The sequence below is a fragment of the Streptomyces sp. NPDC006463 genome, from assembly GCF_042870715.1.
GTDB lineage: Bacteria > Actinomycetota > Actinomycetes > Streptomycetales > Streptomycetaceae > Streptomyces.
Map to the genome: position 1 here is coordinate 1 of NZ_JBIAHP010000025.1, position 55968 is coordinate 55968.

Genomic DNA, 55968 nt, shown 5'->3' on the forward strand with positions numbered 1-55968 from the left:
CGACGCGACCGGAGGGAGCGCCCTTGAGGGACCGGCCCGACCCGGAAGACGATGGGACGGACGGGAAACCCCCAGCCCCTCCCTGATCCCGCCCAGGGACAGCAACCCGCCCGAAGCTGCTGACCGTATCTCTGATGCCGCCCCGCGGGCGCACCGCCCCCGAAGCCACCGCCCCACGTCCCCGATCCCGCCCAAGGGCAACAACCCGCCCGAAGCCACCGACCCACGTCCCTGATTCGGTCCGGGGGTGGCAGCCGGCCGAGATCCCGCCTAGCCCCCTGGTGCCGACCAGCCGACATCCGGCCCCCCGAAGCCTCCGCCCCGCCCCGCCCCGCCCCGCGCCCGCCCCGCCAACCGGGTGAGTGCCCGAGGCCCGCCGACAGCGCTGGGGGATTTGTCATATGGGGCGTGGCAGCATCGGCGGCCTCGGAGGTGATCACATTGTCCCATCGGCTGCTTCGTGCCGTCTGTATCGCCGCGGTGCTCCTCACGGCCGGGCCCCTGCCGACCGTCCGTGCCGAACCGCTGACCGGTGAGAACGTCGGGGTGCTGCTCACCCGCCTGCAGGGGCTCTACCAGAAGGCCGAAGAGGCCGCCGAGGCGTACAACGCCACCGACGTCGCCCTCAAGTCACGCCAGCAGGAGGAGCGGCGGCTCAGTGCCGAGTCCCGCAAGGCCCGTAGCGCCCTCGGTTCCGAGAAGGCCCTGCTGGGGCGGCTCGCCCGGGAGCAGTACCAAGGCAGCCGCGGCCTTTCCCCGTACGCCCGGATGCTGCTCGCCGGGAACCCGCAGGCCGCCTTGGAGCAGCACCGCCTCGCCGCCCGCGAGGGCGCGCGGCAGGCCGCCGTACTGAAGCGGCTCACGCGTGGCGAGCGGGCGGCCGACGCCCTCGCCGCCCAGGCGCGCAAGGCGCTGGACTCCCAGCAGGCGCTGGCCGAGCAGCGCAGGCAGCAGAAGGACGAGGTCGCGGTGCAGCTCAAGGAGGTCGAGCGGGTGCTCGCCTCCCTGACCGCCGATCAGCTCGCGCAGCTCGGCGCGCGGGAGGCCCGTGACACCGCCGCCGCGCAGCGGAAGCTGGTGGATTCCGGGCGGCTTCCCACCCGCTCCGGTACCCCCACGGCCGCCGGCGGCGCGGCCCTCACCTACGCGGCCGCACAGATCGGCAAACCGTACGTGTGGGGCGCCGAGGGTCCGGCGTCCTTCGACTGCTCCGGGCTGACCTCGCAGGCCTGGGCGCACGCCGGCCGCGCCATCCCCCGTACCAGCCAGGAGCAGTGGGCCCGGCTGCCGAAGGTGCCGCTGGAGCAGCTGCGGCCCGGGGATCTGGTGGTGTACTTCCCCAAGGCCACCCACGTGGGCCTGTACGTGGGTGACGGGAAGGTCATCCAGGCGCCGCGGCCGGGCGCACGGGTCAAGGTCTCGCCGATCGCCGCCAACCCACTGCTCGGGGCCGTACGGCCCGACCCCGACGGGACGCCGCTCGCGGAGTACACCCCGCCGTCGCTCCCCGAGGGCGCGACGGCGGGGGACGACACCGGTTATTCGGAGGAAGAGGCGCCGGAGGAGGCGGCGGCGGCAGCGGCGGACGAAGCGACCTCCGCCAGGTAGTCCGCCGTGTCCTCGGGATCGAAGAAGTACGTGTCGAAGTCGGCCGGGTTGTCGAAGCCATTGGCGAATCGATTCGCCACCGGCTGGAGCTCCCCGGCCGCGCCGATCAGGTTCAGCACGTGCTCCGGCGGGACGCCCAGCATCGCGTTCGTCCACTGGGTCACCGGCTTGCCCGTGGTGAACCAGTACTTGTCGAAGGTCGCCTTCATCCACGCCTCGTCGAACGGGTTCTCCCCGTGCATCAGGATCGACGAGAGGTACGAGGCCGCGCACTTGGCGGCGGAGTTCGAGCCCTGGCCGGTGATCGGGTCGTTGGCGACGACCACGTCGGCGACGCCCAGCACCAGCCCGCCGCCCGGCAGCCGCCCGATCGGATTGCGGACCACCGGCGCGTAGCGGCCGGCGAGCGTGGCGCCCGCGTCCGTCAGCTCCACCTCCCTGGCACGCGCGTGCTCCCACGGCGTGTACTTCTCCATCAGTTCCAGGGTGAGCGCCAGGTGCGCCGCCGGGTCCGTGACGCCCTTGAAGACGTCCAGCGGACCGCCCGGAATGCCCTCCCAGAACAGGATGTCCGCCCGCCCCGAGGTGGTGAGGGTCGGCATGACGAACAGCTCGCCGACGCCCGGGACCAGGTTGCACCGGACGGCCTCGGTCTGCGGGTGCTCCGGCCGCGGCCCGAGCCCGTGCACGTAGCTGACGGCCAGGGCGCGCTGCGGGGCGTCGTACGGGGAACGGGCCGCGTCCCGGCCGAACATCGACACCAGCTCGCCCTTGCCGGCGGCCACCAGCACCAGGTCGTACGTACGGGAGAAGTAGTCGAGGTCGGCCACGGACGCACCGTGGATGACCAGCTGGCCGCCGCGCTGCACGAAGGTGTCGAGCCAGCCGGCCATCTTCACGCGCTGGTCGACGGACTGCGCGTACCCCTTGAGGTGGCCCAGCCAGTCGATGGCGCGGCCGGCGTCGGGGGCGGCGACGGAGACGCCGAGGCCTTCGATCTTCGGGGCCTGCTGCTCCCAGAAGTTGATCTGGAGGTCGCGCTCGTGCTGCAGGGCCGTGTCGAACATGACCTGCGTGGACATGACCCGCCCGGTGCGGATCTCGTCCGCCGTCCGGTTGGACATGAGGGTGACCTCGTACCCCTTCGACTGGAGTCCGAGGGCGAGCTGGAGACCGGACTGGCCGGCTCCGACGACAAGTATCTTGCGCATCTCTCACGTTCTCTGTTCGGGGGCGCTGTGTGCGGGGGCGCTCTATTCGGGAGTACCGGCGAGGGCGTGGTCCACCAGGGTCAGCAGGGATTCGACGACCGTGCGGCGACTCCGCGCGTCCATGATCACGACGGGCACGTCCGGCGGGATGGTGAGCGCCTCGCGCACGTCCTCGGGCTCGTACGACTCGGTGCCCTCGAAGTGGTTGACGGCGACGGCGTACGGCAGCCCGCAGCTCTCGAAGTAGTCGAGCGCGGGGAAGCAGTCGCGCAGTCGGCGGGTGTCGGCCAGCACGATGCCGCCGATGGCCCCGCGCACCAGGTCGTCCCACATGAACCAGAACCGCTCCTGGCCCGGGGTCCCGTACACGTAGAGGACGAGGTCGTCGTCGAGGGTGACGCGGCCGAAGTCCATGGCGACGGTGGTGGTGTTCTTGTCCGGGGTCGCGGACAGGTCGTCGGTCGGGACGCTGGCCTGGGTCATCACCGCCTCGGTGCGCAGCGGGGTGATCTCGGAGAGGGAGGAGACGAAGGTGGTCTTGCCGACGCCGAAGCCCCCCGCGACGAGCACCTTGACGGCGACGGGGGCACGGGAACGGTCGTACTGCCAGGGCTGGACGGCCTCGTCGTCCGCCACGCCCGGAACATCCGTCACAGGCGTTTCAGAGACGGCGAAGACCACTGAGCACCCTTTCGAGCAGCGCGCGTTCGGGTCGGCCCGTGCCGTGGCCCGTCCCGTAGACGCGGATCCTGCCCTGGTCGGCGAGGTCGCTGACCAGGACGCGGACCACACCGAGCGGCAGCTTCAGCAGCGCGGCGATCTCGGCGATCGTGCGCATGCGGCGGCACACCTCGACGATGGCGGGCAGCTCGGGCACGCGGTCGGGCTTCTGCGGCTCGGACACCTTGGTGTCCAGTGCGGCGACGAAGGTCTCCACCAGCAGGACCTCTGTGAACCGGGTACGTCCTCCCGTGAGGGAGTACGGGCGTACGCGGGCGGGGCGGCGATCGGCGCCGCGTATCGGCAGCCGGTCGGAGGCCTGACTCCTCACGGGGTTTTCTCCATCGACTGGCGCAGCTCACTGCGGACTTCGGGGGTCAGGACGTGGCCGGCGCGGCCGACGAACAGGGCCATGTGGTAGGCGACGACGCTCATGTCGCAGTCGGGGGTGGCGTGCACGCCCAGCAGTGAGCCGTCGCTGATCGCCATGACGAAGACGGAGCCGTGCTCCATCGCCACCATGGTCTGCTTGACGGAGCCGCCGTCCATCAGGGCGGCCGCACCGGCGGTGAGGCTGCCCAGACCGGAGACGATGGTGGCCAGGTCGGCGGAGGCGCCCCGCGGCCCCTTGCTCCTGGCCTGCGGGGCGGTGGCGGCGCCGTCCGTCACGGGGTCCGAGGACAGGAGCAGGAGCCCGTCCGAGGACACGACGGCGACGGAGTTGACGCCGGGTACCTCCTTGACCAGGTCGGTCAGCAGCCATTGCAGGTTGCGGGCCTGGGTGCTCAGTCCGTACGTACTGGGCGCGGTCATGTGCGTGCCTCCTGTGCGGTGTCCCCCTGGTCGGTGTGGCCCTGTTCCTGTTCCTGTCCGCGGTCCTGCGCGTGCTCGCGCCCCGTGTCCCGCGCGATCTCGGCCGCGGCCACGCGCCGCCCGTCCTGGGCACCCTGGTAGAACCCGCCGAGGCGGCGGCGCAGTTCGTCCGCGTCGACCCGGCGCGGCGGCTCGGGCGGTCCGTCCTCACTGACCGCGCGAGGGGCGGGAACGGACCGCGGCGTCCGCTTCGGCAGGCCCTTGTCGGTGACCGGCTCCGCCTCGGCGGGGTCGGCGGGGTGGCTGCCCTGACGGGGGAGCCAGTGCTCCTCGGCGGCGGTGGCGTGGCTGTGCGGATCCGGCTCGGGGTCGGATTCCCGTACGTCGGCACCTTGCCCGGCATCGTGCGCCGCGGCCGGGATCCCCGGCTCGGGGTCCGCCGTCCCGGAGGCGGCCGCGTCCGCGTCGGGGACGACCCGCGCGAGCAGCCGCTCCTCGGGACCGGGCCCGGCCGGGACCTCCGCCGCCGGGGCCGACACCGGGTCGGCCGCCGGGGCCGGGACGGTGAAGATCTGCTCGGCGGGCGGCAGCGGGCCGTCCACCGGACCGGCGGCGTCGGCCTCGGGCCCGGGCTCCGGCTCGGCGGCGACGGCAGCGGCGGGATCGGCGGGATCCACCTCGGCGGCCAGGTCCCCGTCCGGCAGGACGGCCCCGTCCAGCCCAGGCTCCGACTCCAGGCCGAGCTCCGGCTCCGGCTTCAGCTCCAGCTCCGACTCCAGGCCGAGCTCCGGCTCCAGGCCGAGCTCCAGCTCGGGCTCCGGCTCCCCGGCAGCGGATGCCGCCTCGCCGCGCATGCGGCTCGGAATCGTGTTCTCGTTCGCCTCGGCGATCACGCCGGGCAGGTGCAGCGCGGGCCCGCCCTGCGTGGCCAGGGTGTGCACCGGGGAGGCCGGCGGGGTCGCGGGCAGCAGTGCGGCCGGGACGACCACCAGGGCCTCGGTGCCGCCGTCCCGCGGGGCGCGCAGCTCCGCGGTGACCCCGTGGCGCGCCGCGAGGCGTCCGGCCACGTACAGGCCGAGGCCCAGGCCGTGTTCCGCCTCGGGCTCCTCGTCGTAGGCCTCGGGCGTGGCCAGCCGGGAGTTCAGTGCCTCCAGCCGGTCCTCGGTGACCCCGATGCCCGCGTCGACGACGGACAGCACCGCGTCACCGGAGTCCAGCAGCCACCCGGACACCTTGACCTTGGCGTCCGGCGGCGAGAAGGTCGTCGCGTTCTCCAGCAGCTCGGCCAGGACGTGCGAGATGTCGTCGGCCGCGTGCCCGGCGACCTGGGTGTGCGAGGGCAGCGCGGCGAGGTCGACGCGCTCGTAGCGCTCGATCTCGCTGACGGCGGCCCGCATGACGTCGACCAGCGGTACCGGCAGTCCCTGGCCGTGGCCGTGCTCCTGACCGGCGAGGACCAGCAGGTTCTCGTTGTGGCGGCGCATCACGGTGGCCAGGTGGTCGAGCTTGAAGAGGGTCGCCAGCCGGTCCGGGTCCTGTTCCTTGGACTCCAGGTCCTCGATGACCGCGAGCTGGCGCTCCACCAGGCCCAGGGTCCGCAGCGACAGCGAGACGGAGGTCGTCGACATGACGCGGCGGTGCTCTTCGAGCCCGGCGCGCAGCGCCGTCAGCTCCTCCTCCAGCGCCTCGCGGCCCGAGGTGAGCGCCTCGTTGCGGCCGATGATGCGGCGCCGGTCGGCGTCGAGCCCCGCGATGCGGGTGTGCAGGGAGACGGTCTGGTCCCGGACCGCGTTCAGGTGGCGTACGACCTCGGCGAACTCGTCGTTGCGGCCCGTGAACCGGACCGGCTCCACCGAGCCCTCCGGCGTCGCCAGCCGCTCCGCGCCGCGGCGCAGGACGGACAGCGGCCGGGTCAGCGAGCGGGCCACGGCTGTCGAGACGCCCACGGCGATCAGGAACAGCAGACCCAGCACCGCGATGATGGTTTCGAGCCGGGTCACGTCGTCGTCGCGCAGGGCGGCGAGTGCGGAGGCGCGTTGTCCCGCGAGGGTGGATTCGACGGACCGCATGCGGTCTATGCGGGCGGTGAGCGCGGAGCCGACGGCGGCCCCGTCGGTCTTGCGGTCGGCGGCCGAGAGCGTGGGCCGCTCGGTGAGCCGCTTGAGGTAGTCGTCGGCCGCCTTGACCTCGGGTCCGGTGACGGTGGCGGCGAGGGTCTGGCGTACGTCGGGCCGCGCGGCCCGCGCGAAGTCGTCCAGCGCGGCCTGTTCCCGTACGCGCGAGCGCTGGGCGGCGGTGCTGAGTTCGTCGGCCACGGCCGAGTTGGGGAGCTGCTCGCCGCGGGGGACGGCCAGTGCGGCGAGCAGCAGTCCGCGGGTGGCCGAGGCCTGTTCGACCGCCTGGCCCAGCGGGGCCATCGGGCGGGTGGTGGCGAGGGCGGCCACGGCGCGCGGCGGGGTCAGTTCGGCGAGCCGGTCGCCGGGGGCGAGGAGTTCCGCGATGACTCCGGCGTAGGCCTGGTGGGCGGCGAGGGCGCTGCCCTTGCCGTCGACGGCCTCGGCGCGGACGGCCTGGACGCGGGCGAGGGCCAGGGCGGTCTGCTCGTCGGCGTCGGCCTGGACCTCGGCGAGCTGCCGGTCGGTGCGGGCGGCGCGTTCCTGGACGGGGCCCTTGGCCCCGCCGGGGCGGCCCTTGGCGGCGTACTCGACGACGGCGTCGCGCTCGTCACCGAGGAGGTGCGCGAGGGTGAGGGTCTGCCGGGTCTGCTCCGCGAGGGTGACCAGGCGCTGGGAGTCGTTCAGTTCCCTCGTGGCGGAGACGACGGCTGGGCTGCCCGCCGCGAGGACGGTGAGACCGGCGACGGCCACGCCTACGACCAGCCTGCGGCGCACGCGGACGCGGCGTCCTGCGGGGGCCGGGCCGTCGGTGGCGGTGCCGTTCTTCCGAGACCGCTTCTTCTGCACCGGTGCTCGCAATCCTGTACGTGTGCTCTTGCTCGTCTACTCGTGTGGCCGAGGTAACGGCCGGTCAACAAGTAAACGCGCCCCGCTCCCTCGTACCGCCTCAGACCTTTGCAGTGTGATGGGGAGAGAGCCGCACATCACCCACCCGGCCACTCGAACGAGTGAACATCACGGATGAGTTGGCGACCAACTCGGACACCGGGTGTCAGAGCGCGTCCATGGACAGGCGGTTGAAAGATCCAGGCGGGCTTTGGCAGGATGCCCGCCCACACTCCGGGGGGCCTCGCCCGGGCCCCCGGAGGGCGCGCGGAGCCGCTCTCGCCCACCCCTCCCACATTGGTACGGACCTACCCGCGCGCCGGACCCCCGCGCCCGGCAGAATGACGGCATGCGCATCGACCTCGCCTCGGCCCCCGGTAACGCGGAACGCCCCAATGAGGACTGGGTGTCGGCGGCGATCCCCGCCTCGGGCGGCGGCGTCGTGGTCGCCCTGGACGGGGTCACCCCGCCGCGCGGCGACGACGGATGCGTGCACGGAGTGCCGTGGTTCGCGGCCCGGCTGGGCGGCCGATTGACCGAACTGTCCGGATCGCGGCGGGACATGCCGCTGGACCGGATCCTGGCGGCGGCCGTCCGCTCCACGGCCGAGGCACACCGGGACACCTGTGACCTTTCTCACGTCCGCACGCCGCAGGCGACGGTCGTCGTCGTCCGCTGGGACGAGGCGTACGTGGAGCACCTCGTGCTCTCGGACTCCGTACTGCTCCTGCAGGCGCCGGGCGGTGAGGTCACGGCCGTGCTCGACGACCGGCTGGACCGGGTCCCTCCGGACATGCTGCGGTCGGCGGAGGCGGCGGACACGCTGCGGAACGCGGAGGGCGGTTTCTTCACGGCGGCCGCCGATCCGGCGGTGGCGGCCCGGGCGGTGACGGGGCGCACCCCGCGCGGGCGGGTCCGGGCGGTGGCCGCGCTCACGGACGGGGCGAGCCGTTGGACGGACACGTTCCAGGAGGGCGACTGGTCGCAGTGCCTGGCGGTGCTGCGCAAGGAGGGCGCGCAGGGGCTGATCGGCCGGGTCCGCGCCATCGAGTCCGACCCTGCGCGCCCGTCGGGCCGGGGCAAACGGCACGACGACGCGTCGGCGGTCTACGCGGAGCTGTAGGGCCGCTCCGCGGTGGCCGCGGCTGCCGCGGCGCTCGCCCGGAGCGGCCTCGGGACTGCTCCGGGCCTACTCCTCGCCCGCGTTCAGTTGGTTGAGCAGCCGGGCCAGTTCCGCCACCTCGCCGCGGTCCCAGTCGGCGAGCTTGCGCATGTACTGCTCGCGCCGCGCGTCCCGTACCCGCAGGAACCGCTCGCGGCCCTCCTCGGTGAGGCCGACCAGGAAGGCCCGGCCGTCGGCGGGGTCCGGCTCGCGGGCGACCAGGCCCAGCACCTCCAGGGCCCGCAGCTGGCGGCTCATGGTGGCCTTGCCGACGCCGAAGTACGCGGCGAGCTCGGTGGCCCGCTGCCGGCCGGCAGCCTCCAGGCGGGTGAGGAGTCCGTACGCGGCGGGTTCGAGCTCGGGGTGGAGCTCGCGGGCCATCTCGCCGGAGGAGGCGCGGGCGCGCCGGAGGAAGACGGACAGCTCCCGCTCCAAGGCAAGGAACTCCTGGTCTTCGCTCCCGTGCACGTCCGGCTCCCTCTGTGGTGGTGTGGGCCGCCAGTATTTCGCAGCGGACACGCCGAGGGCCCGGGGCCCCGCCTGAGGGTCCCCCCGGACGGAGTCCGGGGGAGGGGACCCGGGCGGGGCTCCCCCGCCTACGCGGCGGTGGTGAAGGGCACTTCCGTCTGGACCTCGGTCCGGGCCAGGGCGAGCTCCAGGACCTGGCGCACATCGGTCACCGGGTGCACTTCCAGGCCCTCCAGCACCTCGGCCGGGACGTCGTCCAGGTCGGCCTCGTTGCGCTTGGGGATGATGACGGTGGTCAGCCCGGCCCGGTGCGCGGCCAGCAGCTTCTGCTTGACCCCGCCGATCGGCAGGACCCGCCCGGTCAGCGAGACCTCGCCGGTCATGGCCACGTCCGTGCGCACCTGGCGCCCGGAGAGCAGCGAGGCGAGCGCCGTGGTCATGGTGATGCCGGCGCTCGGTCCGTCCTTGGGCACCGCGCCCGCCGGGAAGTGGATGTGCACGCCCCGGTCCTTCAGGTCTGCCACCGGGAGTTCCAGTTCGGCGCCGTGGGAGCGCAGGAAGCTGAGCGCGATCTGCGCGGACTCCTTCATGACGTCACCGAGCTGGCCGGTGAGGGTCAGACCGGCCGCGCCCGTCTCCGGGTCGGCCAGTGAGGCCTCCACGAACAGCACGTCGCCGCCCGCGCCGGTCACGGCGAGGCCGGTGGCCACGCCTGGGACCGCGGTACGCCGCTCCGCCGGGTCCTGGGCGGACTCCGGCACGTGGTGCGGGCGTCCGATCAGGGCGCGCAGGTCGTCGGCGCCGATGCTGAAGGGCAACTCGCGCTCGCCCAGTTCGTGCTGCGAGGCCACCTTGCGGAGCAGCCGTGCGATGGACCGCTCCAGGGTGCGTACGCCCGCCTCGCGGGTGTACTCGCCGGCGAGCTTCCTGAGCGCCTCCTCCTGCAGGACCACCTCGTCGGCGCCGAGGCCGGCGCGCTCCAGCTGGCGGGGCAGCAGGTGGTCGCGGGCGATGACGACCTTCTCGTCCTCGGTGTACCCGTCGAGGCGGACCAGCTCCATGCGGTCGGCCAGGGCCTCCGGGATGGCCTCCAGGACGTTGGCGGTGGCCAGGAACACCACGTCGCTGAGGTCGAGCTCCACCTCCAGGTAGTGGTCCCGGAAGGTGTGGTTCTGGGCCGGGTCCAGGACCTCCAGGAGGGCGGCGGCCGGGTCCCCGCGGAAGTCGGAGCCCACCTTGTCGATCTCGTCGAGCAGGACGACCGGGTTCATCGACCCGGCCTCCTTGATGGCCCGGACGATGCGGCCGGGCAGGGCGCCGACGTAGGTCCGGCGGTGTCCTCGTACCTCGGCCTCGTCGCGTACGCCGCCGAGCGCGACCCGGACGAACTTGCGGCCCATGGCGTGGGCGACGGACTCGCCGAGCGAGGTCTTGCCGACTCCGGGCGGTCCGACGAGCGCGAGGACGGCTCCGCCGCGGCGGCCGCCGATGACGCCCATGCCGCGCTCGGTGCGCCGCTTGCGCACGGCGAGGTACTCGGTGATGCGGTCCTTCACGTCGCTGAGCCCGGCGTGTTCGGCGTCGAGGACGGCGCGCGCTCCCTGGATGTCGTACCGGTCCTCGGTGCGCTCGTTCCAGGGCAGCTCCAGGACGGTGTCCAGCCAGGTGCGGATCCAGGAGCCCTCCGGGCTCTGGTCGCTGGCCCGCTCCAGCTTGTCGACCTCCTTGAGCGCGGCCTCGCGGACCTTCTCGGGGAGGTCCGCGGCCTCGACGCGGCTGCGGTAGTCGTCGGACTCCTCGCCCTCCTTCTCCCCGTTCAGCTCGCGCAGCTCCTTGCGGACGGCCTCCAGCTGCCGGCGCAGCAGGAACTCGCGCTGCTGCTTGTCGACGCCGTCCTGCACGTCCTTGGCGATGGACTCGGCGACGTCCTGTTCGGCGAGGTGGTCGCTGAGTGCCTTGACGGCCAGCTTGAGCCGGGCGACGGGGTCGGCGGTCTCCAGCAGTTCGACCTTCTGCTCGACCGTCAGGAACGGCGAGTACCCGGAGTTGTCGGCGAGCGCCGACACCCCTTCGATCTGCTGGACCCGGTCGACGACCTGCCAGGCCCCGCGCTTCTTGAGCCAGCTGGTGGCGAGTGCCTTGTACTCCTTGACGAGCTCGGCGACCGCACCCGGCAGCGGGTCCGGCACGCGTTCGGTGACGGTCTCGCCCTCGACCCACAGTGCGGCCCCGGGTCCGGTCGTACCGGCGCCGATACGGACGCGGCCGCGGCCGCGGATGAGCGCGCCGGGGTCCCCGTCGGAGAGCCTCCCCACCTGCTCGACGGTCCCGAGCACACCCGTGCCCGCGTACTTCCCGTCGATCCGCGGCACGAGCAGCACTCGGGGCTTCCCGCCGCTGCCCGCCGCGGCCTGGGCCGCCTCCACGGCCCCGCGCACCTCGGCGTCGGACAGGTCCAGCGGAACGACCATCCCAGGCAGCACGACCTCGTCGTCGAGCGGCAGCACGGGCAGAGTGAGCGGTACGGACGTCGAAGCCATGATCTTCCCTCCGGCAGTGAAGTTGAGCTATGCCGACTCAATGCATGTGCGCCGCCCGTTGTTCCCCAACAGCCGTTCGCCCGGGGCGAACGGCTGAGGGGTCAGTCGCCCGGTGCGGAGACGTGGACGTCGCCCGACGTGGTCTTCGCCGAGAGGTGGGAGGGAGCCGAGGGGTCCGTGGGGACAGTGATGTCGCGGGTGCCGGAGGTGGTGGTGACCGCGAGCTGGTATGCGGCCGGGGGGACCTTCAGGATGACGTCGCCCGAGGTGGTTTCGGCGAGGACCGAGGACGGGGCCACCGCGAAGTGCAGGCGGGCGTCACCCGATTCGGAGTGGACGTCCGCGCTCGGGCCGGACAGGCCGGTGGCGGTGATCCCGCCCGAGGAGGTGCGGATCTTCAGCGGGCCGCCGATCCGGTCGGCCCTGACCCGGCCCGACGTGGCCGCGACGTCGGCCGCCGTGACGCCCGTCACCGTGATGCGGCCGCTGGTGCTCCCGAGCTTGACCGTGACGGAGGCCGGGACCTCCAGGCGGTAGTCGATGTAGCAGTCGGGGGGGCAGTCGTCGGTGAAGGTCAGCACACCGCCGGAGACCTGCTGGCCGGGCGTCGGGGCGGTGTCCCCGCGGTAGTGGACGGTCCGGCGGACCGTGACTCCGGGCCCTCCTCCGGCGGTGACCTCGATCGAGCCGGCCCGGGCGGCCGTGACCTCCACCGCGGTGACGGCCTCGGTGACCGTGGCGTCGGCGCTCGCCGTCTTCTGCGGGCCGTCCCCGAGGGAGCAGCCCGCCAGCAGTAGCCCGGCCCCGAGGGCGACGACGGCGGTGCGGGCGGGGCGAAGTGACGCGGCGTGAGAGATCATGGTCACGAGTCTCGGGCGGAAGGCGCCCGCGGCCGATGGGGCCGGTCCCCGGATCCGTGGTGGGGTTATCCCCCGCTGCCGTCCGCGTCCCCGCCCGCCGGCCCGTGGCCCGTGACCACCGGCCGCCGGTCCGAGGGCATGCCCCATTCGCTCCACGACCCGTCGTACACGGCCAGGTCCCGGTAGCCGGCGAGGGTGGCGCCGAGGGCCAGGACGCAGGCCGTCACTCCCGATCCGCAGCTGAAGTAGAGGCGCTCCCGGTCGCCGGTCAGCGCGCCGATGGCCGCGCGGAGTTCCTCCGCCGGGCGCATCAGGCCGTCGGGGCGCCGGAGTTCGGCGAAGGGCAGGTTGAACGCCCCCGGCATGTGGCCGCCGCGCAGGCCCGGGCGGGGTTCGGGGGCGGTGCCGGCGAAGCGCTCACGGGTGCGGGCGTCCAGGACGGCCGCGGCCGGGTCGGCCAGGGCCGCGGCGACGGTGGCGCTGTCGACCAGCAGCCCGGGGCGGGGGCGGGCGGTGAAGGAGCCGCGCGGGCCGTCGTACGCCGGGCCGTCGGCCTCGACGGGCAGTCCTGCGGCCTTCCAGGCGGGCAGTCCCCCGTCGAGTACGGCGGCCCGGTCGAAGCCCATCGCGCGCAGCATCCACCAGGCGCGGGCGCTGGAGTAGATGCCGGCGCCGTCGTAGACGACCACGGTGGAGGTGTCGTCGACGCCGAGGACCCGCATCGCCTCGGTGAACCGCGCGGCGCCGGGCATGGTGTGCGGGGCGGGGGCGTCGTGGTCGGAGAGGTCCCCGTCGAGGTCGAAGGGGCGGGCGCCCGCAATCCGGTGGGCGGCGCCGCGATGGGCGCCGACGGAGGCGTCGAAGAGGACCAGCCCGGGCACGGTCAGCCGCTCCGCGAGCCAGCCCGCGCCGACCAGCGGTCCGGGGATCTCGGAACCGGCCCCTGGGGACGTGGAGTTCTGGGACGTGGGCATGCGGCGCCTCCTGTGCGAACCGGGTCGCCCCATCCTCGCAACCGGCCCGCTGCGGGGACGCGCCCGGGGCGGGCTCAGGGTCCGCCGCAGCCTCCCGGGCGGGCGTACACGGCGACCCGGGCTCCGCGTACCTCGGTGACCGAGCACAGGTCGAACCAGGCGGCCAGCGTCTGGCGTTTCACGGCCTCCCGCGGGTACGGGTCCAGCGGCTGGTCGGCCGGGTCCAGCAGGGCGATCACCCGGGGGGACCCGATCAGCGCCTCCCGGATGGCGAGCGACGGCAGTTCGGTGCCCTGCAGGCTGCGCGAAGCCGCCGGGGTGCGGTCCAGGGCCACGTCGCGCAGCTGCGCGTAGACGTCGGGCGAGGACAGCAGCCACTCGCGCCGCCGCGACGGCAGGAAGGCCACCGCGTCCCCCGGCCGGGCCTGCTCCCGGACCGCGGCGGCCACGGCGAGGACGTCGTCCTTGCGGCTCTCGGGCGTGCGCAGCCACGCCGACCACAAGGCGAAGGGCACCAGCAGGGCGGCGGCCGCGAGCCACCGCCACCGGCCGCGGGCCGACGCCAGCCGGGCGCCCGCCAGCAGGGCCGGCCCGGCCAGCGCGTAGAGCACGTACCGGTCGACGTACCAGGGGTCGAGGAGGGAGACCGCCAGCAGCAGACCGGGCGGCAGCAGGGCGAGCGGCAGGGCCACGCGTACGAGCTCTCCCGGTGCGCCCCGCGCGAGCAGCAGGGCGGCCGCCGCGAGGACCCCGTACGCCGCCCAGTCCTGCCAGCCCGGCCGCCCGAGCCAGCCGAGCTGCTGCTGCGCCTGCCGGGCGCTCACCAGGGCCAGCGGCAGCAGCAGGGCCACGACGGTCCCGGCGGCGACGCGCCAGCCGCGCGAGCGCCAGGCGCTGAAGGCGTGCGCGAGCAGGGCCAGTACCGCGAACTCGTGCAGCCAGCAGCCGAGCAGCAGCACCGCCGCGTACGCCGTCCACCGCTCGCGCAGCATCAGGTACGTCGCCCACACCACGGCCGCCGCGACCAGGGCGTACGAGCGGCCCTCCTGGGCGTACATCTGCACGGGCGGCAGCACGGCGTAGGTGACCCCGGCGATCAGCGCGGCCCGCTCCCCCGAGAGCCGGTGGGCGATCGCGGCCACCCCGGCGGCCGCGAGGGCGGTGGCGGCGACGGAGGGCAGCCGCAGGGCCCACAGGCCGCCGTCCCAGGCCAGGTACACGCCGTGCATGAGCAGGTAGTACAGGCCGTGTACGGCGTCCACCTGGCCCAGCAGCTCCCGGAGCCCGCCGAGCGGGCGGTGGGCCACCTGCCAGGTGACCGACTCGTCGCGCCACATGCTGCCGCGCCGCTCCAGGCCCCAGAGGCCGAGGAGGACGGCGAGCAGCGGGGGCAGCACGCGCCAGGACCAGGGGGCGATGCGGGTGATGGCTGCCTCCGGGAACTGTCGCGACGGGCGTGGGGACTCCATACTCGGGGTTCGGGGGACGTACCTGCGGAGGTGGGTGTGCGAGCGTACCGGGCGGTGGCAGGGGCGGTGCTGGGCGCGGTGGTCCTGGCGGGCTGCGGGGCGTCCGGATCCGGGAGCGGCGACGACGCGCCCCCGACGCCCACGGGGACCTCCACCGCGGCCGCACCGGCGCCGACCGGTCCGACGTCACCGTCCGCGGCCCCGGCGCCGAGCGGCGCCGCGAGCCCGACGGCCGGCAAGCCGCCCTCCGCGGACCAGACCCTGCTGCGGGTCACCCGCAGCGGCGGCTTCGCGGGCCAGACGCACACGCTCGTCGTCAAGGAGGACGGGTCGTGGACCAGGCTGGACGGCGGGGCGAAGCCGGAGGGCACCGGAAAGCTGTCGGAAGCCGAGCTGGCCGAGCTGCGCACCGCGCTGCGCGAGGCGAACTTCGCGGAGCTGCCCCGGATCGCGACGGGCGGCCCCACGATCTACGACGGGTTCTCCTACGCGTTCGTGCACGACGGTTTCGAGGTGGCGGGCGGCGAAGGCGCCCTGGCCCCGGCCCTGGGCAAGGTCCTGGCCGCGCTCCCCCCGTTCACCCAGAAGTAGGCAGGCCCGTCCCCGCGGCCGAGATCTCCCGCGGCTGCCGGTCCGGGCTCAGCCTGTTGGAGCACCCGTACGTGGATCCGGACACGGCCGACGGGACGGTGGGCCGGGCCGATTTCACGGCTCCCGGGGCCGCGGCGCGGCGTCGCTCACCGACGGTCCTGACAAATCCGGAGGGATTCCTTCCGCTCTCCGCGAAACTCTCCCCGGCCCTCTCAGCAAACCTCTCCGCGAAACCGATGCCGCACGTGCGCCCCGCGGACGAGGCCGTCGCCGCCGGACACGGCGCCACCGACGCCGCCCCGCTGGACGTGGCCCTCGGCCGCGCCGTACCCGAGGCCTCCTCCCGTTCGAACTCCCCCGGTGCGGGCCGTCGAGGCCTCCCGTCCCGACGTCCCGAACGACACGGAGAACCCGGTCTTCCTCACGGATACGGGCCGTCGTCGCAGGGCACACGGACAGCCGGACGGGGTCCTCGCCCCGCCCGCCGGGCGCCGGTCCCGTGGGGGGTCCGGCGCCCTGCACATCCCGCCCCCTACCAGGATGATCAGCACAAATGCCCTGTCCGAACCCCGCATAGCCGCAGGCCGGTGCCTCCTCTACGCTGCACCCCACCACGCAGATCTTCATGGGGCGGGACCGGGACATGGAACAGACACACACCACCCACAACGGCGCCTCGGCGACCCCCGGCGCCCAGCGGCGCGTACTCGTCGTCGAGGACGACCACACCATCGCCGAGGCGATCGCGGCCCGCCTGCGGGCCGAGGGCTTCCAGGTGCAGACGGCCGCCGACGGCCCTGCCGCCGTCGCCGCGGCCGAGAACTGGCTGCCCGAGCTGCTGGTCCTCGACATCATGCTGCCGGGCTTCGACGGCCTGGAGGTCTGCCGCCGGGTCCAGGCCCAGCGGCCGGTCCCGGTGCTGATGCTCACCGCCCGGGACGACGAGACCGACCTGCTGGTCGGGCTCGGGGTCGGCGCCGACGACTACATGACGAAGCCGTTCTCGATGCGCGAGCTGGCCGCGCGGGTCCACGTACTGCTGCGGCGCGTGGAACGGGCCACCCTGGCCGCGCACGCCCCGCGCGGGGCCACGCTGCGCCTGGGCGACCTGGAGATCGACCACGCGCAGCGCCGGGTCCGGGTGCAGGCCGAGGACGTGCACCTGACGCCGACCGAGTTCGACCTGCTGGTGTGCCTGGCCGGCACCCCGCGGGCGGTGCTCTCGCGGGAGCAGCTGCTGGCCGAGGTGTGGGACTGGGCCGACGCGTCCGGGACCCGTACGGTCGACAGCCACATCAAGGCCCTGCGCCGGAAGATCGGCGCGGAGCGGATCCGTACGGTCCACGGCGTCGGGTACGCCCTGGAGACCCCGGCGCAGGCGTGAACGGCGCACCCAGGCAGCGCTCCGCCGGGGCCCTGCGGCCCTTCTCGCCGTTCTCGATCAAGACCAAGCTGGGCACCCTCGTGGTGGTCTCGGTCTTCATCACGACGGGCCTGCTGCTGGTGGCCCTGCGCACCGACACCGAGCTGCGGTTCATCACGGTCTTCTCGGTGATCGCCTCGATGCTGATCACCCAGTTCGTGGCGCACAGTCTGACGTCGCCGCTGGACGACATGACGACGGTGGCCCGGGCGATCTCCCACGGCGACTACACCCGCCGGGTGCGCGGCGCGGGACGCCGGGACGAGCTGGGCGACCTGGCTTCCACGATCAACCTGATGGCGGACGACCTGGAGGCGGTGGACCGGCACCGCAAGCTGCTGGTCGCCAACGTCTCGCACGAACTGCGCACGCCGATCGCGGCGCTGCGCGCGGTGCTGGAGAACGTCGTGGACGGGGTCTCGGCCGCCGATCCGGAGACCATGCGCACGATGCTGAAGCAGACCGAGCGCCTCGGCCGGCTCGTGGAGACGCTGCTGGACCTGTCCCGGGTGGACAACGGCGTGGTCCCGCTGCGCGCCCGCCGGTTCGAGGTGTGGCCGTACCTGTCGGGGGTGCTGAAGGAGTCGGCGCTGGCGGCCGCGGGCCGGCCGGGGCTGTCCAGCGGCTCCGGCGGGCACACCCGCAACGACGTGCACCTGCACCTGGACGTGTTCCCGCCCGAGCTGACGGCGTACGCGGACGCCGAGCGGCTGCACCAGGTGGTGGCGAACCTCATCGACAACGCGGTCAAGCACAGCCCCCCGCACGGCCGGGTCACGGTCCGCGCGCGGGCCGGCGACACGCCCGGCAGCCTGGCGCTGGAGGTGCGGGACGAAGGCCCCGGCATCCCGGAGGCGGAGCGGCACCGGGTCTTCGAGCGGTTCAACCGGGGCAGCGCGCGCGGCGGCGACGGCGGTACGGGACTGGGCCTGGCGATCGCCCGCTGGGCCGTGGAACTGCACGGGGGGCGGATCGGAGTGGCCGAATCGTCACGGGGCTGCCGCATCCTCGTCACGCTTCCGGGCAGTTCGTAGGCGCCGTGTTGACGTAGGGTTCGAGTGGGAAGGACATGATCTCGGCCACACGTACCCGGGGTCCGTCAGGGGTGCGAAGCCATGAGGCCGCAACCTCGGTGCCCCCTACCCGAACCACACGTGTTTCCCGCCATTCCAGGCAGTGAAACCCGCCGTTCGATGTGACCTGCGCGACGGAAGTCCCGCCCGGTCTGCATCTCGCGGCCTGGGAGGCGTAGCCTTTATTCCCGCTGTCCATACCTTGTGAAGCGGAAGAGGGCGGTTGCCGCCGTGTCGCCACAGTCCCCCAGTAACTCGAGCACCACGACCGAAGCAGCAGGGGGCGGGAAGAACCCCGCCTCAGGCTTCGGCGCCAATGAGTGGCTCGTCGACGAGATCTATCAGCAGTACCTCCAGGACCCGAACTCGGTCGACCGGGCCTGGTGGGACTTCTTCGCCGACTACAAGCCGGGGGCGGCTGTCGCTCCGGTGAAGTCCGAAGAGCCGAAGAAGACCCCTGCGACGACGGACGGCGCCTCCGCACAGGCCGCCACCACCGTCACCGCAGCACCCCAGGCCGCCGACGCCGCCGCCACGGGGGCGGCGAGCGCCGGTGCGAGCACCCGCTCCGCTGGAGCGGCTGCCGCCGCGCCCTCCGCCGCGCCCACGCCTGTGTCAGCTCCTGCCCCTGCTCCTGCCATCCCCTCTGGTGCCCCTGCTGTGACTGTCACCTCCCAGGCCCCGGCCGCCGCACCGGCCGCGCCCGCCCCCGCCTCCGTAGCCCCGCAGAAGGCCGCGCCCGCCACCGAGGCCCCCGCGGGCCCCGAGCTGGTGACGCTCCGCGGCCCGGCGGCTGCCGTCGCGAAGAACATGAACGCCTCCCTCGACGTCCCGACGGCCACGTCCGTCCGCGCCGTCCCGGTGAAGCTCCTGTTCGACAACCGCATCGTCATCAACAACCACCTCAAGCGGGCCCGGGGCGGGAAGATCTCCTTCACGCACCTGATCGGCTACGCGATGGTGCAGGCCATCAAGGCCATGCCGTCGATGAACTACTCCTTCGCGGAGAAGGACGGCAAGCCGACCCTGGTCAAGCCCGACCACGTGAACTTCGGCCTCGCCATCGACCTGGTGAAGCCCAACGGCGACCGCCAGCTCGTCGTCGCCGGCATCAAGAAGGCCGAGACCCTCAACTTCTTCGAGTTCTGGCAGGCCTACGAGGACATCGTCCGCCGCGCCCGCGTCGGCAAGCTGACGATGGATGACTTCACCGGCGTGACCTGCTCCCTCACCAACCCCGGCGGCCTGGGCACCGTCCACTCCGTGCCCCGTCTGATGCCCGGTCAGTCGGTCATCATGGGCGTCGGCTCCATGGACTACCCCGCCGAGTTCCAGGGCACCTCGCAGGACACCCTGAACAAGCTGGGCATCTCCAAGGTCATGACCCTGACCTCGACCTACGACCACCGGGTCATCCAGGGCGCGGCCTCCGGCGAGTTCCTGCGCATCGTCGCGAACCTGCTCCTCGGCGAGAACGACTTCTACGACTCCGTCTTCGAGTCGCTGCGCATCCCGTACGAGCCGGTCCGCTGGAACCGCGACATCGACGCCTCGCACGACGACGACGTCACGAAGGCCGCCCGCGTCTTCGAGCTGATCCACTCCTACCGGGTCCGCGGCCACGTCATGGCCGACACCGACCCGCTGGAGTACAAGCAGCGCAAGCACCCCGACCTCGACATCACCGAGCACGGCCTCACCCTGTGGGACCTGGAGCGCGAGTTCGCGGTCGGCGGCTTCTCCGGCAAGTCCATGATGAAGCTGCGCGACATCCTCGGCGTACTGCGCGACTCGTACTGCCGCACCACCGGCGTCGAGTTCATGCACATCCAGGACCCGAAGCAGCGCCGCTGGATCCAGGACCGCATCGAGCGCCCGCACACCAAGCCGGAGCGCGAGGAGCAGCTGCGCATCCTGCGCCGCCTGAACGCGGCGGAGGCCTTCGAGACCTTCCTGCAGACGAAGTACGTCGGCCAGAAGCGCTTCTCCCTGGAGGGCGGCGAGTCCGTCATCCCGCTGCTCGACGCCGTCATCGACTCGGCCGCCGAGGCCCGCCTCGAAGAGGTCGTCATCGGCATGGCCCACCGCGGCCGCCTGAACGTCCTCGCGAACATCGTCGGCAAGTCGTACGCGCAGATCTTCCGCGAGTTCGAGGGCAACCTCGACCCGAAGTCCATGCACGGCTCCGGCGACGTCAAGTACCACCTGGGCGCCGAGGGCACCTTCACCGGCCTGGACGGCGAGCAGATCAAGGTCTCGCTCGTCGCCAACCCCTCCCACCTGGAGGCCGTCGACCCGGTCCTGGAGGGTGTCGCCCGCGCCAAGCAGGACGTCATCAACAAGGGCGGCACGGACTTCACCGTCCTGCCGCTGGCCCTCCACGGCGACGCGGCCTTCGCGGGCCAGGGTGTGGTCGCCGAGACGCTGAACATGTCGCAGCTGCGCAGCTACCGCACCGGCGGCACCGTGCACGTGGTCATCAACAACCAGGTCGGCTTCACCGCCGCCCCGGAGTCCTCGCGTTCGTCCATGTACGCGACCGACGTGGCCCGCATGATCGAGGCGCCGATCTTCCACGTGAACGGCGACGACCCGGAGGCAGTGGTCCGCGTCGCGCGGCTCGCCTTCGAGTTCCGTCAGGCGTTCAACAAGGACGTGGTCATCGACCTCATCTGCTACCGCCGCCGCGGGCACAACGAGTCCGACAACCCGGCGTTCACGCAGCCGCTGATGTACGACCTGATCGACAAGAAGCGCTCGGTGCGCAAGCTGTACACCGAGTCCCTCATCGGCCGCGGCGACATCACGCTGGAAGAGGCGGAGCAGGCGCTCCAGGACTTCCAGGGCCAGCTGGAGAAGGTCTTCGCGGAGGTCCGCGAGGCCGCCACGCAGCCCGCCGTCGGCGCCCCGGCGTCGCCGGCGCAGGTCGCGCAGCAGTTCCCGGTCACCGTGAACACCGCGATCTCCCAGGACGTCGTCAAGCGGATCGCCGAGTCCCAGGTCAACATCCCCGAGCACGTCACCGTCCACCCGCGTCTGCTGCCGCAGCTGCAGCGCCGCGCGGCGATGATCGACGAGGGCACCATCGACTGGGGCATGGGCGAGACCCTGGCCTTCGGCTCGCTGCTGATGGAGGGCACCCCGGTCCGGCTGTCCGGCCAGGACTCCCGCCGCGGCACGTTCGGCCAGCGCCACGCGGTCCTCATCGACCGGGAGACCGGCGAGGACTACACCCCGCTGCAGTACCTGTCGGACGAGCAGGCCCGCTACAACGTCTACGACTCGCTGCTCTCCGAGTACGCGGCCATGGGCTTCGAGTACGGCTACTCGCTGGCCCGCCCGGACGCGCTGGTCCTCTGGGAGGCCCAGTTCGGTGACTTCGTCAACGGCGCGCAGACCGTCGTCGACGAGTTCATCTCCTCGGCCGAGCAGAAGTGGGGCCAGACCTCCGGCGTCACGCTGCTCCTGCCGCACGGCTACGAGGGCCAGGGCCCGGACCACTCGTCCGCGCGCCCCGAGCGCTTCCTGCAGATGTGCGCGCAGGACAACATGACGGTCGCGATGCCGACCCTGCCGTCGAACTACTTCCACCTGCTGCGCTGGCAGGTCCACAACCCGCACCACAAGCCGCTCATCGTCTTCACCCCGAAGTCGATGCTGCGTCTGAAGGCGGCGGCGTCGAAGGCGGAGGAGTTCACGAACGGCACGTTCCGTCCGGTCATCGGCGACGCGACGGTGGACCCGAACGCGGTCCGCAAGGTCGTCTTCTGCGCGGGCAAGGTCTACTACGACCTTGAGGCCGAGCGGGAGAAGCGCGGCATCACGGACACCGCGATCATCCGCATCGAGCGGCTGTACCCGCTGGCGGGCGCGGAGCTCCAGGCGGAGATCGCCAAGTTCCCGAACGCGGCGAAGTACATCTGGGCCCAGGAGGAGCCGGCGAACCAGGGTGCGTGGCCGTTCATCGCGCTGAACCTGATCGACCACCTCGACCTGGCGGTCGGCGCGGAGGTCCCGACGGGCGAGCGCCTGCGGCGCATCTCGCGCCCGCACGGCTCGTCGCCGGCCGTCGGCTCGGCGAAGCGCCACCAGGCGGAGCAGCAGCTCCTGCTGAACGAGGTCTTCGAGGCCTAGTCGCCGCGCGGCCCAGCAGGAGTGGAAGGCCCGGCCCCCTCACGGGGGGCCGGGCCTTCCGGCTCTACGGCTGGGGCTCGAAGTCCCAGTACGGGCGGGCCTGTTGGCGGGCCGAGACCGTGTGGACGTGCTGCGGGCCCAATGTCCTGATGAGGCCCTTGATGCCCGCCTCCTCGTGCTTGCCCGCCTCCGCGTCCTCCCGTACCGACCGGAGGTCCGCGGCCAGCGCGATCTGCGCGCTCAGCGTCATGGGGTGGTCCGGGCCCAGCACCTGCTCGGCGGTGCGCAGCGTCTCCCGGCTCAGGTCCAGGGCGTCTTCCAGGCGCCCGGTGATGTTGCGGTGTCCGGTGGCGTTCAGGGCGCAGCCCAGCGTCCACGGGTGCCGGTCGCCCAGCGCGCCCCGCATGCCGACCAGCGCCTGTTCGGCGAGCGAGAGGGCCTCCGCCCGCTCGCCCTGGGCCCGCAGCACCAGACCGAGGTTGCCGACCGTGCCGATGCTGTACGGGTGGGCGAGGCCCAGCTGGGACTGGTAGCCGCGGACCACGTCCTCGGAGATCCGGCGGGCCTCGCCGATGTCCCCGTACTCCCTGAGGTAGGTGGCGTAGTCGGAGGCCACCATCAGCGTCCACGGGTAGTCGACGCCGAAGACCCGCGTGGCCCGCTCCCACACGGCCCGCAGCCGCATGCCCGCACCGGGGATGTCGCCGGAACGCCGCAGGCACAGCCCGAGGTTGTGCTCGGCGCGCAGGGTCTGCGGGTGGCCCAGCCCCAGCACCTGGGTGTTGAGCTTGAGCCCCTGCTCCTGCCGGGTCTGCGCCTCCCGGTAGCGGCCCATCATCCGCAGCCCCATGGCGCAGGCGATGCCGGAGGAGAGGGTGGAGATGTGGTGGGCCCGCAGCACCCGCTCGCGGCGGCGCAGGGTGTCCAGGTCGAGGTCGTAGGCGTCCTGGTAGCGGCCCAGCAGCCGGTAGGTGGCGGCCAGGTTGTTCTGGGCGCCGAGCGTGGTCGAGTCGTCCTCGCCGAGCAGCTCGCGGTACGTGGCCAGGCAGTGCTCGAAGATCTTGCGGGCCGGCTCGAACTTGGCGATGCACAGCAGGACTCCGCCGTACGCGCTGCTGGCGCGCAGGGTCTCCAGGTCGCGCTCGCCGCGTTCGCCGGTGAGCCGGTCGGCGACGGCCCTGGTGAGGGCCTCGGCGCGGCGGAAGAGGCCGAGGTTGCGCAGCGCTCCGCCGTACTGGTAGCTGAGCTCGCGGACCTTGGGGTGGTCCTCGCCGAGCATGGCGCGCCAGGCGTGGTCGGTCTCCTCGGAGAGCCTCAGGCAGGTGCGGTACTCCCCGGCGAGGATCAGGTAGCGCAGGCAGTGCAGCAGGAAGTTCTGGATGCGCGGGTTGCTGCTGGTCAGCACCCCGGCCGTGGCCAGGTGCGGGATGAGCTCGGCGTAGCGGGGCCACAGCCGGGAGTCGGAGGGCCGGCCGGGGTCGGCGGCGGCGAGGACCTGGCGGACGGCGCGGGAGAGCGGTTCGGCCTCGTCCTCGGAGAGGTTGTCCCGGACGATGCCGTGGACCATGCGGTGCAGCTGCACGGTCTCCAGTCCGCCGCCGCCCTCCTCCACGGGCAGGTCGGAGTACTCCAGGCGGACCACGGAGAACTGGACGAGCTTGTTGAGGGCCGCGTTCCACCGGATCTGGTCGTTGATCAGCCCGGCGAGCTCCTCGGGCACCTCGTCGGCGGGGAATTCGCGCAGCAGTCGCAGCGGCACCGGCCCGGGTGCGAAGAAGACGAACAGCCGCAGCAGGGCGAGGGCGTCGGGGAAGTTCTCCCGTACGTTGTTGAGCAGTATGGCCAGGGCCGTGGGGAAGGGCAGCGGGTAGTCGTCGGAGACGGTGACGGCCTCGCGGGAGTCCATCCGGCGCTGGAGCAGCGCCAGGTAGTCGCCGACGGTCAGCGGGGAGTCGGCGAGCCAGCCGGCGGTCTGGTCGAGGGCGAGCGGGTAGTCCTCCAGGGCCTCGGCGAGCTGGTCGGCCTCCATGGCGGTGAGCCGCAGGGCGCGGCGCCGGATGAAGGTGATGGACTCGGGGCGGGCGTAGAGCGGTACTTCGACGAGGCTCGTGTGCCGGGAGGCCCATTCGCGGTTGCGGGAGGTGATGATGACGTCGCCCGCGCCGGAGGGCAGCAGGTCGGTGAGGTCGTCGGGGTTGTCGCAGCCGTCGAAGACCATCAGCCAGCGGCTGTAGGGGGATCCGCGCCGCAGTGCCTCCAGGACGGCCCGGATCTGCTCGCCGTAGCTGCCGGCGCCGCGCGGCAGGCCGAGGGCGGGGGCCAGGTCGGCGAGGCGTTCGCGCAGGGTGGGCCGGTCCTCGGCGGGGACCCACCACACCACGTCGTACTCGGAGGCGAAGCGGTAGGCGTACTCGGTGGCGACCTGGGTCTTGCCGACGCCGGAGAGCCCGAGGAGGGTGACGGTGGAGGCGCCGGCCGGGGCTTCGGCGAGCGCCGCGCGCAAGGTGCCGATGACGTCGTTGCGGCCGGTGAAGCGCGGGTTCCGGCGCGGGACCCGGCCCCAGATCTCGGGCGGGTCGTTGGGGAATCGGGGGCCGCGTCGGCCGCTCTCGGTGCCGACCCGGTCGGTGGGCAGCTCCAGGCGGCGCAGTACGCGGTACTCCGCCTCGTACGCGTCCAGGCCCCACAGGTCGGTCTTCTCCAGGACGGCCACGGCGCTGGGCAGCGGGGCGTCGGTGAGGCAGACCGCCGCGAACCGGTCGCGGTGGCGGTCGGTGACCGCGCGCAGGGCGGTGTTCCACTCCTCGTCGGTGTGGGTCCCGGCCGAGAAGTAGCGTTCGCTGAGGACGAGGAGGACCCGGCTGCCGGAGCGGGCGAGGTCGTCGAGGGCCTGGGCGAGGCCGGGGCTGTTCTGCGGGTCCCAGCGTTGGAGGGCGACGCGGTGGCCGTGCTCCTCCAGCCGGTGGGCGATCCAGACGGCCCAGGGCCGGTTGAACCCGGCGAAGCTGATGACGAAGCGCTGCGGCCCAGAGGCTGAGGTGGTCTGTTCCTGCCGGCTACCGGTCATGCGGCCGTCTCCCTGAGATCCGGGCGGTGGACGGGATTGAAAAGGTACCGCAGCGGACGGTCCGTCAGCCTTGTGCGAACGGCGCGAGTTCGGGGTGTTCCGCGCACCAGGCGCGGCGCTCGCGGTCGACGGCCCGGCGGGCGGTGGCGTGCTGGTTGCCGGGCGGCGGGAGTTCGTCCATGGCCCGTTCGGCGGCCCTCATCGCATCGGTGAACTCCCGTCCTGCGGAGGTCAGTCGGTCGTCCGCGTGCAGTACGGGCAGGACGGCGGCGACCTGGGCGCGGATCCGGGCGTGGTGGGCCCAGGCGCCGCGTGCCCCGTAGAGGGCGGCGCGCTGCCAGTACCCGGCCAGGGCCAGGTGGGCGTAGGCGCCGTGCAGGAGTCCCTCCAGCGGGCGGGGGTCGGCGCGCCAGGGTGCCCAGTACCGGGGGGTGCGGTCGGCGGTGTGCAGGGTCAGGACGTCGGCGAGGGCGGTGAGCTTGCCGTGCTGGACCTCGTGCACGAGGGTGGCGGCCAGGGCGGGCGGCGCCTGCGCGCGGGCCAGTACGGAGCCGGCGGCTGCGGGCAGGGTGGCGCCGCTGGAGCGGGAGCCTCCGGCGAGCGGCACGACGGAGCGCAGCAGTTGCACGGTCTCCTCGGCGCGGGCGGTGTCGTACCGCTGGAGCAGGGTGAGCGCGCCGGACCACTGGGTGTCCCAGCGCCGGTGTCCCTTGGAGGTGAGCCGGCGGGCGGGGCGTACGGGGGCCTGCTGCGCGGGGCCGGGTGCCCGGTAGGGGTCGAGGTCGTCGAGGGCGGTCCGGCCGCCGGGGAGCGTGTGCAGGGGGAGGGTGGCGGGGTCCTCGGGGTCCCAGGAGTGTTCGGTGAGGGCGAGCGGGCCGGTGCGGTCCGGGCGCAGGAGTCCGAGCGTGGGCAGGACGAGGCGGCCGTGCTGGGGGCGCAGGGTGTGGGTGAAGGAGATCTCGGCGCGCAGGGCGGCGGCGACGGCGAGGGCCCCGAGGTGGCCGAGGTCCGGCGGGGGGCCGTCCGGGGCGTGCAGGCGGCGCAGGGTCTCCTCGGCCCACACCCCCGTGGCCGGGTAGTGCAGGACGTCGCGGACGGCGGCGGGGGCGTGGCGTTCGGCCTCCTCCAGCAGGGCCCAGTGACCGGCGCTCTCCCCGGACCGGCCGCCGGGGGCGGCGTCGAGGACCCCGCGCAGCAGGACCAGGCGCTTGGAGCGGCGGACGTCGCGGACCAGGCGGGTGCCGTCCGCGGAGGGCTCGGTGGAGGCGAGGGCGCGCAGGGTGCGGGCGGAGACGGAGAAGGCGGCGAGGGCGGCGGTCATGAGGCGACCGCCGGGGGGTGGGCCGCGGTGGCGGTGGACGCGGCCTGCTTCAGGGCCGCGGCGATGTGCCGGATCAGGACCTGGAGGTCCGCGCAGTACACGGAAGGCTGCCGGAACCCCTCGCCGGCGCGGTAGCGGTGCGGGTAGTGGCCGCCGCCGCACACCTCCACCAGCTCGCAGGCGCGGCATCCGGCGGCGAGCGCGTCCCGCCCGAGCTGACGGGCGGCGAATCCGGGGTGGTCGAGGATCTGGTCGAAGCTGTGGGTGGCGAGGGTCGCCCCGGTGGCGGCGGCGCCCTCGTAGGCGGACTTCAGCGAATCGGCCTGTTCGATGGAGCCGTCGGTCTCGATGACGGCGGTGGCGGCGGGCGCGAGCCCGAGGGTCTCGGTGGCGGCGGGCAGGCCGAGCAGCAGCGCGATGATCTCCTCGAAGATCCGGATCCGGGTGCGCCGTACCCCGTCGTGCCACCAGCGTTCGAAGACTGCGAGGAGCCAGTCGGCGTACGGGGTCGCACCGGGCCGGTGGCCGGCCGGCGGGGAGCTCCAGTTGGCGAGCGGCAGCAGCAGCCCGAGGCTGGGCGGGGCGAAGGCGAGCAGGGACTCGTACGTCTCCACCGGGTCCTGGGCGAGGTCGATGACGCAGAGCACCCCGGCGTAGCTGTCCGGATGCCGCGCCAGCAGCCGCAGGCCGCGGGCGGCGGCGCCGAACCCGGGGCGCCCGGTGTGGTCCACGCGCCGGGCGTTGTGCGCGGGGAGCCCTCCGTCGAGGCTGACGCCGACGCGTATCCCGGCGGCGGCCAGCGCGGCGAGCCGGCCGCGGGTGAGGAGGGTGCCGTTGGTCTGGACGGTGGCGGTGACCCGGGTGCGCGGGGCGGCCTCGGCCACGGCCGCCCGTACGGCCTCGACGGGCCCGGCCAGCTGGGCGGGCGCTGTGAGCAGCGGTTCGCCGCCGTGCAGCACCAGGTCGACGCGGGGCAGGTCGTGGGCGGCGGCGTGCTCGGCTATCCGCTGGGCGGCGAGGTGGGCGGTGGCCGGGGCCATGACGGCGGGCTGGCCGCGCCAGCTCTGGTCGGCCAGCTCGTAGACGTAGCAGTAGGTGCAGGCGAGGTTGCAGCGGCTGCGCGTCTTGAGCACGAACTGCCGTATCGGATGGGACCGGTGGCCGGCGGTCCGCAGTGCGGGCACGTCGAGCCGGGTGTGGGGCCAGGGCGCGTGGCGGGCGTGGGCGTCCTGCGCGGCGATGTGTCCGGTCGGCGCCGCGTCCTGCGCGGGCAGCGCGGCGTCGCTCGTGCCGGTGTGCGTCATCGGCCGCGCCTCCCTCCCCCGGTGGCTGCTGGGAGGTACCCCAGCGACGGTCCATCCCTGCCCTTCGGACGGCCTCGGCTAACGGCGGAAAACGGTCAAGTGGCGTGCGGCCCGCCACCGCCTCCGGTCAAGCGACGCCCGAGTCGAAGGCGTTGAGGATCTCGGCCGGATTCGTCACCCGCTCGACCATGCCCTCGATCACCTGGGCGAGCACGGGATGGTCGATCCCGCGCAGCGCCGCCAGATCCAGGCCGGAAAGATCCGGCAGCCCCCCGGAGCACCGCTGGACCACCACTGCCACATCCTGATCCTTCGTCACCATGGGCCGCCCGTCCCCCTCTTGCGTCGCACGATCGATGGTCCACTGCCTTTTCCCCTCCCCCGGCGCCCGGAAACGGGCGGTCCGGGGGCGCAGGGCGGCTCAGAGGGCCGCCTCCAGGGCGCTGATCCGCGCGGTGAGCGCCGCGGACCGCCCTTCGGCCCCCACCTCGGAGCGCGCTTCGGCTCCCGCCTGCGCACCTGTGCCGAGCCGCATCCACAGCTCCAGCGCGGAGCGGTACGCGTCCAGGGCCGCCCGGGGCCGGGCCAGGCGCTCCAGGACCTCCCCGCGCAGCTCCTGTACGCGGGCGGCCAGCTGGACGGCGGTGCCGGAGGCCCGGCGCTCCTCGTGGTCGGCCTCCAGGGCGGCCCGCCAGGCCCGCCGGTAGGAGTCCGCCGCCCGGTCCAGGCGGTCCACGGCCCGCGTGTGGCCGTGGATCTCCTGCTGCACGTCCCCGTGGTCCCGCCAGGCGCGGGCCTGCTCCAGGGGGCTGCGGCTGTGCCGGACGGCGAGTTCCAGCAGGTACTCCGCCTCCCGCAGGTCCACCGGGTCCCCTTCGTAGGCGTGCCGCAGCCGGAGCCCCGCGGCCAGTCTCAGCAGCCGGTGCGCCGCCCCGGGGTCGGACTGCGGCACCGCCGCCCGGCTCTCGCGCAGTACGCGTACGGCGGCGCCGGTGAAGCGCCGCCCGTCGGCGGCCCGGGCCCGCTCCAGCAGGACGTCGCCCCATTCGGGCAGCAGCTCGGCGAAGGCCTCCGCGTCCCGGGGGATCAGCCGCCGGGCGCGGCCGTACGCCTCGGCGGCGTCCTCCAGGGCCGCCGGGTCGGCGTCCCGCTCGTGGCGCGCCCGGTGCACCCGGGCCAGGCACACCAGGGCCGCCACCCGCAGCTCGGCGTCGCCGCCGGCCTCCGCGAGGGCCGCGTCCAGCTCCCCGGCCGCCTCCTCCAGCCGCCCGGGCAGGTACCGCAGGGCGCCGGCCAGCTCCACCCGCACCCGTGCGCGCCCTTCTCGGCCGGCCGTGCCGTCCGTGGTCAGGGCGGTCGCGGCCAGCCGCGCCGCGGCCTGTTCGGCCAGGGCCGTGCGCTCGGCCGGGTCCGGGGTGTGGGGCAGCAGGGCCAGCAGGACGCGGCCCAGGGCCTGTTGGAGTCCGGGATGCGGCGCAGCGTCCACGGCGCCGCCGGGCGTGGGCCCGGCCAGCGGCTCCAGGGCGGCCCGCGCCTCGCGCAGGGCGCCCGGATCCTCCCGCAGGGCGCTCAGCCGGATCAGGGTCTCGGCGCGGCGCACCGCGCAGTCCCGCCGCAGTCCGGGGTCGGCCGAGGCGCCGGCCGCCGCGAACTCCCGGTCGGCGGCGGCCAGCAGCTCCGTGTCGCCCGACGAGGCCGTACGGGCGGCCGCCAGCGCCCGCTCGTACAGCACCCGGCCCCGCGCGAACCGGGCCGGCGCGGTGTGCAGGCCGGTGAGGGCCCGCTCGGCCTCGGCGAGGAGTTCCGGGTCCCGCTGGGCCGCCCACAGCCGCAGCAGCGCGCCCGCCAGTTCGGTCTCCGCCTCCTCCGGCGGATCGCCGGGCCCGGCCGGGGCCGTCACCGCACGGCGCAGCACCGCAACGGCTTCGTACAGGGCGCGCGCGTCCCCGTCCGCGAGCCGGTCGCGCGCTGCGCGCACCGCGCCGGCCCGGCCGGGCGCCGGGGGCGTGGCGGGCTCGCGTACCGGCGGGTCCCCGTCCTCCGGCACCCCGGGCAGGTAGCGCCGTACCACTTTGGCCGAGACCTGGGCGAAGGCCTGCGGGAGCCGTCCGGGGGGCGTGCGCTCCGCGGCGTCCTGCGGCGCGGGTCCGGCCTCGGCGGACGGTGCTCCGGTGAGCTGCGAGACCGCGAGGGCGGGGAAGTTCCGTACGCCCCGCCCGAAGTGGGCCTGCACGTACTCCGAGCAGTGCTTGAGCACGAGGGCGGCCTCGTCCCGCCCCAGCGGCCCCAGCAGTACGTCCTGCACCCCGGGCGCGAACTCGTACCACTGCCCCGGCGCCTCCGCGCTGCGCCGCAGCAGCCCGCTCAGCAGCACCTCGGCCAGGTCCGAGGGCTCGGAGTCCGGCAGCATCGTGCGCTGCACCAGCCGCATCACGGGCAGTGTCAGCGGGGCCGCCGACAGGTAGACGGCCAGCTGTACGGCCCGCGGCGCGGCCGAGGACCTGAACCGCGCCACCAGCTCGCGCGGCGGCCTTACGGCACGCGGCGGCGGCGGGGGCGCCGCCGGGTGGGCGGCCAGCACCCGGCCCACCTCGGCCGGTACCGGGCCGGTGCCCAGCCCGGCGACGAGCCGGGCCCAGGCCCCGAGGGCCGTCGCGCCCGGGGGGAGCACGGGCACGGTCAGCCCGCCCACGTGCCGTCCGGGCAGCGGTGGCCGGTCCGGCCGGAACTTCAGCTTCCCGCCACTGCCCTCGACCCGGGAGAGCGTGCCCCGCTCGGTCGGCAGCCAGCTGCGGCCCCACAGCCGCTGCGGCAGCGGCTGCACGACCACGCACGGGGTGCACTCGGCCCACCGGTGCAGCAGCCGCTGCGCCGCGCCCTCGCGCCACAGCGGTCCGGCGCAGTCGGAGACCATCATGGTCAGGGCCCGCCCGGTGGGGTCGCGCAGCTGTTCCCCGGAGCGCAGCCCGGGGCCGGGCACGGGGCCGCGCCCGAGCGCGGCCGTACCGTCGGCGAGCCGGTGCAGGTAGTGCACCTGGACGTCCCGGAACGCGCCCAACCGCTCGCACACGGAACGCAGTTCCTCGAACATGTCCTGCCACACCGCCATCGACGGCGACGCGTCCATCACCAGCCGTGCGGTGGCCTCGCGCCTGCTGTCGGGCCGGAGCACCGGGATGACCAGCCCGAGGGCCCGGGCGCTGGCCTCGGCGGTGGCCGGCTCGTCGAGGACCATCCGGGTGGGCGGGGCGGGCGGACGGTGCCGCTGGAGGGCGCGCAGGGCGCGCTGTATCTCCAGGATGCGGGGCAGCGCGGCCGCCCTGGGGACCCGTACGGGCATCCCGCGTTCCCCGGGCGCCTCCCCCGCGGGCTCCGCCTCGGTCTCGCCGCCGCGGCGGGTCCCGGGTGGATAGAGCCTGACCGGATCACCGGCTTCCGGCTCCACGCGCTCGGGATCCACGGGCGGACTGACCGGGTCCTCGTCCTCCGGTTCCGGTGCGGACTCCTGCGCACCCGGTGCGGGCCGCCCGGGCCCGCTGATCCGCCCGGCCAGCCAGAGCGCGTCGGCGAGCTCCTCGGCGGACGGATCGAGCCCGGCGCGGCGCAGCAGCACGGCCAGTTCGCGGATGCCGGACGGTCCGGCCGGGAGGCTTCCCGCAGGCGGAGGTCCGGCGGGCGGAGGTCCCGCGGGCGGAGGTCCGGCGGGCGGCGGTTCGGCGCGTGGTGGTTCGGCGCGTGGTGGCACGGCCCGTCACCTCGGGCGGTCGAGTCGCTGGATGAGCAGGTCCGCGAGGTCCTCCCGGGTGGGCGGGGCGGCGTAGTGGGTCAGGTAGACGGCGTTGAGCAACTGGTCGGCGGCGACCAGCTCGGACTGCGAGCGGCTGAGGAACTCCCGGATCAGGTCGGCCCCGAGCTGGGCGGCCTCCTCCCCGAGGTGGGCGCGGACCATGGTGGCGAGCCGCTTCTCACCGGGCTGCCCGAGCTTGAGCTGGATGCAGCGCCGCAGCAGGGCGGCGGGGAAGTCCCGTTCCCCGTTGCTGGTCAGGATGATGAAGGGGAAGGCCCGGCAGCGCACCCGGCCGCCCCGGACGGTCACCTTCGACCCGTCGTCGGTGAGCACCTGCACCTCGGGCTCGGTGTCGGCGACCCGTTCCAGCTCCGGAAGGGCGAACTCCCCTTCCTCCAGGACGTTCAGCAGGTCGTTGGGCAGGTCGATGTCGCTCTTGTCGAGCTCGTCGATGAGCAGCACCCGGGGCCGCTCGGCGGGCAGCAGGGCGGTGCCCAGCGGCCCGAGCCGGATGTACTTCCCGATGCCCGGAGGCCGGCCGGCACCGGGCGCCCCGCCCTGCCCCCCGCCCGCGGCCCCGCCGCTCGCGGCGAGCTGCACGTCCTGGAGCCGGGCGAGGGCGTCGTAGCGGTACAGGCCGTCCTGGAGCACGGTCCGCGACACCACCGGCCAGCGCAGCACCCGGCCCAGCTTCAACTCGTGGGCCACGGCGTGTGCGAGGGTGGACTTGCCCGTTCCGGGGAAGCCCGTGACCAGCAGCGGCCGCCGCAGGTACAGCGCGGCGTTGATGGCCTCCAGCTCCTCGGGCTCGGGCCGGTGCAGCTCGGCGGCCTGCCGGTGCGCGCCGAGCCGCCGGGCGATGTTGCCGTCGGTCGCGCCGGCCCCGGCCGCCGCGACCGACTCGTCCACGGGCCCGCCGTCGAAGTCCCGCCACGGCGGCGGATCGGGCAGGGCGTCGATCCCGTCGTGGGGTTCGCCGACACCTCGGTATATGAGCCATTCGTCGTTCATGGGTGCTGCTCCCTCCTGCCGGTCACAGGTCCCCCTGGAGCGGCTCGTCCTCGGGCAGGGCGCGCGCGGGGTCCTCCCATACGAGCGTCGCCCCCGCCGCCCAGTAGGCGTCCGGGTCGGCCCCGTACGCCCGCCCCCGCAGCGCCTGCAACCGCAGCGGCAGCACCTCCGCCCGGCCCGCTTCCGCCAGTTCCTCCCGCAGCCCGCGGTGGAACGGGGCGCACGACACCCCCGGATCCGCCGGGGGCCGACGGCCCACCGCCATCCCGTACCCGGCGTCCCGCACCGCATGCAGCGCCCCGAGCGTGGGCTCCAGCGCCGCTGCCCGGCAGTGCACCGGCACGGTGTTGTCCGGGAGCGCGGCCAGCCAGCCCGGCGCGGGGCTGCGCGCACGCCCCCGGACGCAGTCGGCCCGTTCGTCGAGCAGCGGCCCCGCCTGCACCCGGGCCCACCGGGCGGCCGCGGCGGGCGCGCCGCTTCCCTCCGGGTAGCGCAACACCACCGGCCGCTGCACCCCCAGCGGTACGCCGCCCACCAGCACCCATTCGTCCACGGGCACCCCGAACAGCTCCGGTTCGACGGCCACTTCCAGCACGGCCGCCGCCTCATGGGTGTCGGAGGCCCGGAAGGCTTCGGCGAGCGGGGCCCGTAACACCTCGGGCAGCTCCCGCAGGGTGGCCCGTACGCCCGAGTCCACCGCCCTCACCCGCCCGGGGTGGGCCGGGCCCGCCAGCACCGAGACCTTCCAGTCGTAGACGTCCTCCCAGCCGTGCGCCCACAGCTGCAGCAGGGCCGAGGCTCCGGTCGGCAGCGCGCCGGCCGGGCGGGCGGGACCGCGTACTGCACGCCCGGCCGAGGCCCGCCGGCGCCGCTCGCGCTCGGCCAGGCCCCGCTCGTGGCGCTCGCCGAGCTCCCTGCGCAGCGGCCGCCACAGCCGCTCGGCGGTGGCCCGTACCCAGTCCCACAGTTCCTCGTCGGCGCCCGGTGTCGGCGGCTCGCGGTAGTCGGCCACGCTCACGTCCGTCGCGTACCGCAGCATGGCCGCGGCCTCCCCCGCCCCGCCCGGCGGGTCGTGCAGCAGCCCCAGCCCGTCGCGCCAGCTCAGCGGGGCGAGCGGGTGCGGGTCCGGCTCCTCCCCGCGCGCCGCCTCCACCAGGGCCCGTACGACCTCGGAGGAGCCCGGCGGGGGCAGTTCGGCCAGCAGTCCGCACAGGGTGGTGCGCTCGCCGGGGGTGAGGCGGCCGCGCCCGGCGTACGGGTCCCCGTCCTCGGCCGGGAGTTCGTCGTGCACGTCCGTCCAGGTCCGCCGGCTGTTGAGGTCGCTGAGGTGCTGGTCGTAGTGGTGCAGGTCGTGGGCCTGCATGACCCGCCGGTAGAGCCCGCTCTGGCCGCGTGCGGGCATCGGCAGGGTGCGCAGCTGCGCGACCGAGACGGCGAGTCCGCCGGCCCCGGTGTGCCGGCGGGCCTTGACCACGCCGACGACCTCGCCGCGGGCCAGGTCCACCACGGGGCCGCCGGACATGCCCGGTTCGATCTCGTCGTCGTCGCCGAGCCGGATGGCCGCGCCGTTGCCCGCGGTGCCGCGGAGCCGGGTGGTGCGGCCCGTGATCTCGGGTGTGCCGAGGTCCTCGGTGCAGCCGAAGTACGCGACCTCCTCGAAGCGCGGCCGGGCGCGGTCGGTCAGCCAGACGCAGGCGTGCGAGACGGGGGCCAGGACCCGGATCAGCGCCAGGTCGGGCAGGTCCCACATGGTCCGCGGGCCGGGGCGCCGCTCCTCCAGCCGCTCGGGCAGTACGCACTCCACCCGCCCGGTGACGGTCCCGGTGGAACCGTTGCCCCCGGAGGAGAAGGTGATGCCGACCTCGCGCCCCGTCAGACGCACCGCAGCACCCCCTTCGCCGACGACGTGCGCGCACGTCAGGACCCAGCCGGGGGCGATGAAGAAGCCGCTCCCCCAGGTGGGGCCGGTCACAGGGGATCCATACCCGCCCGTCGGGGCGTGGACGCGTACGGTCGCGGCCTGGACGAGGGGCTCCAGAAGCTCGAAGGCGCGCGCGGAGCGGGCCGTGCGCCCTTCCGTCATTCGCGCCCCCTGCTCGTGAGGCATCCAGGCTAGCGCCGCAGGCGCCACGGACGGGAGGTCTCACCGCAGAGCGGATTATCCTGGCGGGAAACACCCCCTGCACATCCACATCACGGCACGGAGCCCGACTTGTACTTCACCGATCGCGGCATCGAGGAGCTGGAGAAGCGGCGCGGCGAGGAGGAGGTCACCTTCGAGTGGCTCGCCGAGCAGCTTCGTACGTTCGTCGACCTGAATCCGGACTTCGAGGTCCCGGTGGAACGCCTGGCCACCTGGCTGGCCCGCCTGGACGACGAGGACGACGACACCGAGGACTGACGGGACACGAGAACGGCCCGGCTGCGCGCTGCAGTCGGGCCGTTCTCGTCAGGGTGCACCGGGTGCACAAGGCGCCGGATCAGGCGGCCTTGGTCTCCCAGAAGATGCGGTCGATCTCGGCGATGAGCTCAAGAGCCTTCGCGCCGGTGGCCGGGTCGTTCGACGCCTTGGCGGCCGAGAGGGCCTTCAGGGTGTCGTTGACCAGCGTGTGCAGCTGCGGGTACTTCTCGAAGTGCGGCGGCTTGAAGTAGTCGCTCCACAGCACCGAGACGTGGTGCTTGGCGAGCTCGGCGCGCTGCTCCTTGATGGTGATGGCGCGCGCGCGGAAGTCGGCGTCGTCGTTGGCCTGGTACTTCTCCTGCACGGCCTTGACGGACTCGGCCTCGATGCGGGCCTGGGCAGGGTCGTACACGCCGCACGGAAGATCGCAGTGGGCGGAGACCTTCGCCTTGGGGGCGAAGAGGCGGGAAAGCATGGAGTTTGTCCTCCTCGTGATCGTCTTCTCAAGGGGGAGATTACTCGCTCGGAATGCCGTTTTCGCGGTCGCCCCCATGGGCTTAGGACAAAAGTCCAGCGTCGTGGGCGGACCGGTGAGCGAATGTACGGAGCCTTGCGGCAGCATGCGGGGGGTGACGAGGAGGTCGGGCATGGTGGAGAGCGGGCACCCGCGGGGGCGCTTCGGGCTGGTCGACGTGAGCGGGCCGTCGATGGTGCCGACGCTGGTCCACGGGGACCAGGTGCTGGTCCGGTACGGAGCGGTGGTCCGTCCGGGTGACGTGGTGGTGCTGCGCCACCCGTTCCAGCAGGACCTGCTGGTCATCAAGCGGGCGGTGGAGCGGCGGCCGGGCGGCTGCTGGTGGGTGCTGGGCGACAACCCGTACAACGAGACCGGCGACAGCACCGTCTACGGCCCGGTGCCCGACGAACTGGTGCTGGCGACGGCGGTCCTGCGCATCCGGCCGCGCGGGGAGGATCAGCGTTCGCTCAGGGCCCGGCTCTCCTGGGCGGTCTCGGCGGTGCGTCCGCTCCGGGCGGACTCCTCGGCCTCCAGCCGCTTGCGGGCACGGTAGGCGGCCACGTTGGCCCGGGTGGCGCAGCGGTCGGAGCAGTAGCGCCGGGAGCGGTTGGTGGAGGTGTCGAGGTAGGCGTTGCGGCAGGGCGCGGCCTGGCACAGGCCGAGGCGGTCGGGGCCGTGCTCGGTGACGTGGAAGGCCAGGCCCATCGCCGCCATGGCGGCGTATCCGGCGGAGGCGTTCGAGGGGTGCTCGGCGAGGTGGATGTGCCAGTCGGGGCGGCCGTCCTCGCCGATCGTCTCGTGGCCGGAGACCTGGGGGCTGACGGGGAACTCCATGAGCAGCGAGTTCAGCAGGTCGACCGCGAGGACGTGGTCCCCGCTGTCGGCGGCCTCGAAGACGGAGCGCAGCCGGCCGCGGACGTTGCGGAAGCGGGTGACGTCGGTGTCGGTGACCCGGCGGGCCATCTGCAGGCTGGCGCCGAAAAGGGCGCGGACGGCGTCCACCGAGGTCAACGAGTCCTTGTTGCGGGCCGGCTCCTCGGTGTTGACCAGGCGCACGGCGAAGTCCGAGTAATGGGCCAGTTCCACTTGTAGTCCTTACGGCTGCGGATTAGTGTCTCCGGTAACGGCTGAGACGTCTTCGAGGGTATTACGTATGGAGGGGTTCGTAATGGCGGATACGGCGGAAACCGGCACCGGTCGGCAGGCGTGGCAGGCATGGCAGGACAGCTGGGACCGGCAGCAGGAGTGGTACATGCCCGACCGCGAGGAGCGGTTCCGGGTGATGCTCGACATGGTCGAGGCCCTGGTCGGCCCCGCCCCCCGGGTACTGGACCTCGCGTGCGGTACGGGAAGTATCACGGACCGCGTCCTCAAGAGGTTCCCGGAGGCCACCAGTACGGGCGTCGACCTCGACCCGGCGCTGCTGACCATCGCCGAGGGCTACTTCGCCGGGGACCGGCGGGTCACCTTCGTGACCGCCGACCTCAAGGACCCCGACTGGCGCGCGGCCCTGCCCCACGCCACGTACGACGCGGTCCTGACGGCCACTGCCCTGCACTGGCTGCCGAGCAAGGAGCTCGCCGTCCTGTACGGGCAGCTGGCGCCCCTGGTCCGCCCGGGCGGGGTGTTCATGAACGCCGACCACATGCCCGACCCGGCCACCCCGCGCATCGACGCCGCCGAGCACGCCCACCGGCACGCCGGCATGGACCGGGCCAAGGCGGCCGGGGCTGTGGACTGGCGCGAGTGGTGGGCCCTGGCGGCCGCGGACCCGGCGCTGGCCGAGCCGGTGAAGCGGCGCTTCGAGATCTACGGGGAGCACGCCGACGGCGACACCCCCACCGAGGCCTGGCACGCCGGCACCCTCCTGGACGCCGGGTTCGCGGAGGCCCGTACGGTCTGGCGCTCCCCCTCGGACGCGCTGGTCCTAGGTCTCAAGTAGGGACTTGGACGCACATGCGAGAGGGCGGTACGGGAAGCCCGTACCGCCCCTCACCCGTCCGCGGGTGCGACTACAGCACCTTGGACAGGAACGCCTTCGTCCGGTCGTGCTGGGGGTTGCCCAGCACGTCGCGGGGGTGACCCGACTCGACGACCACGCCGCCGTCCATGAAGACGAGGTTGTCGCCGACCTCGCGGGCGAAGCCCATCTCGTGCGTGACCACGATCATGGTCATGCCCGACTCGGCCAGGTCCCGCATGACGTCGAGGACGTCACCCACCAGCTCCGGGTCGAGCGCCGAGGTGGGCTCGTCGAAGAGCATCAGCTTCGGCTCCATGGCGAGCGCGCGGGCGATCGCCACGCGCTGCTGCTGGCCGCCGGAGAGCTGGGTGGGGTAGTTCCCGCCCTTGTCGCCGAGGCCCACGCGGTCCAGGAGGCGCACGGCGCGCTCGCGCGCCACCGCCTTGGACTCGCCCTTGACCATGACCGGGGCTTCCATGACGTTCTCTATGGCCGTCATGTGCGGGAAGAGGTTGAAGCGCTGGAAGACCATGCCGATGTCCCGGCGCTGGGCCGCGACCTCGCTGTCCTTCAGCTCGTAGAGCTTGTCGCCCTTCTGGCGGTATCCGACGAGCTCCCCGTCGACGTACAGCCGTCCGGCGTTGACCTGCTCCAGGTGGTTGATGCACCGCAGGAAGGTCGACTTGCCGGAGCCGGACGGGCCGACCAGACAGAAGACCTCACGCGGGGCGACCTCCAGGTCGATGCCCTTGAGGATGTGCGCCGCACCGTAGGACTTGTGGACGCCCTCGGCCTTCACCATGGCAGTCGTCATCAGGCCACCGCCTTGCGGTTCGAGAAGCTGGACAGTTTCGCCTTGATCTTCTGCAACGGCGTGGGCGGCAGGGAGCGGAGCGCACCGCGGGCGTAGCGGCGCTCCAGGTAGTACTGGCCGACGCTGAACACGCTGGTCAGGGCGAGGTACCAGATCGACGCGACGAAGAACATCTCCATCACCGCGAACGATGTGGACGCGATGTCCTGGGCGGCGCGCAGCAGGTCGAAGTACTGCACGGCCACGACGAGCGACGAGGTCTTGAGCATGTTGATGAACTCGTTGCCCGACGGCGGCACGATCACCCGCATGGCCTGCGGCAGCACGACACGGCGCATGGTCTGCGTGCGTGTCATGCCGAGCGCGTGCGAGGCCTCGGTCTGGCCCTCGTCGACCGACTGGATGCCGGCACGGACGATCTCCGCCATGTACGCGCCCTCGTTGAGGCCGAGGCCCAGCAGGGCGGCCAGGAACGGCGTCATGACCTGGGTCATCTCGTCCTTGTAGAACCCGAGGTTCAGGATCGGGAAGATCAGGGCGAGGTTGAACCAGATGAGGAGCTGCACGTACACCGGGGTGCCGCGGAACAGCCAGATGTAGAACCAGGCGATGGTGCTGGTCACCGGGTTCTTCGAGAGGCGCATGACGGCGAAGAGGACGCCGAGCACCAGGCCCAGGGCCATGGACGTGATGCTGATCCAGACCGTGTTGACCACACCGCGGAGGATGGTCGGGTCGAACAGCTTCTCCGGCACGGTGGCCCAGCGCACGTTGCCCTGCGAGAAGGCGAACGCCAGGGCCACGACCAGGCCGATGACGACCACACCGCTGATCCAGCGGCCGTAGTGGCGGACCGGGATGGCGCGGATCGCCTCGGGGTGGGCGGTCCCGGCCGGCGGGGTGTCCGCCGGGTCCGGAACCTTGTCGAGCTTGTCAGTCACAGTGACTGCCCTTCAGTGTGCTGCGGTCTGCGCGGAGGTCAGGAGCCTGCGTTGGTCTTGGCCTCGGTCACGGCGCCGGAGCCCGCGTTCCACTTGTCCAGGGCGGCCTTGTACGTGCCGTCCTTGATGACCGCGTCGAGGGCTTCCTTGAGCGCGTCGCGCAGCTCGGTGTTCTTCTTGTCCACGGCGATGCCGAAGAGGCCGGCGTCGGTCGGGTTGGCAATGGCCTCGAAGTCGTTGCCGCCGCCCGCGGTCTGCGCGATGTACGCGGCGACCGGGGAGTCGTTCAGGTCGGCGACGGCGCCGCCGGCCTTCACACGGGTCTGGGCCTCGGCGTCGGTCGGGAAGGACTCGATGGCGACCTCGCCCTTGCCGGCCGCCTTGCACTTCTCGGACTGGTCCTTGGCGGACTGCTCGTACGTCGTGCCGCGCTGGACGGCGACCTTCTTGCCGCACAGGTCGTCGAGGGTCTTGATGCCCTCCGGGTTGCCCTTCTTGACCAGGATGCCGGTCGAGGCGGAGAAGTAGTCGACGAAGTCGACACCGGCACCGGTCTTGTTGCCCTTGTCGTCCAGGCCCTCCTGACGGGCCTTGGTGTCGGTGAGCGAGGACATGACCAGGTCGCTGCGGCCCGTCTGCATGCTGCCGATCAGGGTGTCGAAGGTCCCGGACTCGAACTTGAACTGGACACCGAGCTGCTTGGCCATGGCCGCCGCCACGTCGGGGTCGACACCGACGATCTTGCCGCCCTCGGTGAACTCCATCGGCGCGTAGGTCGCGTCCGTCCCGACCTTGATGACGCCCGCGTCCTGGATCTTCTTCGGAAGCTTCGAGAAGAGCGGCGCGCTGCTGTTCGCCTGGCCCGACGGGGCCGTGGAGGCCTTGTCGGTCTGGTCGCCACAACCGGTGAGGACCAGGGCGCCGGCGACCGCGATCGCGCCGACCGCGGCGATCCGGGACCGGGCGGCGGTCGTACGACGGGTGATGCTTGCGGTCATGAGCTGGTTCCTCCGGCTGGTGGAAAAGCACCGAAAACAGGTCGGGCACGCACCATCGAGTGTCGCGACCTTGTGTGATTACGGCATCTTGCCATTCGGACTGGCGCATTCAGGGTGCCCGTGAGGTCAAAATCAGATAACGGACACCCCGGGCTACCCAACAGGACTGCGGCCGAAGCCCCTCGGAGCCACAGAAAACGCTGCGACCAGGCACTTCGGGGTCACTATTTACTGTGCGTCTCGCCCATTGGACACAGACGTTTGGACTTTTAGCCAAAACCAGGACATGCAGCCTATGGTCGAGCAGGAATCGACTCGTCTGGGTGAGCGTTCATCCGGTAGAACAGATCCTTACACCCCTCATCCGGGGCTCAGGGCGCGCGTGCGGCGCGCCCGCGCGTACGAACCTCCCCTTCGCGGAGACGGGCCAACCGTCGATGCGGAGTACGGACGCGGTGCCCGCCCACCCCTTAACCAGGGATGGCCACCCTCAACGATTCAAAGGACTTAAGGGGTCACACACAGTGGCAGCGGAGATCTTCAACCCTCGCAGTGACAGCGTGACGGACAACAACCCGGACGCGGTGTTCGCGCTGCACCGGGGCGGCAAGATGGCCATCCAGGCCACGGTGCCGGTCAACGACAAGGACGACCTTTCCCTCGCGTACACCCCCGGCGTGGCGAAGGTGTGCACCGCCATCGCCGAGCAGCCGGAGCTGGTGAACGAGTACACCTGGAAGTCCAACGTGGTCGCCGTCGTCACCGACGGCACGGCCGTGCTCGGACTCGGTGACATCGGTCCCGAGGCCTCCCTCCCCGTGATGGAGGGCAAGGCGATTCTGTTCAAGCAGTTCGGCGGCGTGGACGCGGTCCCGATCGCGCTCGCCACCAAGGACACGGACGAGATCATCGAGACGGTCATCCGTCTCGCGCCGTCCTTCGGCGGGGTGAACCTGGAGGACATCTCCGCGCCCCGCTGCTTCGAGATCGAGCGCCGCCTGCAGGAGGCGCTGGACATCCCGATCTTCCACGACGACCAGCACGGCACGGCCATCGTGACGCTGGCCGCGCTGCGCAACGCCGCGAAGCTCACCGGGCGCACGCTCGGCGACCTGCGCGCCGTGATCTCCGGCGCGGGCGCCGCGGGCATCGCCATCGCCAAGATCCTGGTCGACGCGGGCATCGGCGACGTCTGCGTGACGGACCGCAAGGGCGTCGTGTCCGCCGACCGCTCCGACCTGACGGACGTCAAGGCGGAGATCGCGGGCCTGACCAACCGGACGGGCCAGACCGGCTCGCTGGAGCAGGCCCTCGCGGGCGCCGACGTCTTCATCGGCGTCTCCGGCGGTACGGTCCCCGAGGAGGCGGTGGCCTCGATGGCGAAGGACGCGTTCGTCTTCGCCATGGCCAACCCGAACCCGGAGGTCCACCCGGACGTCGCGCACAAGTACGCGGCGGTCGTGGCCACGGGCCGTTCGGACTTCCCGAACCAGATCAACAACGTGCTGGCGTTCCCGGGCATCTTCGCGGGCGCCCTCAAGGTGCGCGCCACCCGGATCACCGAGGGCATGAAGATCGCCGCCGCCGACGCCATCGCCGGTGTCGTGGGTGACGAGCTCTCCGCCGACTACGTGATCCCGTCGCCGTTCGACGAGCGCGTGGCCGAGGCCGTCGCGTCGGCCGTCGCCGCCGCGGCCAAGGCCGACGGCGTGGCCCGTCTGGTCTGATCGCAGCGCTGAGCTGTACGGGCAGGGGCCCGGCCGGGGAGTGATCCGGCCGGGCCCTTCCTCATGCGCACCCTCGGCCCGGTGCGACGAAGGCCTCACCGCCGGGGCCCCGGGAAGGCTGGAACCCTGCGCTACCGAGCGGTAGCGTCGCGGCATGTTCGCTGCCTACGCCGCCCGAATCGACCGTGACCACCCCCTGAACGGCCTTGAGCTGGGCGAGCGCCCGGCCCCCGAGGTCCGGCCCGGCTGGGTGACCGTGAACGTCAAGGCCGCCTCCCTCAACCACCACGACCTGTGGTCGCTGCGCGGGGTCGGCCTCGGCGAGGAAAGACTCCCGATGATCCTCGGCTGCGACGCCGCCGGGATCGACCAGGACGGCAACGAGGTCGTCCTGCACTCCGTGATCGGCCAGAGCGGCCACGGGGTCGGCCCGGACGAGCCCCGCTCGATCCTGACCGAGCGCTACCAGGGGACCTTCGCCGAGCAGGTGACCGTCCCCGCCTGGAACGTCCTGCGCAAGCCCGCCGAGCTCTCGTTCGAGGAGGCCGCCTGCCTGCCGACGGCCTGGCTGACGGCGTACCGGATGCTGTTCACCAACGCCGGGGTCCGCCCCGGCGACTCCGTCCTCGTCCAGGGCGCCGGCGGCGGGGTCGCGACCGCGGCCATCGTCCTCGGCAAGGCGGCCGGCCTGCGCGTCTTCGCCACCAGCCGGGACGAGGCCAAGCGCAAGCGGGCCGTGGAGTTGGGCGCCGTGGAGGCGTACGAGCCGGGCGCGCGGCTGCCGCAGCGGGTGGACGCGGTGATCGAGACGGTGGGTGCGGCCACCTGGTCGCACTCGGTGAAGTCCCTGCGTCCGGGCGGCACCCTGGTCATCTCCGGCGCCACGAGCGGCGACCGCCCGGCGCACGCCGAGCTGACCCGGATCTTCTTCCTGGAACTGAAGGTGGTCGGCTCCACGATGGGCTCGAAGGACGAGCTGGAGGACCTGCTGTCGTTCTGCGCGACCACCGGGGTCCGGCCGGTCATCGACGAGGTGCTGCCGCTGGAGCGGGCGCGCGAGGGCTTCGAGAAGCTCGCGTCGGGCGACCTCTTCGGGAAGATCGTGCTCACACCGTAGGCGTCAACGAAGGTTGACACCCCTCCCGCGTCAACCTACATTGACACACATGACGGAAGCTACCGATCTCGCCGAGCGGGCCGGTGACCGCGACCCGCGTGTGGGCCTGCGTGCCGTGGCCGCCCTCCGCAGACTGCTGGAGCAGCTGGAGGCCGTACAGGTACGCAGTGCCCGCACGCAGGGGTGGTCCTGGCAGGAGATCGCGGCCGAGCTGGGCGTCAGCCGGCAGGCCGTGCACAAGAAGTACGGGAGGCTTTGATGTTCGAACGCTTCACGACCCAGGCCCGCGAGACCGTGACGGGCGCCGTCGCCGAGGCCCGGCGCGCCGGGTCCACCACGGTCGCCGAGGAGCACCTGCTGCTCGCCCTGCTCACCCAAGGGGCTCTGGACCCCCTGGGCGTGGACCGCGAGGCGGTGGCCGCGGACCTCGCCGCGGCCCGCCGGCGCGGCGGGATCTCCAAGGCCGACGAGGAGGCGCTGGCCGGGCTCGGCATCGACCTCTCGCAGATCGTCTCCCGGGTCGAGGAGACCCACGGCGAGGGCGCCCTGTCCTCGACGGCTCCCCGGCGGCGGACGCTGGGGGCCTCGCTCCGCTCGGCCCTCGGCCGCCCGGAGCCGGACAACCGGCACGTCCCCTTCACCCAGGGCTCGAAGAAGGTCCTGGAACAGTCCCTGCGCATCGCCCTGGACCGCAAGGACCGCCACATCGGCACCCTGCACCTGCTGTTGGCCCTGCTCTCCCGGCCCGGCACGGTTTCCGAGGTCCTGACGGACCACGGAGTCACCTACGGGACGGCCGAGACGGGCCTGGCCGCCTGACCCCGTCAAGTCCCGAGTTGTCGGGGCGTGACGCGCCGGGGTCCTTTCGGGCCCACTGGACGTGCAGGCCCCAACGGGACGAGAACCCGAGGCGGGGCAGCAACGCAGGCCCTCGGCATCGAAAGGAAAAGGACATGATCCACAACATCCGCAACGACACCACGCCCCGGCGGCGGAGTTCCCGCATGGTAATGATCGCCGCCGCAGCCGCTCTGATCTCCGGGAGCGTCATCCTTCCGGCATCCGCCGCGGCGCCGTCCCTGAGTCACTCCACGGCGGCGGCCGTCGTCACCAACGACGGCGCCGACCCCGGCGACGACGGGCTCATGGGCGGCGGTGGCGGCGCCGCCGGTGACGCCACCACCGATGATGAGGGCGACAACAGCCTCCGAGACCCCTACGACGGTGGCGACGTCAGCGTTGACAACGTCAACGCCGGTCACAACAACAAGCCCCTCGTCGACCGCTGGGACTACGTGAACTGGGACCGTTGGGGTCTTGATGAGCAGACCGTCGACGAGAACGACTGAGCACCCCAGGCCGACGGCCCGGACGATTCGCCACCTTCCGGGCCAGGGCCGCCCCGGAGCACGAGGTCCCGGGCGGAGCCCCGGAACCGGTCCTGCGGCCGGATCCGCCGCCCTAAGGCCTGGCCCGCAGGGTCTGCGTCAGCCGGGCGGCAGCGGCGGCGAGATCGGTGCGCGCCTCGGCCAGCTGGGCCGCGGACACACCGTGGTCGCGGGCCGCGTCGCGGACGTCGTCGCGGAAGCGGTCCAGCAGCCGGTCCAGGTCGCGGGCCGCGTCGCCCGAGGGCGTCAGGTCCTCGGCCCAGTCCGTGTCGACCACCAGGGGCGCACCGGACGCGGCGGGTCCGGCCGGCGTTGAGCCGCCGAGCCAGGCTTCTGCCAGACCGCCCAGCACCCCGCCCGACTTGGCGAACTGCTCCTGGAGCTGGCCCGCTATGCGCTGGACCTCCTCGCGCGCCCACTCCTGGGTCTCCTTGGCCTGACGGCGGGCCTGCTGGGCCTCCTCGCGGGCCCGGCGGCTCTCGTCCTTCGCCCGCCTCGCCTGCTCCTTCCACTCCTGACGCGCCTTGCGCAGTTCCTCCTTGGCCGCGTTCCAGGACTCGTCCTCGACCCGGGTCGCCGACGCGGAGGCCGCCGCCCGCATCTCGCGCCGCAGGTCACCCGCCGCGCCCCGGACGTCGTCGCGGATCTCGGCGGCCAGTTCGGTGACCGAGTCGCGGATCTCCAGCTCCAGGTCGGCGAGTTCACCGCTGCGGTCGGCCAGTTCGGCCCGGCCCGCCTCGGTGATCGAGTACACCTTGCGCCCGCCCTCGGTCGCGTGCGTGACCAGGCCCTCCGCCTCAAGCTTGGCCAGGCGCGGGTACACCGTGCCCGCGGAGGGCGCGTACAGGCCCTGGAAGCGCTCCTCCAGCAGGCGGATCACCTCGTACCCGTGGCGCGGCGCCTCGTCGAGCAGCTTGAGGAGGTAGAGGCGGAGGCGGCCGTGGGCGAAGACGGGCGGCATGTCAGAGCACCTTCTTGTCGGACACGAGGGGGGCTTCGGCCTCGGCCTGCGGGCGGCGCAGCAGCGCGATCGCGCCCGAGACCGTGGTGGCGCGCAGGGTACCGGTGCCGGAACCGAGGGTTCCGGTGATCCGCTTGGAGCCCAGCTGGCCGGAGACCCGCAGGTCCTCGAAGGCGTTGGAGACGCCGCCGGTGGTGGTGTTGGCCTCCACGCGGGCGTCGGCGGGGTGCGGCAGCCGGATGGCCACCTGGCCGGAGACGGAGTTCAGCGCGATGTCCACCGGCCGCGGGGGCGACGGATCGAGGTCCAGGTCGATGAGCATGTCCCCGCTGACCGAGTCGGCCCGCAGGCTCACGCCCGCGCCGTCGACCACCGTCAGGCCGCCGGACACCGAATGGAAGCCGAGGTCGCCGGTGACGGACTGGGCCTCGACGTTGCCGGAGACCGTGTGCGCCTTGACCCGGCCCGACAGTCCGACCAGCGTGGCGTCGCCGGAGACGCCGTTGACGTCGGTGCCGCCGGAGATCCCGGAGACGAAGGCGGTGGCCTGGACCGTGGCCAGCTGCACCTGGGTGGCGGCGGGCACGGTCAGGGTGACGGCGGCGCTGCGCTCCCACGCCTTGCGGCCGAAGGCGGAACCGGACCAGACCTTCCACGGCTTGGTCTCCCACCACTCCTTGAAGCCCTGGGAACCGTTCCAGGGCACGTCCTCGTAGGAGACGGTGAGGGTGCCGCCGTCCTGCACCACGTACAGGGGCGGACCATCGACCTCGGTCACCTCCAGGCGGGCCGGGCCCTCCTCGGCGGCGACCACGTTGACCGTGCCGCTCACGAGCCGGACGCGGAGCTCGGTCACCGGCTGCTCGAAGGCGAGCTTCTGCGGGTCGGCGATGTGCCACGTCGACTGCGACGCCTGCTCTGCCATGGGGCTGATCCTCCTCGTGCGCTCACGGACGGGTCTCGACGCACGCAACATATCGCGTCTTCTGAGTAACACGATATATCGCGGTCGGGTGAAGTCAAGCGTGCTGCCGAGATCTCCGATATGGGGCGGTTTGCCTTAGCGTGTGGGCATGCCCATCTCCCGGACCACCGCCGGCGGACTGCTGCTCTGCCGGGCCGAACCCCTCGCCGCCCGTCCCGCCGCGCGCCTGCTCCGCGTACGCCTGCTGCTCGCCCCGGCGGGCGAGTGGAGCGTGCTCGTGCCCGACGTCAAGCCGTGGCCGGGCAGCGAGGAGGCCGTGTCCGAGGTGCTCTCCGGCTGGGGTGCGGCGGTGGCGGTCGGCGTCAACTGGCCCGTGCTGAGCGTGTGGTGGGAGGACGGCCGGACCGGCTTCGCCCTGTCGAGCGGCTTGCGGCGCACCGCCGCCTACGAGTGGGACGAGCGCGGCCGCCCGTCCGGCGAGCCGGACGCCATGCGGGCCCTGTCCGCTCGGCTCGGCCTGGACCCCGTACTCGACCTGGAGGAACTGGAGCGGCTCACCCGGCCCGACCCGGCCGCGGACGGTACGGCCCGCCTCCTCGGCCTGATCGCCCTGCTGACCCGCGCCGGGCTGGCGCTGCCCCCGGGGCTCGGCCCCGGCGAACCGGCCGACCGGCTCCGGGAGGTGGCGCGCGTCGTGCCCGGCGCCGAGACGGTGGAGTGGTCCGGCTGGCGCGACGCGGTGCGGGCGGAGCTCGACGTGGTGGAGGAGGGCCCGCTGGGCCCGTGGGTGCGCGGCCCGAAGGCCCGGCTGCTGGGCGCGGCCCAGGTCGCGGCGGGCGCACCGCTGCTGGTGTGGGCGGCGCACCGGCGCAGCCCGGGGTGGGCCGCGGCGGGCGCGGTCCTGGTGGCCCAGGGAGCGCTGTCCCTGGCGTACGACCGGGCCCGCACACCGCACTGACCTGATCCGGCCCCGCGTTACGCCGGAACGAGCAACGGGCTCGCATGGTGGCGCAGCCACGCCCGGTACGGCGGCGTCCGCATGGCCGCCTCGCGGTACGCGGCGCGAAGGTCCTCGTAGACCTCCGCGTGCGCGCCGGGCCGCGTCGCCAGGAGCAGCCGTACGGCGAGCGGGTCGCCCGACAGCGGCCGGATCGCCATGTCCTCGCGCGGCCCGGAGGTCGGCTGACAGGGGGCCACCGCCTCGCCGGAGACGATCAGCGACGTCGCCGTGTGGTAGTCCGCGTGCAGCACCGGCGGGTCCAGGCCGGCTCCGGCGAAGACCCTTCGCAGCCCGTCCCATTCGCCGTCGACCGACGGGTCCACCATCCAGCGGTCGGCGGCCAGGTCCCGTAAGGACACGACCGACTGCCGGGCGGCCGGATGGTCACGCGACATCGACACGAACTGCGGCTCCCGCTCCATCAGCACGTGCAGCTGCAGCCCGGCCGGCACCCGCAGCGGGCTGCCCTCCACCTCGTGCACGAAGGCCACGTCCAGTTGGCCTGAATCCACCATCCGCAGCAGCGCGTTGGCGGACACGTCCACCACCAGCGAGGTCTCGGTGTCGGGCAGCCGCCGGTGGATCCGCCGGAGCCAGCCGGGCAGCGCGCGGCTGGCCGTGGAGCCGATCCGCAGCCGCGGCCCGTGGGCCAGCGCCCGGGCCTCCGCCACCAGTGCGGCCATCTCGGCGAGCAGCGGACGGGCCCGGCCCAGCACGGTGCGGCCGAAGGGGGTGGGCCGGCAGCCGGTCCGTTCCCGCAGGAACAGCTCGCCGTCCAGGGCGCGTTCGATGCGGCGCAGCTGCGTCGTCAGGGAGGGCTGGCTCACGCCGAGCTGCCGGGCGGCCTTGTGCAGGCTTCCGGCGTCGGCGATGGCGCACAGCGCGCGCAGGTGCCTGACCTCAAGCTCCATGCCCCGAGAGTAGGCCGCGGCCCGTGGGCCGCACCAGCCACCGATAGCCCCCCGAATCCCGCCATTCTCACACTAGTTGATCTGTCGAAATCTTCCCGATAGGCCCGCGCTATCGCGGAGTGACATCATCCGCCGGGCACTTCCGCTCCCGCAGACTCCGGTCACGAACGACCACCCCCCACCGCACCGGACGAGTAGGAGCTCCCCCACATGCGCCACTCCCGTAAGGCCGTTCTGGCCACCACCATCGGCCTCGGCCTCGCCGCCGCCCTCGGCGTCGTCCCCACCGCCACCGCCGCCACCGCCCCCGCCGGCACTCCCGCGAGCTACGCGGCGTACGCGAACTCGCAGGACAACCAGGCCGCCAACCAGGCCTTCTTCGAGGCCGTGCAGCGCTCGGTCGCCGAGCAGCGCGCCGCGAACCCGGGCGCCCTGGCCGTGACCGTCACCTACAACACCCGTAGCGCGCCGAGCTTCCGCACCCAGATAGCCCGCTCCACGCAGATCTGGAACAGCTCGGTGAGCAACGTCAAGCTGCAGGAGGTGTCCTCCGGCGGGAACTTCTCGTACCGCGAGGGCAACGACTCACGCGGCTCGTACGCGAGCACGGACGGGCACGGCCGGGGGTACATCTTCCTCGACTACCGGCAGAACCAGCAGTACAACTCCACCCGGGTGACCGCGCACGAGACGGGCCACGTCCTGGGCCTGCCGGACCACTACTCGGGTCCCTGCAGCGAGCTGATGTCGGGCGGCGGCCCGGGCACCTCGTGCCAGAACGCGACCCCGAACAGCACCGAGCGGGCGCGCGTCAACCAGCTGTGGGCCAACGGCCTCGTCGCCTCCGGGATGGGGACGAAGGGCTGACGGCCTAAGTCCCTGCGGGAACGTGTTCCGGACATTCCGGGTTCCGACAAGGTCCCCGGACCCATTCCGGGATGAAGATCCCCAGGGACTTGCGCCGCCTGAGCACCGTGTCCACGGGGCTCCCGCAGGCCGGGCACACCTGCTGGTCGTGCCCGGCCTGCGGAGCGATCGTCCCGTGCTCGTGCTGTTCCCGCTGTTCGCCGGCCATACCTCCACGGTAGGCCGGTTTCGCGCGTTCGGCGGGTCAGCGCGTGACGGTGTACGAGGTGACGACCTGGCCGCCGCCGAGGGCCTTGACCCCGGTGAGCTCCAGGGGGCGCACGCCGAAGCCCGCCCGCGACATCGGCATCCCCGTGCCCACGAAGAACGGGTACGTCTTGACCACGAACTCGTCGATCTCGTCGATCAGCTGCGCGGCCAGGTCCGCCCCGCCGCACAGCCAGATCCCGAGCCCCTCCTGGGCCTTGAGCTCACGGACCCGGGCCGCCACGTCCCCGCTGATCAGCTGGACCTGCGGGTCCGGCGGGACGGTGAGGGAGCGCGAGACGACGTACTGCTGGGGCAGGTGGCCGTAAGGGCTGGTGACGCCGAGCTTGACGCCCGGCTCGTAGGTGCCCCGCCCCATGAGCACCGCGTCGAAGCGCTTCGGCTCGGCGTCCTCGATCCCGAGCGGGGCGCGCGCCTGGGCGGCGATGGTCTCCGGGTACTCCGCCTTGAGGAATTCGATGAACTCCGGGTCGAGGCGGCTGTAGAAGAAATCGCCGTCACCGTCCGGGGCTCCGATGAACCCGTCGACCGACGTGGCGATGAAGTACGTGAGCTTGCGCAAGCGAGTCTCTTCCGTTCGACAGTGCCACCGCATCGGAGGCACGTCGCATAAAGTACTTCAGGTGGAGTGGTTACGCAACCGGTCGCGCGACCCCGTTCGGCTTGCGCCACATCGGCCACATCAGCGGCCCGTCGGGCAGTTGCACCGGCGACCCCGTGTGCGCGAATCCGAGCCGCTCGTAGAGCCGGCCGCTGCGTTCGCTGCTCGCCTCCAGGTACGCCGGCACACCCTCCCGGTCGCAGCGCTCCAGCACCGGGCGGATCAGCTCGCCGCCCAGCCCCTCCCCCTGCCGGTCCGGGGTGACCGCGATCATCAGCAGGTACTCGTGCTCCTCGGCCGTCGGGTGCACCGCGCCCGTGAGGCGGCCCACCAGCTCGCAGCGCTCGTTGTCCGGGTCGGCCACCGCCCGCATCTTCGCCGGGACCTCGTCCTCGCCCTCCGGCTCGCCCGCCGGGATCCGCAGCCACAGCGCGGCGGCCGAACCGTCCACGGCGTAGTCGATCCGGCCCTCGGCCAGCGCCACGTCCACGAAGACGCCCAGGAACTTGCCGTGCACCGCGGCCCGGTGATCCGGGTCCGGGAAGACCCAGCTGCTCACCGGGTCGGTGCGGAAGGCCTCGTCGAGGAGGCGCGCCACCGCGTCCCGGTCCGACTGATCCGCCTGACGTATCTCCAGCGCCACTGGTCACACCCTTCGCTCACGTGTCAACAACCGTGAGCGATCCTAGAGTTGGGGCGCAAACGCGGTAAGGCCCGTTCCGGCACCATCCGGTGCCGGAACAGGCCTTGGGCGTTCACCGCGTCCGGCGCGTCACGAACTCCGCGAGCGCCAGCAGCCCGCCCGCCGCCCCGAGGTCCGGCACGGCCCGGGACAGCTGCTGCACGGCCCGGCCCATCCGGTCGGCGGCATGGGCTTGCGCCCAGTCCCGCCCCCCGGCCCGGTCCACCGCGTCGGCCGCCCTGCGCACGTCGCCCTCGCTCATGGGCCCCCCGTACAGGACCGCCAGCTCCTCCCCCGCCGCGGTGCCCGAGGTGAGGGCGGCCACGACCGGCAGGGACTTCTTGCGGGCGAGCAGATCGGCCCCGGCGGGCTTTCCGGTGTGCCCCGGATCCCCCCAGATGCCGATCAGGTCGTCGATCAGCTGGAAGGCCAGGCCGGCCTCCCGCCCGAAGGCGTCCATCGCGTCGGCCTCGTCCGGCCCGGCGCCCGCGTAAAGCGCGCCCAGCGCACAGGCGCAGCCCAGCAGGGCTCCGGTCTTGGCGGTCGCCATGGTCAGGCACTCGTCGAGCGAGACGTACGGGCGCTGCTCGAAGGCGCAGTCCGCCTGCTGTCCCGCGCACAGCTCGATGACGCAGGCCGCGAGCCGCGCCGAGGCCGCCGCCGCGGCCGGGTGCGGATCCTGCGCGAGCAGCCGCTGCGCGAGCGCCATCATGGCGTCGCCGGTGATGATCGCGTCCGGTATCCCGAAGACGGTCCAGGCGGTGGCCCGGCCGCGGCGCCGGGCGTCCTTGTCGATGACGTCGTCGTGCAGCAGCGTGAAGTTGTGCGCCAGCTCCACGGCGACCGCCGCCCGGACGATGCCGTCCGCGGGTCCGCCCGGCCCCCGCAGGGCCTGGGCCGTGGCCAGCACCAGGGCGGGCCGGATGGCCTTCCCGGTGTTGCCCGCGGCCGGGGTGCCGTCCGCGTGCTCCCAGCCGAAGTGGTACATCGCGACGCGCCGCATCGAACCGGGCAGACTCTCGACGGCCCGGCGCAGTTCCGGGTTAACCGTTTCTCTTGTCCGTTCCAGCAGAGCCGCGGCCTCCTGGCCCTCGCCGGTCGCCAGGGCGGCGTCCACCGCGCTCAGCGCCAGCGGCCGATCTCGACGTTCTCCAGTACGCCGAGCGCGTCCGGCACCAGCACCGCGGCGGAGAAGTAGGCGGTGACCAGGTAGGAGATGATCGCCTGCTCGCTGATCCCCATGAAGCGGACCGACAGGCTCGCCTCGATCTCGTCCGGGATGCCGGGCTGGTGCAGGCCGATCACGCCCTGCTCGTCCTCGCCGGTACGCATGCACAGGATCGACGTGGTGCGGGCGTCGCTGACCGGGATCTTGTTGCTGGGGAACATCGGCACACCGCGCCAGGCCGGCACCCGGGTGCCGCCGATGTCCACCGACTCCGGGTACAGCCCGCGCTTGTTGCACTCGCGGCCGAAGGCGGCGATGGCCTTGGGGTGGGCGAGGAAGAACTTGGAGCCGCGCCGCATGCTGAGCAGCTGGTCCATGTCGTCGGGGCTGGGCGCGCCGTCGTGCGGCTGGATGCGCTGGTCGTAGTCGGCGTTGTGCAGGAGGCCGAAGTCGCGGTTGTTGAGCATCTCGTGCTCCTGGCGCTCGCGCAGCGCCTCGACCGTGAGCCTGAGCTGCTGCTCGGTCTGGTTCATCGGCTGGTTGTAGAGGTCGGCGACGCGCGTGTGCACCCGCAGGACCGTTTGCGCAATGGAGAGTTCGTACTCGCGCGGGCGGGCCTCGTAGTCCACGAAGGTGCCGGGGAGCACGGCCTCGCCCTGGTGGCCGGCGGAGAGCTCGATCGCGGCCTCGCCGTACTTGTTGGTGTGCTGGGCGGGCTGCGTCGTCACGTTCTCCACGTGCTCGCGCAGCGAGTCGACGCGGTCGGCGAGCAGCTGGAAGTCCTGCCGGGACAGGACGAGCGCGGTGCCGGAGGTGGCGGCGCGGGCGGTGTACTCCCAGATCGCCTCCTCGCCGACGAGGGAGTCCTCGCCGAAGTGGGCGCCGTCGGCGACGGTCCGCAGGACGGCGTCCTCGCCGTACGGGCCCGGGCCGATCTGGTCGATGCGGCCGTGGGCGAGCAGGAACACCTGGTCGCAGGGGCTGCCGAAGGAGGTCAGCTCCTGGCCGGGCTCGAAGTCGATCTGCCGGAAGCGCTGGGCGAGTTCGCCGAGGACGTCGAGGTCCTCGTAGTCGCGCAGCAGGCGGAGCTCACCGAGCTCGGCCGGGATCACCTGGACCTGCGTCCCGGTCTTGATGAACTCCACGCGTCCGTCGCCGACCGTGTAGCTCAGCCGGCGGTTGACGCGGTACGTGCCGCCCTGCACCGAGACCCACGGCAGCATCTTCAGCAGCCACCGCGAGGTGATCTCCTGCATCTGCGGCGCGGACTTGGTCGTGGTTGCCAAGTTCCGCGCCGCAGATGTCCCAAGACTGCGCTGCGGAGTCCGGGCCTCGGACTCGGAACCTGCCTGGACCGACATGTATTTCCCTTTCGATCACTGCATGGATCTGCAGGGTGCAGCTTTCCGGCACGGAACGTGGTGGGACCATTACACAAAAGGGTGGGACTACTCCGTCCGGGGGCGGGGCACTCTCTCGGGTCGACCTGCTTCCGCGAGCCCCTCCGAACCCACCGCTTTCAGCCACGCAGGCGATCAGGCGCGCGGCTTAATTTGCAGCCAAGATGCAAGTTTTCTAGGGTGAGCGCATGCGCCTGACCCGATTCACCGACGTCGCCCTGCGCGTCCTGATGCGCCTGGCCGCCGCGGAGACGGACCTCCCGACGACCCGCGAGGTGGCGGCGACCATGGAGGTCCCGTACACCCACACCGCCAAGGTGGTCGCCAGGCTGCAGCACCTCGGCCTGGTCGAGGCGCGGCGCGGCCGCGGCGGCGGGCTCGCCCTGACCGCCGCCGGAAGCGCCGCCTCGGTCGGCGGGGTGGTGCGCGAACTGGAGGGCGCGGGCGACGTCGTGGACTGCGACGGCACCACGCCCTGCCCGCTGCGCAGCGCCTGCGTGCTGCGCGGCGCGCTGCGCCGGGCCCAGGAGGCCTTCTTCGCCACCCTGGACCCGCTGACGGTGAACGACCTGGTGGCGGCCCCGACCGGCCCGCTGCTGCTGGGCATCTCGGGCGGCGCGCCAAGGAGGGCCGAAGGGCCCTGACGCCCGGGCCGAATGGCCGATACCCGCCTGCCCCGGGCCCGCCTAGCCTGACCCGGGACGGAACGTTCGAACAGAAGTCCGCCCTCCAATGGGCGGCCGACCCTGCCCAATAATGCGCATATGAAATGCCAATTAACGAGGAGACCTGATGCTGTCCGAGAAGTCCACCGCGACCGTACGAGCCACCCTGCCCGCCGTGGGTGCTGCGATCGGCGACATCACGGAGCTCTTCTACACCAAGCTGTTCGCGGCCCACCCGGAACTCCTGCGCGACCTCTTCAACCGGGGCAACCAGAACGCCGGCCTCCAGAAGCAGGCCCTCGCCGGATCCATCGCCGCCTTCGCCACCCACCTCGTGGCCCGGCCGGACACCCGCCCCGACGTGATGCTGGACCGCATAGCCCACAAGCACGCCTCCCTCGGCGTCACCCGCGAGCAGTACCAGGTCGTCCACCTGCACCTCTTCGAGGCGATCGTCGAGATCCTCGGCGAGGCCGTCACCCCCGAGGTCGCGGCCGCCTGGGACGAGGTCTACTGGCTGATGGCGGGCGCCCTCATCGCCACCGAGGAGCGCCTCTACGCCGAGCAGCGGGTCGTCGCCGGGGACGTGTGGCGCGAGTGGACGGTCACCGGCCGGACGGAGGAGACCGCCGACTGCACCACCTTCCGCATCGCCCCGGCCGACGGCGCCCCGGCTCCGGCGTACCTGCCCGGCCAGTACGTCTCGGTCCAGGTCGAACTCCCGGACGGCGCACGGCAGATCCGCCAGTACAGCCTCTCCACCGCCCCCGGCTCCCCGGTCCGCGCGATCACGGTCAAGCGGGTCCACGGGCCGGCCGCGGCCGGCCCGGACGGCGAGGTCTCCAACCACCTGCACGCCCGCGTCCACGCCGGCGACACCCTGCGGGTCTCGGCGCCCTACGGCGACCTGGTCCTGCGGGACTCCGCGGCCCCGGTGCTGCTCGCCTCGGCCGGCATCGGCTGCACCCCGATGCTCTCGATGCTGGAGCACCTGGCCGACACCGGGCACACCGCCCCGGTGACCGTCCTGCATGCCGACCGTTCCCCGGCCCACCACCCTCTCCGGGCCGACCACCGGGCCCTGACGCACAAGCTGGCCGACGCCTCGGCCCGGTTCTGGTACGAGGAAGCGGCGGAGCCGGGTGACGGCGAGGGCCTGATCGACCTCTCGGCGGTCCCGGTCACCCCCGGCACCCAGGCCTACCTGTGCGGCCCGCTCCCCTTCATGCGGTCCGTGCGCGAGCAGCTGATCGCCAAGGGCGTGCCCGCCTCCGACATCCACTACGAGGTGTTCGGCCCGGACCTGTGGCTGGCATCCGCCTGACAGCTGGCCGGATAACGCCCTAGCCCCGGAAGAGCCGCCTCCGCTAAACCGGAGTGTAACGAGACACGCACATAACGTGTCCGTCACGCACCGTAAAGGAGGCGGCCATGGCCGCACCCATGTCCGCGGACCGATTCATCAGCGCATTGCGGCGCGAGGGTCTGACCGTCGTCGAGGTCGGCGCCTGGCGCACCCACAACCGCAACCACAAGGGTCCCTGGGGGCCGGTGCACGGGGTGATGATCCACCACACCGTCACGCACGGCACCTCGTACACCGTCCAGCTCTGCCGCGACGGCTACTCCACCCTGCCGGGCCCGCTGTGCCACGGCGTGATCGCCAAGGACGGCCGCGTCCACCTGGTCGGCTACGGCCGCGCCAACCACGCGGGCGCCGGGGACCCCGACGTCCTGGCGGCGGTGATCGCGGAGAAGCGGCTCCCGCCCGACAACGAGGCGACCACCGACGGCAACCGCCACTTCTACGGCTTCGAGTGCGAGAACCTCGGCGACGGCGAGGACCCCTGGCCGGCGGTCCAGCTCGACGCGATCACCCGCGCTGCGGCGGCCGTCTGCCGGGTCCACGCCTGGACGGCCCGCTCGGTGATCGGCCACCGCGAATGGCAGCCGGGCAAGATCGACCCCAAGGGCTTCACGATGAACTCCCTGCGCGACCGCGTGGCCGCACGCCTCAAGTAGTCCACTCACCCTTCCCGGGCGAGCGCCTGCCCCGGCGCTCGCCGTCAGGACTCGCAGGCCGTCTGGACGCCGTTTGTGCAACTGTCGGAGCCGGG

Annotated in this window: 49 protein-coding genes (1 of these 49 only partly in view); 19 read left to right on the forward strand and 30 right to left on the reverse strand. The window is 73.0% G+C overall.

Features of this window, described 5'->3' with window-relative positions:
- Positions 1-441: 441 nt before the first annotated feature.
- The gene (locus ACFYOB_RS33450; RefSeq protein ID WP_388566561.1) at positions 442-1608 is read left to right on the forward strand and encodes an NlpC/P60 family protein; all 1167 of its coding nucleotides are present in this window, start codon (positions 442-444) and stop codon (positions 1606-1608) included.
- Here the strand turns inward: ACFYOB_RS33450 and ACFYOB_RS33455 are convergent.
- From ACFYOB_RS33455 to ACFYOB_RS33475, 5 genes are read right to left on the reverse strand one after another with little or no spacing between them, the layout of a single operon-like run.
- Positions 1539-2819: a styrene monooxygenase/indole monooxygenase family protein gene (locus tag ACFYOB_RS33455; RefSeq protein WP_388566564.1), complete on the reverse strand. Its 1281-nt coding sequence runs from the start codon at positions 2817-2819 to the stop codon at positions 1539-1541. The two genes, ACFYOB_RS33450 and ACFYOB_RS33455, sit on opposite strands and share 70 nt — an antisense overlap.
- Before the next feature lie 42 nt (positions 2820-2861).
- Entirely contained in the window at positions 2862-3500 is a 639-nt protein-coding gene (locus ACFYOB_RS33460; RefSeq protein ID WP_388566566.1) for an ATP/GTP-binding protein, read from the reverse strand.
- Positions 3481-3870: a DUF742 domain-containing protein gene (locus tag ACFYOB_RS33465; RefSeq protein WP_328927618.1), complete on the reverse strand. Its 390-nt coding sequence runs from the start codon at positions 3868-3870 to the stop codon at positions 3481-3483. Before ACFYOB_RS33465 ends, ACFYOB_RS33460 begins: the two co-directional genes overlap by 20 nt.
- On the reverse strand, positions 3867-4352 hold the full coding sequence (locus ACFYOB_RS33470; RefSeq protein WP_388566568.1) for a roadblock/LC7 domain-containing protein: 486 nt from the start codon (positions 4350-4352) through the stop codon (positions 3867-3869). Before ACFYOB_RS33470 ends, ACFYOB_RS33465 begins: the two co-directional genes overlap by 4 nt.
- A complete protein-coding gene (locus ACFYOB_RS33475) occupies positions 4349-7315 on the reverse strand; it encodes a nitrate- and nitrite sensing domain-containing protein (protein ID WP_388566570.1) in 2967 nt (988 codons plus the stop codon). Before ACFYOB_RS33475 ends, ACFYOB_RS33470 begins: the two co-directional genes overlap by 4 nt.
- Positions 7316-7703: 388 nt before the next feature.
- Between ACFYOB_RS33475 and ACFYOB_RS33480 the strand changes: the two genes are divergently transcribed.
- Positions 7704-8477 carry a hypothetical protein gene (locus ACFYOB_RS33480; RefSeq protein WP_388566572.1) on the forward strand — a complete coding sequence of 258 codons (774 nt, stop codon included), beginning with the start codon at positions 7704-7706 and terminating at the stop codon, positions 8475-8477.
- A gap of 66 nt (positions 8478-8543) precedes the next feature.
- Here ACFYOB_RS33480 and ACFYOB_RS33485 read toward each other — a convergent pair whose 3' ends face one another.
- The 5 genes from ACFYOB_RS33485 to ACFYOB_RS33505 all read right to left on the reverse strand — a co-directional run bounded on the left by ACFYOB_RS33485 (position 8544) and on the right by ACFYOB_RS33505 (position 14827).
- Positions 8544-8984 (reverse strand): MarR family transcriptional regulator, encoded by a 441-nt coding sequence (locus ACFYOB_RS33485; RefSeq protein WP_328927614.1) that lies wholly within the window; start codon positions 8982-8984, stop codon positions 8544-8546.
- Positions 8985-9112: 128 nt separating this feature from the next.
- A complete protein-coding gene (gene lon, locus ACFYOB_RS33490; protein WP_388566574.1) occupies positions 9113-11524 on the reverse strand; it encodes an endopeptidase La in 2412 nt (803 codons plus the stop codon).
- A gap of 101 nt (positions 11525-11625) precedes the next feature.
- Positions 11626-12384, reverse strand: coding sequence for a DUF4097 domain-containing protein (locus ACFYOB_RS33495; RefSeq protein WP_388566576.1), 759 nt, complete (start codon positions 12382-12384; stop codon positions 11626-11628).
- 65 nt (positions 12385-12449) lie between these two features.
- A complete protein-coding gene (locus ACFYOB_RS33500) occupies positions 12450-13358 on the reverse strand; it encodes a sulfurtransferase (protein ID WP_388566579.1) in 909 nt (302 codons plus the stop codon).
- A 74-nt stretch (positions 13359-13432) separates the two neighbouring features.
- Positions 13433-14827 (reverse strand): hypothetical protein, encoded by a 1395-nt coding sequence (locus ACFYOB_RS33505; RefSeq protein WP_388566582.1) that lies wholly within the window; start codon positions 14825-14827, stop codon positions 13433-13435.
- 36 nt (positions 14828-14863) lie between these two features.
- Here ACFYOB_RS33505 and ACFYOB_RS33510 point away from each other — a divergent pair, with 36 nt between their 5' ends.
- The 4 genes from ACFYOB_RS33510 (at position 14864) to ACFYOB_RS33525 (ending at position 22048) form a co-directional block, all read left to right on the forward strand.
- Positions 14864-15418 (forward strand): hypothetical protein, encoded by a 555-nt coding sequence (locus ACFYOB_RS33510; protein WP_388566584.1) that lies wholly within the window; start codon positions 14864-14866, stop codon positions 15416-15418.
- 643 nt (positions 15419-16061) lie between these two features.
- Positions 16062-16802: a response regulator transcription factor gene (locus ACFYOB_RS33515; protein ID WP_388566586.1), complete on the forward strand. Its 741-nt coding sequence runs from the start codon at positions 16062-16064 to the stop codon at positions 16800-16802.
- On the forward strand, positions 16799-17875 hold the full coding sequence (locus ACFYOB_RS33520; protein WP_388566588.1) for an ATP-binding protein: 1077 nt from the start codon (positions 16799-16801) through the stop codon (positions 17873-17875). The genes ACFYOB_RS33515 and ACFYOB_RS33520 overlap by 4 nt, the downstream gene beginning before the upstream one ends.
- Positions 17876-18145: 270 nt before the next feature.
- Positions 18146-22048 (forward strand): multifunctional oxoglutarate decarboxylase/oxoglutarate dehydrogenase thiamine pyrophosphate-binding subunit/dihydrolipoyllysine-residue succinyltransferase subunit, encoded by a 3903-nt coding sequence (locus tag ACFYOB_RS33525; protein WP_388566591.1) that lies wholly within the window; start codon positions 18146-18148, stop codon positions 22046-22048.
- Positions 22049-22112: 64 nt separating this feature from the next.
- On the opposite strand, the gene fxsT is transcribed toward ACFYOB_RS33525, so the two are convergent.
- The 7 genes from fxsT to ACFYOB_RS33560 all read right to left on the reverse strand — a co-directional run bounded on the left by fxsT (position 22113) and on the right by ACFYOB_RS33560 (position 34621).
- On the reverse strand, positions 22113-25115 hold the full coding sequence (fxsT, locus tag ACFYOB_RS33530; protein WP_388566594.1) for an FxSxx-COOH system tetratricopeptide repeat protein: 3003 nt from the start codon (positions 25113-25115) through the stop codon (positions 22113-22115).
- A gap of 64 nt (positions 25116-25179) precedes the next feature.
- A complete protein-coding gene (locus ACFYOB_RS33535) occupies positions 25180-26436 on the reverse strand; it encodes an HEXXH motif domain-containing protein (protein ID WP_388566597.1) in 1257 nt (418 codons plus the stop codon).
- Entirely contained in the window at positions 26433-27740 is a 1308-nt protein-coding gene (locus tag ACFYOB_RS33540; RefSeq protein ID WP_388566599.1) for an FxsB family cyclophane-forming radical SAM/SPASM peptide maturase, read from the reverse strand. Before ACFYOB_RS33540 ends, ACFYOB_RS33535 begins: the two co-directional genes overlap by 4 nt.
- A gap of 127 nt (positions 27741-27867) precedes the next feature.
- Complete coding sequence (gene fxsA / locus ACFYOB_RS33545; RefSeq protein WP_388566601.1) at positions 27868-28062, reverse strand: FxSxx-COOH cyclophane-containing RiPP peptide; 195 nt, start codon at positions 28060-28062, stop codon at positions 27868-27870.
- Positions 28063-28161: 99 nt separating this feature from the next.
- Positions 28162-31485, reverse strand: coding sequence for an SAV_2336 N-terminal domain-related protein (locus ACFYOB_RS33550; RefSeq protein WP_388566604.1), 3324 nt, complete (start codon positions 31483-31485; stop codon positions 28162-28164).
- A gap of 6 nt (positions 31486-31491) precedes the next feature.
- Positions 31492-32538, reverse strand: a complete 1047-nt coding sequence (locus ACFYOB_RS33555) for an AAA family ATPase (protein ID WP_388566606.1) — start codon at positions 32536-32538, stop codon at positions 31492-31494.
- Between the two features lie 22 nt (positions 32539-32560).
- Positions 32561-34621 carry a trypsin-like peptidase domain-containing protein gene (locus ACFYOB_RS33560; protein ID WP_388566608.1) on the reverse strand — a complete coding sequence of 687 codons (2061 nt, stop codon included), beginning with the start codon at positions 34619-34621 and terminating at the stop codon, positions 32561-32563.
- Between the two features lie 129 nt (positions 34622-34750).
- Here ACFYOB_RS33560 and ACFYOB_RS33565 point away from each other — a divergent pair, with 129 nt between their 5' ends.
- Entirely contained in the window at positions 34751-34939 is a 189-nt protein-coding gene (locus ACFYOB_RS33565) for a DUF6104 family protein (RefSeq protein ID WP_328927598.1), read from the forward strand.
- Between the two features lie 79 nt (positions 34940-35018).
- On the opposite strand, the gene sodN is transcribed toward ACFYOB_RS33565, so the two are convergent.
- Positions 35019-35414: a superoxide dismutase, Ni gene (sodN, locus tag ACFYOB_RS33570; RefSeq protein WP_030709803.1), complete on the reverse strand. Its 396-nt coding sequence runs from the start codon at positions 35412-35414 to the stop codon at positions 35019-35021.
- Between the two features lie 172 nt (positions 35415-35586).
- On the opposite strand from sodN, the gene sodX reads away from it, so the two are divergent.
- Positions 35587-36009: a nickel-type superoxide dismutase maturation protease gene (gene sodX, locus ACFYOB_RS33575; protein WP_388566613.1), complete on the forward strand. Its 423-nt coding sequence runs from the start codon at positions 35587-35589 to the stop codon at positions 36007-36009.
- Here the strand turns inward: sodX and ACFYOB_RS33580 are convergent.
- Positions 35913-36542, reverse strand: coding sequence for a CGNR zinc finger domain-containing protein (locus tag ACFYOB_RS33580; RefSeq protein WP_388566615.1), 630 nt, complete (start codon positions 36540-36542; stop codon positions 35913-35915). The genes sodX and ACFYOB_RS33580 overlap by 97 nt on opposite strands.
- A gap of 82 nt (positions 36543-36624) precedes the next feature.
- Here ACFYOB_RS33580 and ACFYOB_RS33585 point away from each other — a divergent pair, with 82 nt between their 5' ends.
- Entirely contained in the window at positions 36625-37398 is a 774-nt protein-coding gene (locus tag ACFYOB_RS33585; RefSeq protein WP_388566618.1) for a class I SAM-dependent methyltransferase, read from the forward strand.
- Between the two features lie 70 nt (positions 37399-37468).
- Here ACFYOB_RS33585 and ACFYOB_RS33590 read toward each other — a convergent pair whose 3' ends face one another.
- The 3 genes from ACFYOB_RS33590 to ACFYOB_RS33600 are packed head-to-tail and all read right to left on the reverse strand — an operon-like array spanning position 37469 to position 40172.
- Positions 37469-38233 carry an amino acid ABC transporter ATP-binding protein gene (locus ACFYOB_RS33590; RefSeq protein ID WP_388566621.1) on the reverse strand — a complete coding sequence of 255 codons (765 nt, stop codon included), beginning with the start codon at positions 38231-38233 and terminating at the stop codon, positions 37469-37471.
- Entirely contained in the window at positions 38233-39174 is a 942-nt protein-coding gene (locus tag ACFYOB_RS33595; protein ID WP_388566624.1) for an amino acid ABC transporter permease, read from the reverse strand. Before ACFYOB_RS33595 ends, ACFYOB_RS33590 begins: the two co-directional genes overlap by 1 nt.
- A 38-nt stretch (positions 39175-39212) precedes the next feature.
- On the reverse strand, positions 39213-40172 hold the full coding sequence (locus ACFYOB_RS33600) for an ABC transporter substrate-binding protein (RefSeq protein WP_388566627.1): 960 nt from the start codon (positions 40170-40172) through the stop codon (positions 39213-39215).
- Positions 40173-40696: 524 nt separating this feature from the next.
- Between ACFYOB_RS33600 and ACFYOB_RS33605 the strand changes: the two genes are divergently transcribed.
- The 5 genes from ACFYOB_RS33605 (at position 40697) to ACFYOB_RS33625 (ending at position 44365) form a co-directional block, all read left to right on the forward strand.
- A complete protein-coding gene (locus ACFYOB_RS33605; RefSeq protein WP_328927592.1) occupies positions 40697-41899 on the forward strand; it encodes an NADP-dependent malic enzyme in 1203 nt (400 codons plus the stop codon).
- A gap of 154 nt (positions 41900-42053) precedes the next feature.
- On the forward strand, positions 42054-43016 hold the full coding sequence (locus ACFYOB_RS33610; protein WP_388566630.1) for a zinc-binding dehydrogenase: 963 nt from the start codon (positions 42054-42056) through the stop codon (positions 43014-43016).
- A 49-nt stretch (positions 43017-43065) separates the two neighbouring features.
- Complete coding sequence (locus tag ACFYOB_RS33615; protein ID WP_328927590.1) at positions 43066-43275, forward strand: helix-turn-helix domain-containing protein; 210 nt, start codon at positions 43066-43068, stop codon at positions 43273-43275.
- The gene (locus ACFYOB_RS33620) at positions 43275-43835 is read left to right on the forward strand and encodes a Clp protease N-terminal domain-containing protein (RefSeq protein ID WP_388566634.1); all 561 of its coding nucleotides are present in this window, start codon (positions 43275-43277) and stop codon (positions 43833-43835) included. Before ACFYOB_RS33615 ends, ACFYOB_RS33620 begins: the two co-directional genes overlap by 1 nt.
- A gap of 134 nt (positions 43836-43969) precedes the next feature.
- Entirely contained in the window at positions 43970-44365 is a 396-nt protein-coding gene (locus tag ACFYOB_RS33625) for a hypothetical protein (protein WP_388566637.1), read from the forward strand.
- A 112-nt stretch (positions 44366-44477) separates the two neighbouring features.
- Here the strand turns inward: ACFYOB_RS33625 and ACFYOB_RS33630 are convergent, their stop codons facing one another.
- Positions 44478-45365 (reverse strand): helix-turn-helix transcriptional regulator, encoded by an 888-nt coding sequence (locus tag ACFYOB_RS33630; protein WP_388566640.1) that lies wholly within the window; start codon positions 45363-45365, stop codon positions 44478-44480.
- Between the two features lies 1 nt (position 45366).
- Entirely contained in the window at positions 45367-46290 is a 924-nt protein-coding gene (locus ACFYOB_RS33635) for a DUF4097 domain-containing protein (RefSeq protein ID WP_388566643.1), read from the reverse strand.
- A 154-nt stretch (positions 46291-46444) separates the two neighbouring features.
- On the opposite strand from ACFYOB_RS33635, the gene ACFYOB_RS33640 reads away from it, so the two are divergent.
- Entirely contained in the window at positions 46445-47248 is an 804-nt protein-coding gene (locus tag ACFYOB_RS33640; RefSeq protein ID WP_388566817.1) for a hypothetical protein, read from the forward strand.
- 17 nt (positions 47249-47265) lie between these two features.
- Here the strand turns inward: ACFYOB_RS33640 and ACFYOB_RS33645 are convergent, their stop codons facing one another.
- Positions 47266-48201, reverse strand: coding sequence for a LysR family transcriptional regulator (locus ACFYOB_RS33645; RefSeq protein ID WP_388566646.1), 936 nt, complete (start codon positions 48199-48201; stop codon positions 47266-47268).
- 210 nt (positions 48202-48411) lie between these two features.
- Between ACFYOB_RS33645 and snpA the strand changes: the two genes are divergently transcribed.
- The gene (gene snpA / locus ACFYOB_RS33650) at positions 48412-49068 is read left to right on the forward strand and encodes a snapalysin (RefSeq protein ID WP_388566649.1); all 657 of its coding nucleotides are present in this window, start codon (positions 48412-48414) and stop codon (positions 49066-49068) included.
- A 244-nt stretch (positions 49069-49312) separates the two neighbouring features.
- Here the strand turns inward: snpA and ACFYOB_RS33655 are convergent, their stop codons facing one another.
- The 4 genes from ACFYOB_RS33655 to ACFYOB_RS33670 all read right to left on the reverse strand — a co-directional run bounded on the left by ACFYOB_RS33655 (position 49313) and on the right by ACFYOB_RS33670 (position 53147).
- Entirely contained in the window at positions 49313-49897 is a 585-nt protein-coding gene (locus ACFYOB_RS33655) for a dihydrofolate reductase family protein (protein WP_388566651.1), read from the reverse strand.
- A 70-nt stretch (positions 49898-49967) separates the two neighbouring features.
- On the reverse strand, positions 49968-50579 hold the full coding sequence (locus ACFYOB_RS33660; protein WP_388566654.1) for a GNAT family N-acetyltransferase: 612 nt from the start codon (positions 50577-50579) through the stop codon (positions 49968-49970).
- Positions 50580-50691: 112 nt separating this feature from the next.
- A complete protein-coding gene (locus ACFYOB_RS33665; protein ID WP_388566820.1) occupies positions 50692-51744 on the reverse strand; it encodes a family 2 encapsulin nanocompartment cargo protein polyprenyl transferase in 1053 nt (350 codons plus the stop codon).
- The gene (locus ACFYOB_RS33670; RefSeq protein ID WP_388566657.1) at positions 51741-53147 is read right to left on the reverse strand and encodes a family 2B encapsulin nanocompartment shell protein; all 1407 of its coding nucleotides are present in this window, start codon (positions 53145-53147) and stop codon (positions 51741-51743) included. The genes ACFYOB_RS33665 and ACFYOB_RS33670 overlap by 4 nt, the downstream gene beginning before the upstream one ends.
- A 227-nt stretch (positions 53148-53374) precedes the next feature.
- Between ACFYOB_RS33670 and ACFYOB_RS33675 the strand changes: the two genes are divergently transcribed.
- The 3 genes from ACFYOB_RS33675 to ACFYOB_RS33685 all read left to right on the forward strand — a co-directional run bounded on the left by ACFYOB_RS33675 (position 53375) and on the right by ACFYOB_RS33685 (position 55873).
- On the forward strand, positions 53375-53830 hold the full coding sequence (locus ACFYOB_RS33675) for an RrF2 family transcriptional regulator (protein ID WP_388566660.1): 456 nt from the start codon (positions 53375-53377) through the stop codon (positions 53828-53830).
- A 148-nt stretch (positions 53831-53978) separates the two neighbouring features.
- A complete protein-coding gene (locus ACFYOB_RS33680; protein ID WP_388566663.1) occupies positions 53979-55175 on the forward strand; it encodes a globin domain-containing protein in 1197 nt (398 codons plus the stop codon).
- Between the two features lie 107 nt (positions 55176-55282).
- Positions 55283-55873 (forward strand): N-acetylmuramoyl-L-alanine amidase, encoded by a 591-nt coding sequence (locus tag ACFYOB_RS33685; protein ID WP_388566666.1) that lies wholly within the window; start codon positions 55283-55285, stop codon positions 55871-55873.
- A 44-nt stretch (positions 55874-55917) separates the two neighbouring features.
- Here the strand turns inward: ACFYOB_RS33685 and ACFYOB_RS33690 are convergent, their stop codons facing one another.
- A protein-coding gene (locus tag ACFYOB_RS33690; RefSeq protein WP_388566838.1) for a hypothetical protein crosses the window boundary here: on the reverse strand, positions 55918-55968 show its end. Its footprint extends 87 nt past the window's final position; 51 of the gene's 138 nt are visible here — the last part of the coding sequence; the start codon falls outside the window, past its right edge — the gene reads right to left on this strand; its stop codon occupies positions 55918-55920.

Coding starts and splice junctions, on each gene's coding strand:
- ACFYOB_RS33685 (WP_388566666.1), top strand. CDS start 55,283: ATGGCCGCACCCATGTCCGCGGACCGATTCATCAGCGCATTGCGGCGC.
- ACFYOB_RS33495 (WP_388566576.1), bottom strand. CDS start 12,384: ATGATCTCTCACGCCGCGTCACTTCGCCCCGCCCGCACCGCCGTCGTC.
- ACFYOB_RS33630 (WP_388566640.1), bottom strand. CDS start 45,365: ATGCCGCCCGTCTTCGCCCACGGCCGCCTCCGCCTCTACCTCCTCAAG.
- lon (WP_388566574.1), bottom strand. CDS start 11,524: ATGGCTTCGACGTCCGTACCGCTCACTCTGCCCGTGCTGCCGCTCGAC.
- ACFYOB_RS33455 (WP_388566564.1), bottom strand. CDS start 2,819: ATGCGCAAGATACTTGTCGTCGGAGCCGGCCAGTCCGGTCTCCAGCTC.
- ACFYOB_RS33620 (WP_388566634.1), top strand. CDS start 43,275: ATGTTCGAACGCTTCACGACCCAGGCCCGCGAGACCGTGACGGGCGCC.
- ACFYOB_RS33600 (WP_388566627.1), bottom strand. CDS start 40,172: ATGACCGCAAGCATCACCCGTCGTACGACCGCCGCCCGGTCCCGGATC.
- ACFYOB_RS33555 (WP_388566606.1), bottom strand. CDS start 32,538: ATGAACGACGAATGGCTCATATACCGAGGTGTCGGCGAACCCCACGAC.
- ACFYOB_RS33680 (WP_388566663.1), top strand. CDS start 53,979: ATGCTGTCCGAGAAGTCCACCGCGACCGTACGAGCCACCCTGCCCGCC.
- ACFYOB_RS33585 (WP_388566618.1), top strand. CDS start 36,625: ATGGCGGATACGGCGGAAACCGGCACCGGTCGGCAGGCGTGGCAGGCA.
- ACFYOB_RS33515 (WP_388566586.1), top strand. CDS start 16,062: ATGGAACAGACACACACCACCCACAACGGCGCCTCGGCGACCCCCGGC.
- ACFYOB_RS33535 (WP_388566597.1), bottom strand. CDS start 26,436: ATGACCGCCGCCCTCGCCGCCTTCTCCGTCTCCGCCCGCACCCTGCGC.
- ACFYOB_RS33610 (WP_388566630.1), top strand. CDS start 42,054: ATGTTCGCTGCCTACGCCGCCCGAATCGACCGTGACCACCCCCTGAAC.
- ACFYOB_RS33540 (WP_388566599.1), bottom strand. CDS start 27,740: ATGACGCACACCGGCACGAGCGACGCCGCGCTGCCCGCGCAGGACGCG.
- sodN (WP_030709803.1), bottom strand. CDS start 35,414: ATGCTTTCCCGCCTCTTCGCCCCCAAGGCGAAGGTCTCCGCCCACTGC.
- ACFYOB_RS33625 (WP_388566637.1), top strand. CDS start 43,970: ATGATCCACAACATCCGCAACGACACCACGCCCCGGCGGCGGAGTTCC.
- ACFYOB_RS33635 (WP_388566643.1), bottom strand. CDS start 46,290: ATGGCAGAGCAGGCGTCGCAGTCGACGTGGCACATCGCCGACCCGCAG.
- ACFYOB_RS33505 (WP_388566582.1), bottom strand. CDS start 14,827: ATGGAGTCCCCACGCCCGTCGCGACAGTTCCCGGAGGCAGCCATCACC.
- ACFYOB_RS33470 (WP_388566568.1), bottom strand. CDS start 4,352: ATGACCGCGCCCAGTACGTACGGACTGAGCACCCAGGCCCGCAACCTG.
- ACFYOB_RS33645 (WP_388566646.1), bottom strand. CDS start 48,201: ATGGAGCTTGAGGTCAGGCACCTGCGCGCGCTGTGCGCCATCGCCGAC.
- snpA (WP_388566649.1), top strand. CDS start 48,412: ATGCGCCACTCCCGTAAGGCCGTTCTGGCCACCACCATCGGCCTCGGC.
- ACFYOB_RS33480 (WP_388566572.1), top strand. CDS start 7,704: ATGCGCATCGACCTCGCCTCGGCCCCCGGTAACGCGGAACGCCCCAAT.
- fxsT (WP_388566594.1), bottom strand. CDS start 25,115: ATGACCGGTAGCCGGCAGGAACAGACCACCTCAGCCTCTGGGCCGCAG.
- ACFYOB_RS33675 (WP_388566660.1), top strand. CDS start 53,375: ATGCGCCTGACCCGATTCACCGACGTCGCCCTGCGCGTCCTGATGCGC.
- sodX (WP_388566613.1), top strand. CDS start 35,587: ATGGTGGAGAGCGGGCACCCGCGGGGGCGCTTCGGGCTGGTCGACGTG.
- ACFYOB_RS33590 (WP_388566621.1), bottom strand. CDS start 38,233: ATGACGACTGCCATGGTGAAGGCCGAGGGCGTCCACAAGTCCTACGGT.
- fxsA (WP_388566601.1), bottom strand. CDS start 28,062: ATGGTGACGAAGGATCAGGATGTGGCAGTGGTGGTCCAGCGGTGCTCC.
- ACFYOB_RS33670 (WP_388566657.1), bottom strand. CDS start 53,147: ATGTCGGTCCAGGCAGGTTCCGAGTCCGAGGCCCGGACTCCGCAGCGC.
- ACFYOB_RS33560 (WP_388566608.1), bottom strand. CDS start 34,621: ATGACGGAAGGGCGCACGGCCCGCTCCGCGCGCGCCTTCGAGCTTCTG.
- ACFYOB_RS33500 (WP_388566579.1), bottom strand. CDS start 13,358: ATGCCCACGTCCCAGAACTCCACGTCCCCAGGGGCCGGTTCCGAGATC.
- ACFYOB_RS33615 (WP_328927590.1), top strand. CDS start 43,066: ATGACGGAAGCTACCGATCTCGCCGAGCGGGCCGGTGACCGCGACCCG.